At 69.0% G+C, this 41,397-nt stretch carries 39 protein-coding genes and 1 pseudogene; 21 read left to right on the forward strand and 19 right to left on the reverse strand.

What is annotated here, in order from left to right:
• Positions 1 to 47: 47 nt before the first annotated feature.
• The 3 genes from NS283_RS11595 (at position 48) to NS283_RS11605 (ending at position 3,499) form a co-directional block, all read left to right on the forward strand.
• Positions 48 to 1,028, forward strand: coding sequence for an aldo/keto reductase (locus tag NS283_RS11595; RefSeq protein ID WP_058597025.1), 981 nt, complete (start codon positions 48 to 50; stop codon positions 1,026 to 1,028).
• A gap of 118 nt (positions 1,029 to 1,146) precedes the next feature.
• Positions 1,147 to 1,920 (forward strand): PP2C family protein-serine/threonine phosphatase, encoded by a 774-nt coding sequence (locus NS283_RS11600; protein ID WP_058597026.1) that lies wholly within the window; start codon positions 1,147 to 1,149, stop codon positions 1,918 to 1,920.
• Positions 1,921 to 1,966: 46 nt separating this feature from the next.
• Positions 1,967 to 3,499 carry an APC family permease gene (locus NS283_RS11605; protein WP_058597027.1) on the forward strand — a complete coding sequence of 511 codons (1,533 nt, stop codon included), beginning with the start codon at positions 1,967 to 1,969 and terminating at the stop codon, positions 3,497 to 3,499.
• 65 nt (positions 3,500 to 3,564) lie between these two features.
• Here the strand turns inward: NS283_RS11605 and NS283_RS11610 are convergent, their stop codons facing one another.
• The gene (locus tag NS283_RS11610; RefSeq protein ID WP_058597028.1) at positions 3,565 to 4,548 is read right to left on the reverse strand and encodes an asparaginase; all 984 of its coding nucleotides are present in this window, start codon (positions 4,546 to 4,548) and stop codon (positions 3,565 to 3,567) included.
• Positions 4,549 to 4,650: 102 nt separating this feature from the next.
• Here NS283_RS11610 and NS283_RS11615 point away from each other — a divergent pair, with 102 nt between their 5' ends.
• Complete coding sequence (locus NS283_RS11615; RefSeq protein WP_058597029.1) at positions 4,651 to 5,121, forward strand: OsmC family protein; 471 nt, start codon at positions 4,651 to 4,653, stop codon at positions 5,119 to 5,121.
• Between the two features lie 47 nt (positions 5,122 to 5,168).
• Positions 5,169 to 5,648, forward strand: coding sequence for a hypothetical protein (locus tag NS283_RS11620; RefSeq protein ID WP_058597030.1), 480 nt, complete (start codon positions 5,169 to 5,171; stop codon positions 5,646 to 5,648).
• An 87-nt stretch (positions 5,649 to 5,735) separates the two neighbouring features.
• Here the strand turns inward: NS283_RS11620 and glpK are convergent, their stop codons facing one another.
• From glpK to NS283_RS11635, 3 genes are all read right to left on the reverse strand, one after another.
• Positions 5,736 to 7,247, reverse strand: coding sequence for a glycerol kinase GlpK (gene glpK, locus NS283_RS11625; RefSeq protein ID WP_058597031.1), 1,512 nt, complete (start codon positions 7,245 to 7,247; stop codon positions 5,736 to 5,738).
• 95 nt (positions 7,248 to 7,342) lie between these two features.
• Complete coding sequence (locus NS283_RS11630; RefSeq protein WP_058597032.1) at positions 7,343 to 8,098, reverse strand: MIP/aquaporin family protein; 756 nt, start codon at positions 8,096 to 8,098, stop codon at positions 7,343 to 7,345.
• 121 nt (positions 8,099 to 8,219) lie between these two features.
• Complete coding sequence (locus NS283_RS11635; RefSeq protein WP_058597033.1) at positions 8,220 to 9,938, reverse strand: glycerol-3-phosphate dehydrogenase/oxidase; 1,719 nt, start codon at positions 9,936 to 9,938, stop codon at positions 8,220 to 8,222.
• 107 nt (positions 9,939 to 10,045) lie between these two features.
• On the opposite strand from NS283_RS11635, the gene NS283_RS11640 reads away from it, so the two are divergent.
• Positions 10,046 to 11,011 carry a sugar-binding transcriptional regulator gene (locus tag NS283_RS11640; RefSeq protein ID WP_058597034.1) on the forward strand — a complete coding sequence of 322 codons (966 nt, stop codon included), beginning with the start codon at positions 10,046 to 10,048 and terminating at the stop codon, positions 11,009 to 11,011.
• Between the two features lie 3 nt (positions 11,012 to 11,014).
• Here the strand turns inward: NS283_RS11640 and dhaM are convergent, their stop codons facing one another.
• The 4 genes from dhaM to NS283_RS11660 form a co-directional block, all read right to left on the reverse strand.
• On the reverse strand, positions 11,015 to 11,743 hold the full coding sequence (gene dhaM / locus NS283_RS11645) for a dihydroxyacetone kinase phosphoryl donor subunit DhaM (protein WP_058597035.1): 729 nt from the start codon (positions 11,741 to 11,743) through the stop codon (positions 11,015 to 11,017).
• The gene (gene dhaL / locus NS283_RS11650) at positions 11,740 to 12,378 is read right to left on the reverse strand and encodes a dihydroxyacetone kinase subunit DhaL (RefSeq protein ID WP_058597058.1); all 639 of its coding nucleotides are present in this window, start codon (positions 12,376 to 12,378) and stop codon (positions 11,740 to 11,742) included. Before dhaL ends, dhaM begins: the two co-directional genes overlap by 4 nt.
• Positions 12,375 to 13,370 (reverse strand): dihydroxyacetone kinase subunit DhaK, encoded by a 996-nt coding sequence (dhaK, locus tag NS283_RS11655; RefSeq protein WP_058597036.1) that lies wholly within the window; start codon positions 13,368 to 13,370, stop codon positions 12,375 to 12,377. Before dhaK ends, dhaL begins: the two co-directional genes overlap by 4 nt.
• A 98-nt stretch (positions 13,371 to 13,468) precedes the next feature.
• Positions 13,469 to 14,170, reverse strand: a complete 702-nt coding sequence (locus tag NS283_RS11660) for a lysophospholipid acyltransferase family protein (protein WP_153001368.1) — start codon at positions 14,168 to 14,170, stop codon at positions 13,469 to 13,471.
• A gap of 159 nt (positions 14,171 to 14,329) precedes the next feature.
• On the opposite strand from NS283_RS11660, the gene NS283_RS11665 reads away from it, so the two are divergent.
• Both NS283_RS11665 and dxr read left to right on the forward strand, forming a co-directional pair.
• Positions 14,330 to 15,292, forward strand: a complete 963-nt coding sequence (locus NS283_RS11665) for an FKBP-type peptidyl-prolyl cis-trans isomerase (protein ID WP_058597038.1) — start codon at positions 14,330 to 14,332, stop codon at positions 15,290 to 15,292.
• 9 nt (positions 15,293 to 15,301) lie between these two features.
• Positions 15,302 to 16,384 carry a 1-deoxy-D-xylulose-5-phosphate reductoisomerase gene (dxr, locus tag NS283_RS11670; protein WP_058597039.1) on the forward strand — a complete coding sequence of 361 codons (1,083 nt, stop codon included), beginning with the start codon at positions 15,302 to 15,304 and terminating at the stop codon, positions 16,382 to 16,384.
• A 127-nt stretch (positions 16,385 to 16,511) separates the two neighbouring features.
• On the opposite strand, the gene NS283_RS11675 is transcribed toward dxr, so the two are convergent.
• Positions 16,512 to 18,170 carry a Mur ligase family protein gene (locus NS283_RS11675; RefSeq protein ID WP_058597059.1) on the reverse strand — a complete coding sequence of 553 codons (1,659 nt, stop codon included), beginning with the start codon at positions 18,168 to 18,170 and terminating at the stop codon, positions 16,512 to 16,514.
• 87 nt (positions 18,171 to 18,257) lie between these two features.
• Here NS283_RS11675 and NS283_RS11680 point away from each other — a divergent pair, with 87 nt between their 5' ends.
• Complete coding sequence (locus NS283_RS11680; protein WP_058597040.1) at positions 18,258 to 19,574, forward strand: M50 family metallopeptidase; 1,317 nt, start codon at positions 18,258 to 18,260, stop codon at positions 19,572 to 19,574.
• A 76-nt stretch (positions 19,575 to 19,650) separates the two neighbouring features.
• Here NS283_RS11680 and NS283_RS11685 read toward each other — a convergent pair whose 3' ends face one another.
• On the reverse strand, positions 19,651 to 21,588 hold the full coding sequence (locus NS283_RS11685; protein WP_058597041.1) for an anthranilate synthase family protein: 1,938 nt from the start codon (positions 21,586 to 21,588) through the stop codon (positions 19,651 to 19,653).
• A 206-nt stretch (positions 21,589 to 21,794) separates the two neighbouring features.
• Here NS283_RS11685 and ispG point away from each other — a divergent pair, with 206 nt between their 5' ends.
• From ispG to NS283_RS11705, 3 genes are all read left to right on the forward strand, one after another.
• Positions 21,795 to 22,946, forward strand: a complete 1,152-nt coding sequence (ispG, locus tag NS283_RS11690) for a flavodoxin-dependent (E)-4-hydroxy-3-methylbut-2-enyl-diphosphate synthase (protein WP_193751290.1) — start codon at positions 21,795 to 21,797, stop codon at positions 22,944 to 22,946.
• 82 nt (positions 22,947 to 23,028) lie between these two features.
• Positions 23,029 to 24,240, forward strand: a complete 1,212-nt coding sequence (locus NS283_RS11695) for a benzoate/H(+) symporter BenE family transporter (protein WP_058597042.1) — start codon at positions 23,029 to 23,031, stop codon at positions 24,238 to 24,240.
• A 393-nt stretch (positions 24,241 to 24,633) separates the two neighbouring features.
• Positions 24,634 to 25,227, forward strand: a complete 594-nt coding sequence (locus tag NS283_RS11705) for a hypothetical protein (RefSeq protein WP_058597044.1) — start codon at positions 24,634 to 24,636, stop codon at positions 25,225 to 25,227.
• Between the two features lie 9 nt (positions 25,228 to 25,236).
• Here the strand turns inward: NS283_RS11705 and NS283_RS18940 are convergent, their stop codons facing one another.
• Positions 25,237 to 25,401: a hypothetical protein gene (locus NS283_RS18940; protein ID WP_193752675.1), complete on the reverse strand. Its 165-nt coding sequence runs from the start codon at positions 25,399 to 25,401 to the stop codon at positions 25,237 to 25,239.
• A complete protein-coding gene (locus tag NS283_RS11710; RefSeq protein ID WP_153003349.1) occupies positions 25,398 to 26,393 on the reverse strand; it encodes a hypothetical protein in 996 nt (331 codons plus the stop codon). Before NS283_RS11710 ends, NS283_RS18940 begins: the two co-directional genes overlap by 4 nt.
• Positions 26,394 to 26,928: 535 nt before the next feature.
• Between NS283_RS11710 and NS283_RS11715 the strand changes: the two genes are divergently transcribed.
• On the forward strand, positions 26,929 to 27,534 hold the full coding sequence (locus tag NS283_RS11715) for a hypothetical protein (protein ID WP_153003350.1): 606 nt from the start codon (positions 26,929 to 26,931) through the stop codon (positions 27,532 to 27,534).
• 3 nt (positions 27,535 to 27,537) lie between these two features.
• Here the strand turns inward: NS283_RS11715 and NS283_RS11720 are convergent, their stop codons facing one another.
• From NS283_RS11720 to NS283_RS11740, 6 genes and pseudogenes are all read right to left on the reverse strand, one after another.
• Positions 27,538 to 27,738, reverse strand: coding sequence for a recombinase family protein (locus NS283_RS11720; protein ID WP_058597047.1), 201 nt, complete (start codon positions 27,736 to 27,738; stop codon positions 27,538 to 27,540).
• Between the two features lie 23 nt (positions 27,739 to 27,761).
• Positions 27,762 to 28,307: a hypothetical protein gene (locus NS283_RS11725; protein ID WP_058597048.1), complete on the reverse strand. Its 546-nt coding sequence runs from the start codon at positions 28,305 to 28,307 to the stop codon at positions 27,762 to 27,764.
• 475 nt (positions 28,308 to 28,782) lie between these two features.
• Complete coding sequence (locus tag NS283_RS11730; RefSeq protein WP_058597049.1) at positions 28,783 to 29,424, reverse strand: hypothetical protein; 642 nt, start codon at positions 29,422 to 29,424, stop codon at positions 28,783 to 28,785.
• A gap of 152 nt (positions 29,425 to 29,576) precedes the next feature.
• A pseudogene (locus NS283_RS18420) lies at positions 29,577 to 29,846 on the reverse strand (pyroglutamyl-peptidase I family protein); the annotation flags it as partial.
• Positions 29,840 to 30,316, reverse strand: coding sequence for a hypothetical protein (locus tag NS283_RS11735; protein ID WP_058597050.1), 477 nt, complete (start codon positions 30,314 to 30,316; stop codon positions 29,840 to 29,842). The gene NS283_RS11735 and the pseudogene NS283_RS18420, both read right to left, overlap by 7 nt.
• 96 nt (positions 30,317 to 30,412) lie before the next feature.
• Positions 30,413 to 30,667 (reverse strand): hypothetical protein, encoded by a 255-nt coding sequence (locus NS283_RS11740; RefSeq protein WP_058597051.1) that lies wholly within the window; start codon positions 30,665 to 30,667, stop codon positions 30,413 to 30,415.
• 77 nt (positions 30,668 to 30,744) lie between these two features.
• On the opposite strand from NS283_RS11740, the gene NS283_RS11745 reads away from it, so the two are divergent.
• Positions 30,745 to 32,541 (forward strand): proline--tRNA ligase, encoded by a 1,797-nt coding sequence (locus NS283_RS11745; protein WP_058597061.1) that lies wholly within the window; start codon positions 30,745 to 30,747, stop codon positions 32,539 to 32,541.
• 88 nt (positions 32,542 to 32,629) lie between these two features.
• Positions 32,630 to 33,451: an aldo/keto reductase gene (locus NS283_RS11750; RefSeq protein WP_058597052.1), complete on the forward strand. Its 822-nt coding sequence runs from the start codon at positions 32,630 to 32,632 to the stop codon at positions 33,449 to 33,451.
• Positions 33,452 to 33,457: 6 nt separating this feature from the next.
• Here the strand turns inward: NS283_RS11750 and NS283_RS11755 are convergent, their stop codons facing one another.
• On the reverse strand, positions 33,458 to 34,267 hold the full coding sequence (locus tag NS283_RS11755) for a DUF1206 domain-containing protein (protein WP_058597053.1): 810 nt from the start codon (positions 34,265 to 34,267) through the stop codon (positions 33,458 to 33,460).
• A 116-nt stretch (positions 34,268 to 34,383) separates the two neighbouring features.
• Here NS283_RS11755 and NS283_RS11760 point away from each other — a divergent pair, with 116 nt between their 5' ends.
• The 6 genes from NS283_RS11760 to NS283_RS11780 form a co-directional block, all read left to right on the forward strand.
• A complete protein-coding gene (locus NS283_RS11760) occupies positions 34,384 to 36,222 on the forward strand; it encodes an alpha/beta fold hydrolase (RefSeq protein ID WP_058597054.1) in 1,839 nt (612 codons plus the stop codon).
• Between the two features lie 86 nt (positions 36,223 to 36,308).
• Positions 36,309 to 38,804, forward strand: coding sequence for a glycogen/starch/alpha-glucan phosphorylase (locus tag NS283_RS11765; protein ID WP_058597055.1), 2,496 nt, complete (start codon positions 36,309 to 36,311; stop codon positions 38,802 to 38,804).
• Between the two features lie 145 nt (positions 38,805 to 38,949).
• Positions 38,950 to 39,582, forward strand: a complete 633-nt coding sequence (locus tag NS283_RS11770; protein WP_058597056.1) for an HD domain-containing protein — start codon at positions 38,950 to 38,952, stop codon at positions 39,580 to 39,582.
• 236 nt (positions 39,583 to 39,818) lie between these two features.
• Positions 39,819 to 40,808 carry a transcription termination factor NusA gene (nusA, locus tag NS283_RS11775; protein WP_058597057.1) on the forward strand — a complete coding sequence of 330 codons (990 nt, stop codon included), beginning with the start codon at positions 39,819 to 39,821 and terminating at the stop codon, positions 40,806 to 40,808.
• A gap of 33 nt (positions 40,809 to 40,841) precedes the next feature.
• Positions 40,842 to 41,093, forward strand: coding sequence for a YlxR family protein (locus tag NS283_RS18425; protein WP_081317405.1), 252 nt, complete (start codon positions 40,842 to 40,844; stop codon positions 41,091 to 41,093).
• A 92-nt stretch (positions 41,094 to 41,185) separates the two neighbouring features.
• Positions 41,186 to 41,397, forward strand: a 212-nt coding sequence (locus NS283_RS11780) for a translation initiation factor IF-2 N-terminal domain-containing protein (protein ID WP_193751288.1), incomplete at its 3' end; no start/stop codon positions are given.

Consider the following 41,397-nt stretch of genomic DNA (forward strand, 5'->3'; position numbering starts at 1 on the left):
AGGGAAGTCGTCATCCCTCCGTGCCGCCCCGGGGTTAGCGTGGAGGGATGACGACTTCCCTTCTTCCCCAACGACCTGTTGGACGCTCCGGACTGCGGGTCTCCGCGGTCGGGCTCGGATGCAACAACTTCGGCCGGTCGGGAACCCCCACCGAGACGCTCGAGGGGACGCGTGCGGTCCTGGACGCCGCACTCGATTCGGGCGTCACCTTCCTCGACACGGCGGACGTCTACGGACGCGAGTTCGGGCTGTCGGAGACGCTGATGGGTGAGGCACTCCAGGGGCGTCGTGACGAGGTCGTGCTCGCGACGAAGTTCGGCCACGCCGATCTCGCGCCCGGCGTGCTCGGGGGAGCGAAGGCGTCACGGACATCGATCCGTCGATCGGTGGAGGGATCGCTCCGCCGACTGCGGACCGACTGGATCGACCTCTACCAGCTGCACACGCCCGACCCCTCGACCCCCATCGAAGAGACACTCGACACGCTCGCTGATCTCGTCCGCGAGGGCAAGGTCCGGTACGTGGGCCACTCCAACTTCGCCGGATGGCAGATTGCGGAGGCGGAGTTCGCGGCACGCGGCGTGAGGTTCATCTCGTCGCAGAACCAGTACAGCCTGCTCGCTCGTGCGGCAGAGCGGGAGGTCCTGCCGGCGGTGGGACGGTTCGGCCTGGGTCTTCTGCCGTTCTTCCCCCTCCACAACGGCCTGCTGACGGGAAAGTTCTCACGGGAGGGCGGGCCCGAGGGAAGCCGCATCATGCGCCAGCGCCCTCACCTGTGGCGGGACGCGCCGTGGGATGCCCTCGAGCGGTATCAGACGTTCTGCGAGGAGCGCGGCATCACCATGCTCCAGGCGACGTTCGCGTGGTTCCTCGCCAATCCGCTGGTGTCGAGTGTCATCGCGGGAGCCACGAGCCCGGAGCAGGTGCGCGCGAACGCCGAAGCGGCGACCGCGTGGACGCCCACCCCGGAGGAGATCGCGGAGATCGACGGCATCCTGAGTCTTCCCGCCGACCCGGCCGCCGGATGACCCGGCCGTCTGCCGCGGCTGGGCGCGGCGCTGCCCGAGTCCGTGCGCGGGCGTCCATTAGGATGGCAGGGCCGCGCGCTCTCGCCGGCGAAGCTGTCGGCCAACCGGAGGATCTCTCGTGCCCGAGGTGACCACGCATACGCGTACCGTTCCACTCACGGGGGCGACGCTCGAGCTGGCGTGGGCTGCGGGCACCGACACCGGGAAGCGCCGTGAGGTCAATCAGGACGCGGTCCTCGCGGAGTACCCGTTGTTCGTGGTCGCAGACGGAATGGGCGGACATCTCGGTGGGGAGATCGCGAGCGCGAGCACGGTCGACCGACTGCGCGCCGTCGTCGACGGGGGGACGGTGTCGCCCCGGCACATCGAGAAGGCCCTGTCCCGCGCGGTCAAGGACATCGTCTCGCACCCCGAGACCACCGATGAGGGCACCGGGACGACGCTGACCGGGCTGTATCTCGAGACGGCGGCCGATGAGCCCCACTGGGTCACCCTGAACATCGGTGATTCGCGCGTGTACCTCCTGCGCGACGACGACATCGTCCAGGTGACGACTGATCACTCGGTGGTGCAGGAGCTGATCGCCGCGGGGCGACTGAGCCCCGAAGAGGCGGAGAACCACCCGTACGGAAACGTCATCACACGTGCCGTCGGACCGAGCGACAGCGTCAAGCCGGACTACCTCCGCCTCGAAGTCGTCGACGGTGATCGGTTCGTCGTGTGTTCGGACGGGCTCACCAAAGAGCTCACCGACTTCGGTATCAAACACTTCCTCGAGGCGAACGCCGACCCGGCCGCAGCCGTCGACGCGATGATGGCGGCGGCCCTCGAGAACGGCGGCCGCGACAACATCACGATCATCGTGCTCGACGTCAACCGCCGCTCTTCCTGAGAATTCACCCTTGACCGCGGTTGCCCGCGGATTCTACGTTCGGCATATGACTTCCGCTCCCGAACGGACGTCGGGCAAAGGACTGGCCGCCGGGACCCTCGGACTCTGGGGTTCGACCGTCATCGGACTGGCATCCACAGCCCCCGTCTACTCTCTCGTCGCCACCCTCGGCTTCGTCGTCGTCGCGGTGGGTGCCCAAGCGCCGATCGCGTTCGTCCTGGCGTTCATCCCGATGCTCTTCATCGCCTTCGCCTACCGTGAGCTGAACAACGAGGTGCCGGACTGCGGCACGACGTTCACCTGGGGCACGAAGGCGTTCGGACCGTGGGTCGGCTGGATGGGCGGGTGGGGGGTCGCCGTCGCGGGCATGGTCGTCCTCGCCAACCTGTCGCAGATCGCCGGCATCTACCTGTGGTCGCTGGTCGGTGACGGATCGCTCGCCGAGAACGTCCCGCTCGTGACGGCCACCGGCGTCGCGTTCATCGCCGCGATGACGTACGTGAGCTACCGGGGCGTCGAGATCGGTGAGCGCATCCAGAACATCCTGCTCGCCGTCCAGTACATCGTTCTCGCGCTCTTCGTCGTCGTCGCGCTGTGGAAGTTCTTCGACGGCACGGCCCCGAACCCGACCCCGTTCGACCTCGCGTGGTTCAACCCGCTCGGCTTCACCGACTGGAGCGGCTTCACCGAGGCCGTCCTGCTCGCGCTCTTCATCTACTGGGGATGGGACACGTGCCTCGCGCTGAACGAGGAGACCAAGGATCCGAAGCGCATCCCCGGACGCGCGGCCCTGCTCACCACGGTGATCCTGCTCGGCACGTACGTCACGGTCACCGTCGCGGCCATGATGTACGCCGGCGTGGGGGAGGACGGCGCGGGCCTCGCCAATGCGGACAATGCCGACGACGTCTTCCTGGCGATGAAGGACGGGCTGTTCGGCCCGTTCGCGTGGGTGCTGGTGGTCGCGGTGCTCATCTCCGCGGTGTCATCGACGCAGACCACGATCCTGCCGACGGCACGCGGCACGCTGGCGATGGCGGCATACAAGGCCCTCCCCGCCCGCTTCCAGAGGGTGCACCCGCGCTTCCACACGCCGTCGTTCTCGACGCTCGTCATGGGGATCGTCGCGAGCGTGTACTACGTGGGCATGACCATCATCAGCGACAACATCCTCCAGGACTCCATCCTGTCGCTCGGTCTCGCGATCGCGTTCTACTACGCGATGACGGGGTACGCGTGCGTGTGGTACTTCCGCCGCGAACTCTTCACGTCCGGCAAGAACCTCGTCTACCGTGGCATCCTTCCCCTGCTGGGTGCACTGATGCTCACGTACGCGTTCGTCCAGTCGGCGATCGACATGTACGACGTCGACTACGGCAATTCCGAGCTGCTCGGCATCGGCGGCACGTTCGTCGTCGGAATCGGCGCGCTGGCCTTCGGCGTCGTGCTGATGGTCGTGTGGTACCTCGTCCCGGCATCCAAGCCGTTCTTCCGGGGCGAGAGCCTCAACCGGGACACCGAGGTGCTCGTTCCCGACGAGCCCATCACGTACCCGCGTTCGGTCGACGGCGGGATCTGACGCCCCGGGCCGCTCTCCTGGCAGGGCGGCCCCGTGGGGCGTCGCTCGAGCGGAGCGCGGCCCCGTCAGACCGTCGCGCGGATGAGACCGACCTCGCGGCCACCGCCCGAGATCGTCAGGGGCAGCAGGGCGAGCGTGTCGGCGACCGCCTCGGGGGCGAGAGCTCCGGCACGCTCGAGCAGGCGCAGTGCGACCGCGTGACCGGCGCGGTTGGAGCCGTCGAGCATCTTGAGCGCCACCGTCGTGCCGTCGGGTGCCGTCATCACCTGGACGCCCTCGGCGCCGAGCTTCGAGAAGACACCGAGGCGCTCGATGACGACGGTGTCGGGCCGACCCGGGCCGTCGATCGTCCACGGGTGCTCTTTCACCGCGCGGACGAGCGTCCCGGCGCTGCGGTGCAGGGCGAACGGAGAGCGCTCCGACGAGGTCGCGATGCGCTGGATGGCGCGCGCGAGACCGACGAGGCTCATGGCGTACACGGGGGCGCCGCAGCCGTCGATCGCGGTGGTCGTCATGCGCTCGCCGACGAGGCGCTCGAGCACCTCGCGGATGTGCACCTGCAGCGGGTGCTCCGGGTCGAGGTAGTCCGCCGTGGACCAGCCGTTCGCGACGCACGTCAGCAGCATCGCCGCGTGCTTGCCCGAGCAGTTCATGCGCAGGGGCGAGGGCGACCCGTGATCACGCACGAGTTCATCGCGCGCGGCGGCGTCGCTCGGCCACGCTGCGGGGCACCCCAGGTCGTCTTCGGTCAGGCCGGCGGACTGCAGGATGCCACGGGCCGTCTCGACGTGGCGCTCGGTGCCGCAGTGGCTCGCCATCGCGATCGCCAGGCGTTCCTCGGCGAGATCGGCGCCCGCGGAGAGGCACGCCAGCGCCTGCAACGGCTTCATGCTCGAGCGGGGGAGGAAGGGGGCCGTCGCCTCGCCGAGCGCGAGCTTCTCGGATCCGTCGGGAGCGAGCACGACGGCGACGCCGTGATGACGGGATTCGATGAAGCCGTTCCGTTCGACGACAGCGAGCTCGACGGAGGCGGGGGGCGTGGCGGGCATCCGTCCATTCTATGGCGGCGGCGTCGTCGTCCCCCGCGTAGACGTCGGCGCTCCACGGGCCGGAAGTCGCCTCTCGAACGGGCAGCACGGCAGACTGGGACCATGAACGGAGAGCACCACTACCACCTGCGCTCGACCTGGACCGGGGACCGGGGGAGCGGCACCAGCGGATACCGCGACTACGACCGCGCGGTCACGCTGGAGGTCGACGGCAAGCCCGCGATCGCGGCATCCGCTGACAAGCCTTTCCGGGGCGATCCCGCTAAATGGAATCCGGAAGAGCTGCTGCTCGCGGCCCTCAGCGAGTGCCACCTGCTCTCGTACCTGCACGCGTGCGTCACGACCGGCGTCGTGGTCACCGCGTACGAGGACGACGCGTCGGGGACCATGCAGGAGGACGGCAACAGCGGCGGGGCTTTCACGGAGGTCGTTCTGCGTCCCCGCGTCCGGGTCGCCGACGAATCGATGGTGGAAGCGGCCCGCGCCGCCCACAAACAGGCGCGCGAGTGGTGCTTCATCGCGAACTCGGTGAACTTCCCGGTCCGACACGAGCCCGAGATCACCGTCGGCTGATCCTGGCGCCGGAGCGCCGTCGGTGTCCGGCGTCGTACAGTGAGCGCATGCAGCTCGAACCGGCCCTCCGTCGCCTCGATCGGATCGCGGGTGGACGCCAGGCGGACCACCGCGTGGATGTTCCCGAGGACCCGAGAGTGCATCGGGCGTTCCGCGCGATCACCCTTCTTCTCGGACTCGGATTCGTGCTGGGTGTCGCCACGGTCGTCGTCGCTCTGGTGATGACCCTGAACGGCGCCGACGTCGGGTTCGCCGTGTGGATGCGGTGCCTCGTGGTGCTCGCGATCACGACGACGCTGTTCTACTTCCTCTGGCGGGCGCGGGCCGGGTGGTACTGGGCGTTCCGGCGGTTGCAGTTGTTCAGCCGGATCTTCCCGATCGTCGCGCTCGTGCTCGCAGCGATCCCCGGCCTCTACCCGTTCTGGGTGGTGACCGAGCAGATCCTCTTCGCGATCCTGCTCATCGGGGTGTCGGACTATCTGCAGTCCGACGTGGTCCGCGCGGCGTACCCGAAACCACAGCGCTGATTCGTCGGCATCCGGATACCGAGATCTCCACGAAACGATGGAACCCCGCCGGCGCGAGGCCGACGGGGTTCCTTCCGATGTGAGCGCTCAGCGCACGTCGTCGTCGACCCAGTCCATCGACTTGGTGACGGCCTTCTTCCACAGGCGCAGCTCGCGGTCGCGCTCGTCGGAGTCCATGTCGGGCTCCCAGCGCTTGTCCTCCTGCCAGTTGGCGCGGAGGTCGTCGAGGTTGTCCCAGAAGCCCACCGCGAGGCCGGCAGCGTATGCCGCACCCAGCGCCGTGGTCTCCGCGACGACCGGACGCACGACCGGCACGCCGAGGATGTCGGCCTGGAACTGCATGAGCGCGTCGTTGGCGGTCATGCCGCCGTCGACCTTGAGCTCGGTGAGGTCGACGCCGGAGTCGGCGTTGACGGCGTCGAGCACCTCGCGCGTCTGGAAGGCCGTGGCCTCCAGGGCGGCGCGCGCGATGTGGCCCTTGTTGACGTAACGGGTCATGCCCACGATCGCGCCGCGGGCGTCGGGACGCCAGTACGGGGCGAACAGACCCGAGAACGCGGGCACGAAGTACACGCCGCCGTTGTCGTCGACCGAGCTGGCCAGCGCCTCCACCTCGGGAGCCGAGGAGATGATGCCGAGCTGGTCGCGCAGCCACTGGATGAGCGAACCCGTGACGGCGATCGATCCTTCGAGCGCGTAGCGGGCGGGCTGGTCGCCGAGCTTGTAGCCCAGGGTGGTCAGCAGGCCGTTCTTCGAGTGGACGATCTCTTCGCCGGTCTGGAAGATCAGGAAGTTGCCCGTGCCGTAGGTGTTCTTGCTCTCGCCGGGGCTGAAGGCGGCCTGGCCGAAGGTCGCGGCCTGCTGGTCGCCCAGGATGCCGGCGACGGGAGTCTCGCGCAGGAGCGACGACGACTCGACGGTGCCGTACACCTCGGACGAGGAGCGGATCTCGGGCATCATCGAGCGAGGCACGCCGAAGTCGGCGAGGATGTCGTCGCGCCACTCGAGCGTCTCGAGGTCCATGAAGAGCGTGCGGCTGGCGTTCGTGACGTCGGTGGCGTGCACGCCGCCATCGATGCCGCCGGTGAGGTTCCACAGCACCCACGTGTCGGTGGTGCCGAAGATCAGGTCGCCGGCTTCCGCCTTCTCTCGTGCTCCCTCGACGTTCTCGAGGATCCAGACGATCTTCGTCCCCGAGAAGTAAGTCGCGAGGGGCAGACCGACGATGCTCTTGTAGCGTTCGGTGTCGCCGTCGGCGAGGCGGTCCACGATCGACTGCGTGCGCGTGTCCTGCCACACGATGGCGTTGTAGACGGGCTTTCCGGTGTTCTTGTCCCACACGACCGCGGTCTCGCGCTGGTTCGTGATGCCGACGGCGGCGATGTCGTGGCGGGTGATGTCGGCGCGGCTCAGCGCGAGGCCGATCACCTCCTGGGTGTTGCGCCAGATCTCGAGCGGGTCGTGCTCGACCCATCCCGCGCGCGGGAAGATCTGCTCGTGCTCCTTCTGTCCGACGGCGACGACGCCCCCGGACTTGTCGAAGATCATCGCGCGGGTCGAGGTCGTGCCCTGGTCGATGGCGAGGACGTAGTCGGCCATGGATGGACTCCTTTGTCTAATTGAGGTGAGGAAGAGGTGAAGCGGAGCGCGGGGGCGGCGCAGGCCGGGTGGTTCGCACCGCCCCCGCTGAGGTTTTACTTGCCGAGGTGGAGCAGCACGGGGGCGAGGAGACCCGCGAGCAGACCGCCGACCAGGGGACCGGCCACCGGAACCCAGGCGTAGCTCCAGTCGCTGGAGCCCTTCCCCTTGATGGGGAGGATGGCGTGGGCGATGCGCGGGCCCAGGTCACGGGCCGGGTTGATCGCGTAGCCGGTCGGGCCACCGAGCGAGGCGCCGATACCGACCACCAGCAGGGCCACGGGGACGGCGGCGAGGCCACCGATGCCACCGGGGACGCCGATGTCGGCGACGCCGTAGTCGGCGAATCCGAAGATCACGAAGACCAGGACGAAGGTCGCGATGACCTCGGTGAGGAAGTTGAATCCGTAAGAACGGATCGCGGGGCCCGTCGAGAAGACGCCGAGCTTGGCGGCCGGGTCGGGTTCGTCGTCGAAGTGCTGCTTGTACGAGGCCCACGCCAGCACGGCACCGATGATCGCACCGACCATCTGCGCGGCGACCGCGACGAGGAACTGGACGAAGGAGATCTTGCCGGCGACCAGCAGGCCGATCGACACGGCGGGGTTCAGCTGGGCACCCGAGTAGGCGGACACGATGACGCCGGCGAAGACCGCCAGGCCCCATCCCCAGTTGACCATGAGGAACCCACCGGCGTTGCCCTTGGTCTTGGCCAGGGCCACGTTGGCGACCACTCCGCAGCCCAGCAGGATGAGCATCGCGGTGCCGACCACCTCCGAGAGGAAGTACAGCCCCAGATTGACTTCTTGCATGTCGTCATCGACCTTTCTGTTGTCGCCCGTCCACCTTCGGCTCGGGCGTCGTTGCGGCTCGGTGATCCGAACCTATGACCGCCGTGCGGGCGCGCAACAGGTGACGCGCCCGCACGTTCTCTCAGATTGCGGCGACCCCGGCTTCGGCCAGATCGACGCGGTGAGCGGTGAGAAGGATGTCGCGGGTGCGCTCGACCTCCTCCTGAACGCGGTCGGTGTCCCACCCGAGAGGGCCGGCGACTGCCTCGGCGACCTCGACCAGCGTGCGCTCGGTCATTCCCCCCACGAAGGCGAGGTGCGTCCGGCGCAGGAGCACGTCGATCAGGTGCACGACCTGCTCGTTGCGGGCGATCCACTCGAGCTCCTCGACGTAGTAGCCGGGGGCGTGCTCGATCGGGGTGGGCTCGGCCGGAAGCGCCTCGAGCAGCAGGTCGGCACGGGTGCCGTAGCGCGTGAGCAGCGCCTCGACGAGCTCGCGGGAGTGAGCATTCGTGCGTGCGGCCACCCACCGGCGGCGCGCCTCGGGGGTCGCCGGGAAGCCCGCGCCGCCGCCGATGGGCAGGCCCTGCGTGCTCACGCGGTGCGGACGACGCAGTTTCTGCAGCGTCTTCATGCTGAGGTGCTCCGCCAGAGCGCGGAACGTGGTCCACTTGCCGCCCACCAGGCTCATTGCGGGAACGCCCGCGATCTCGTCCTCGACGATGCGGTAGTCGCGCGAGACGAAGCCGGGAGCGGTGTCGTCGTGACGGGGGAGGGGGCGGATGCCAGAGAAGGTGTAGACGATCTGCGAGCGGTCCACCGCGATGCTCGGGAAGACGTGCCCGACGAGGTCGAAGAAGTAGTCGATCTCGTCATCGGTGCACACGACGGGCTTCGCCGGGTCGGCGTCGATGTCGGTCGTCCCGACGAGGACGCGGTCCTTGAGCGGGTAGATGAGCACGATGCGACCGTCGGAGTGCTCGAAGAAGATCTCGCGTCCACCTGTCGCGGCGAGCAGCTCGGGGTTGTCGAGGACGATGTGCGAGCCCTTGGTGCCCCCCATGAACTGGGTCTTGAGCCCCATGGCGGCGTTCGCGAGGTCGGTCCAGGGGCCGGCCGTGTTGAGGATGACCTTGGCCTTGACCGAGAACTCCTCACCCGAGACCTCGTCGCGGACGCGCACGCCGTTCGCGTCCGCGCCGACGGCCGAGACGTAGTTGACGGCCTGCGTGCGACCGGCACCGGCGACGATGCCGTCGTGGAGCACGTCGAGCGCGATGCGCTCGGGGTCGTGCATCGACGCGTCGAAGTACGTCGCGGTGTAGGCGAGGTCGGGGTTGAGCTTGGGGAGCTCGGCGAGCGACTTCTTCTTGCCGAGGAACTTGTGGCGGGGAACCGATCCGCCGTCGCGCGAGAAGGTGTCGTACATGATGAGGCCGACCTTGATCAGGAGGGCTCCGCGCTCGTTGGGCTTTCCGCGGCCGTGGGTCACGAGCAGGCGGAAGGGAGCCGACAGGATGCCCGAGAACGTCTTGTAGATCGGGATCGTGGTCTCGAGGGGCTTGACGTAGTGGGGCGCGGTCTTGAGCAGATCGTTGCGCTCGGTCACCGCTTCCTTGACGAGGCGGAACTCGCCGTTCTCGAGGTAGCGGATGCCGCCGTGCACCATGTGGCTGGAGGCCGACGAGGCGCCCGAGACGAAGTCGCCGCGCTCGACGAGGGCGACGCTGACACCCTGCAGGGAGAGGTCACGGAGAGTGGCGAGGCCGTTGATGCCACCGCCGATGATGAGGACGTCGATGTCTTCGGCGTCACGAAGCGCCTGAACGTCGGCGCGGAGCGAAGTTGCGGGGGACGACATGTCGACTGCGACCTTTCGTAGTTGGTACGCCGACAGAATGCGCCCGTCTGCACGTTGTTGCAAGCCCCTTGAAAAAACGTGCACAATGGGGGCGGACGGGAGGGCCCATGGTGACCCAGGCAGAAGCCCGCGGCCGGGATGCTCTCCGCGCCGCGCAGCTGTATTACATGCAAGATCTGACGATGGACGCCATCGCCCATGAGATGCGCGTCTCGCGCTCCTCGGTGTCGCGCCTGCTGCAGCACGCCCGCGACGTCGGGCTGGTGACGATCTCGATCAGCCCGCCCGACGACGCTCGCGGGCAGATGGCGCAGCGCATCGCCGATCGCTTCGGCATCGCCGCGCACGTGGTGCCCACGCCCGCACGCACGACGGAGGCCGATCGCCTCGAACGCACGGCCCTGACCGCCGCGCGCATCCTCACCGAGCGGGTCGAGTCCTCGATGACCGTGGGGATCGCGTGGGGGTCGACGCTCTCGGCGATCGCCCGTCACGTCCCCGCCAAGGACGTACACGACACCCACATCGTGCAGATGAACGGTGCCGCCAACGTCCGCACCAGCGGCATCCCGTACGCGGGAGAGATCCTGTCGCGGTTCGGTACGGCCTGGTCGTCGTCCGTGCACCAATTCCCGGTTCCCGCGCTCTTCGACGATCCCCAGACGAAGCGTGCGATGTGGCGGGAGCGCTCGGTGCGTTCCGTCCTCGAGATCCAGGACCGCGTCGGGCTCTTCGTCTTCGGCCTGGGCTCGCCGCAGGCGGACGTGCCCTCGCACGTCTACAGCAGCGACTACTTCGACGAGCGCGATCGGGCGGTGATAGAGCGAGAGGGGGTCGTCGGCGACTGCGCGACGGTGTTCTACCGCGTCGACGGGTCGAGCGACATCCCGGAACTCAACGCCCGCTCGAGCGGCCCCGACCTCGACACCGTCCGGCGCATCCCGCGGCGCTTCTGCGTCGTGTCGAGTCTGTCGAAGCTCGACGCCCTGCGCGGCGCCCTCGCCGCCGGCCTCGTCACCGAGCTCGTCGTGGAGGAGGCCCTCGCCCGGCGCCTGCTGAGCGTCACCCGCTGAGCGTCAGCGCTCGCCGAAGCCGTCTTCGATCAGAGCGCGCAGCTCGTCCAGCGCCGCCTGAGCCTCGGGGCCGGTCGCGCTGACACGGACGCGTGATCCCTGACGCACGCCCAGCGCCATCAGCGCCAACAGGCTGCGCGCCGAGATCTCTTCCGAGCCCGTGTCGAGATCGACGAGGCGCACGTCGGCGTCGTACCGCGACGCGGTCTTGACGAAGGTCGCGGCCGGGCGAGCGTGCAGGCCCGACGGGTTCGTGATCACCGCCTCGAAAGCCGCGCCTTCCGCGGCCCTCGCGGTTCCGGATGCCGCACCCGCACCGGCGCTGTCCGTGTCCGCCCCCAGCTGTCGGCGCTTCGCGTCGCCCGCCGTCGCGCATTCCGTCGCGACCGCGTCGAGTCCTGCTCCGCCCGCGGCGGTCACGACCGCCGCCACGAGACCCTCGACGAACGGTGCGGCGCTGAGGCGGACGCGCTCCGGTTCGGCGACGAACTCCAGAGCCGTCTCGGCGCTGAGGATCGCGGAACCGAGGTCCATCAGAACGAGCACCCCCTCGCCGCCGTCGGCCTCGTCGATCGCGGAAGCGATGGCCACGGCATCCGTCCCGAGGTCGCCGTCGGGCCCGCCCGCGGCGACGCGAACAGTCGGAGGGTTCTCCCCGCCCATCTGCAGGGCCAGCTCGACCGCGGCGTCGGCCAGGGCGCGAGAGTGCGAGACGACGACGAGGCCGATCACGCGCCGCCCGCCAGTGTGTCGCGCAGGGCCTCGAGCAGAAGCGTCGCCGAGGTGGCACCCGGGTCGAGGTGCCCGGCGCTGCGCTCGCCGAGATAGCTCGCGCGGCCCTTTCGCGCGACGAGCGGCTCGGTCGCGTCGCGGCCTCGGGCGGCGGCCTCGGCTGCCGCCCGCGCGGCTCCGGCAGGGTCGGCGCCGTCGGTGACGGCCGTATCCCACGCATCGAGCGCGGGGGCCAGGGCGTCGATCATCGTCTTGTCGCCGAGTTCCGCCTTGCCGCGAGCCACGACCCCGTCGACGCCCGCGCGGAGGGCGGCGCCCAGGGCCGCGGCATCCGCGTGGTCCGACGCAAGAGCGGGACCCATCCGCAGGAAGAACGTGCCGTAGAGCGGGCCGCTCGCGCCGCCCACCGACGACACGAGCGTCATCCCGACGGTCTTGAAGAGCTCGGCAGGGGTCGCCGGTGCGGGGTCGAGCTTGGCCACCACGGCGTCGAGCCCCCGCGCCATGTTCGAACCGTGATCGGCGTCACCGATCTCGGAGTCCAGGCGCGTGAGCTCGTCCTTGTGCTGCTGGACGGCGTCGCGGAACGCGCGGATCCAGGCGACGAGATCGTCGGTCGAGACGGCGCGGCTCATGCGCCCCACCGCAGACCCGGGGTCACGACGGGGGCATCCCACAGGCGCAGCATCTCCTCGTCCGCCTTGACGACCGTCAGTGACGCGCCCGCCATGTCGAGGCTCGTGATGTAGTCGCCGATGAGGACGCGCTGCGCGTCGATCCCCGCCTCCGCGAGCAACGGCGCGATCTCGCCGTAGAGCAGGTACTGCTCGATCAGCGGCGTCCCGCCGAGGCCGGACAGGAGGACGATCGCCGGTCCCACCGGGTCACCGAAGTCGTGCACGATCGGGTCGACCATGAGCTTTGCGATCTCGTGGGCGGATGCCAGCTTCACGCGCGAGCGACCAGGTTCGCCGTGGATGCCGACGCCGACCTCCATCTCGTCGTCGGGCAGCTCGAAGGTGGGGCGGCCCGCCGCGGGGACCGTGCAGCTGGTGAGTGCGACTCCCATCGAGCGGCCGGCCGCGGCCACGCGGCGGGCGAGCTCGGCGACGGCGGCGAGGTCGGCTCCCTCTTCGGCCAGGGCGCCGACGATCTTCTCGAGGATGACCGTGGTGCCGGTGCCACGGCGGCCCGCGGTCCACGTCGAATCCTGGACCGCGACGTCGTCAGCCACGACGACCGCCTCGACCTGCACACCCTCGGCCGCCGCCAGCTCGGCCGCCATCTCGAAGTTCAAAACGTCGCCGGTGTAGTTCTTCACAATGTGCAGCACACCCGCACCCGAGTCGACGGCCTGCGTCGCGGCGAGCACCTGATCCGGGGTGGGGGAGGTGAAGACCTCGCCCGCCGCCGCCGCGTCGAGCATTCCGCGTCCGACGAAGCCTCCGTGCAGTGGCTCGTGGCCCGAGCCTCCACCCGAGACGAGGGCGACCTTGCCGGCGCGGGTCGGCTCCGCCCGCAGGATCACGCGATTCTCCGCGTCGACGCGGAGCTCGGGGTAAGCGGCTTCGATGCCGCGCAGGGCCTCGGCCAGCACGTCGGCCGGGTCGTTGACGAATTTCTTCACGGTGCCTCCTCGTCGTGGCGGTGACGGTTCGGGGCCGTCACTCCCGACCCTGCTCGCCCCGCGTCGCCGCGTCAAGCAGCAAGTCGAGGAGGAGAGCGTCAGAGGCGCTCGTGCGGGAGAACCTGCTTGATGCGCTCGAGGGGATTCTGCGCGGGGGCCTCGTTGTACGCGTTCGCCAGCTCCTGCTCGCTGAGGGCGTGGATCGCGGCCATGATCTCGTCGGTCGCGCCGCGACGCGCCCGGCCCGAGGTGGCGGGCCCGTGGGGGGAGAGGTCGATGGGCTCGCCGAAACGGACCGTGATGCGCTCTTTCGTCGTCGGGATCTTCGCGCCGACCGGCATGACCTTGTCCGTGCCGATGAGGCCGACCGGGACGACCGGAGCGCCCGTCTGCAGGGCCAGGAAGGCGACTCCGGTGCGTCCTTTGTAGAGGCGCCCGTCGAGGGAACGCGTGCCCTCGGGGTAGAGCGCGACCGCGCGACCGTCCTCGAGCAGCGCGCGCTGCTGCTCGAGGGCGTCGAGGGCTTTCTGACCGGCGCCGCGTTCGACGGGGATCGCGCCGATCGCGGTGAAGAACTGCCGCGAGGCCCATTTCTCGAAGTACGCCGACTTCGCCATGAAGTGAACGGGGCGAGGAGCCGCGACGGGGATCGCGATGGAGTCGATGAACGACAGGTGGTTGCTCGCGAAGATGACGGGGCCCGTGCGTGGGACGTTCTCGCGTCCTTCGACGCGCGGGCGGTACACGGCGCGGGCGAGGGGGGCGATGAGCGAACGCCCGAGGACGTACGTCGCACCCATCTGCTGCGGCACGGCGGCGGGGGTCTCGGCGGGCACGTCGGAACTCACCCGTCGAGATTACTCGCCGCCGCATGCCGGGTCGCGCATGGGGACTCCCAGCCGCGCCTAAGACGGATGCGCGAGGATGGGGGTTCCCTGTCTTCTCTCGAGAGGTTCTCCGTGCGCTTCCGCCCGATCGCTTCCCTGTCCGTCGCCGCCGTCGCGGTGCTGCTTCTGGCCGGGTGCGCCGGTTCGTCCGATGACAGCCAGACGCCGGACGCCAGTGCGAGCCCCGACGCCGGACAGTGCCAGACGCCGTTCACGGGCGACGTTCCCGCGGGCCTCGAGGTGTCCGGCGACTTCAAGGGCGAGGTCACGGTGACCCGGCCCGACGGATTCGCGCCGAGCGCGATCCAGCGCAGCACTCTCATCGAGGGCACCGGCGACGAGGTGAAGGCCGGCGATCTCGTCAAGGCGAACTACACCGTGATCGACGCGTCGACGGGTGAGGTCGCGCTCGACTCGCTCAAGAGCGACCCCTCGGGCATGGACATGATCGTCAACGCCCAGCAGATCTTCGGTGCCGCGGTGTCGTGCGTGCCGATCGGCTCGCGCACCGTTTCGACGTTCCCCGCGGGAACGCTCGGCGAGGGCTCGCCGGCCTACATCCTCGTCGCCGACTCGATCTCCGAGCTGCCCACGCGTGCCGAGGGCACCGAGGTGGCGCCCGTCGAGGGCATGCCGACCGTGACCTTCGCCGACAACGGTGCTCCGACGATCACCGTGCCGACCACCCCCGCCCCCACAGAGACGCGCATCGAGAACCTCCGTCAGGGGACGGGTGACGTCGTGAACCCCGGCGACACCGTGATCGTTCAGTACACCGGCGTCCTCTACGACGGCGGCACCGTGTTCGATTCGAGCTGGGACAAGGGCGCGCCGACGCAGTTCGCGACGACCGACGTCGTCCCGGGCTTCAAGCAGGCGCTCGAGGGGCAGACGGTCGGCTCGCAGGTCGTCGCCGTGATCCCTCCCGCCGACGGCTACGGCGACCAGGCCAAGGGCTCCATCCCGGCCAACTCGACCCTCGTCTTCGTCGTCGACATCCTCGGCGTCCAGCACGCGACTCCCGCCGCTCAGTAGGCTGGCGGGATGCGCCGCGTCCTCCTCCTCGGTTCCACCGGTTCGATCGGCACGCAGGCGCTCGACGTCATTCGCGCGAACGCGGATCGCTTCGAGGTCGTCGGCCTCGCCGCCGGTTCCGACCGTGCGGGGGTCGAGGCGCAAGCGCGCGAATTCGGCGTCGACCACGTCGCCCTCGGCGCCGTCGAGGCGGAGCAACTCGTCCGCGATGTCGAGGCCGACGTGGTCGTCAACGGCATCACGGGCTCGGTGGGGCTCGGTCCCACGATCGCCGCTCTCGAAACGGGGCGCACCCTCGCCCTGGCCAACAAGGAGTCGCTGATCGTCGGCGGCGACCTCGTCACCGCGCTCGCCGCCCCGGGTCAGATCGTGCCGGTCGACTCCGAGCACTCGGCGATCGCGCAGGCGCTGCGATCCGGAGAGGCGAACGAGGTACGAAGGCTGGTGCTCACGGCATCCGGAGGCCCCTTCCGCGGGCGTTCGCGCGAGCAGTTGCGGGGGGTCACGCCCGCCGAGGCGCTCGCGCACCCGACGTGGGACATGGGGAGGGTAGTGACGACGAACTCCGCGACTCTCGTGAACAAGGGGCTCGAGGTCATCGAAGCTCATCTCCTCTTCGACGTGCTCTACGACCGCATCGATGTCACCGTCCATCCGCAGTCGATCGTGCACTCGATGGTCGAGTTCATCGACGGATCGACGATCGCGCAGGCCTCGCCGCCCGACATGCGCCTGCCGATCTCCCTCGGCCTCGACTGGCCGCGCCGCGTGGCCGGCGTCGGGGCGCCGCTCGACTGGACGACCGCGAGCCAGTGGACCTTCGAGCCGCTCGACGAGGAGGCCTTCGGGTCCGTCGCGCTCGCGAAGAAGGTCGGGCGCGCGGGAGCGACGTATCCCGCCGTGTTCAACGCCGCGAACGAGCAGGCCGTCGATGCGTTCCACGAGGGGCGTCTGAGCTTCCTCGGCATCCTCGAGATCATCGAAGAGGTCGTCGACCGTCACGAGGCACCCGCGACGCTCACGCGCGAATCGCTTGCCGACGCCGAGGCCTGGGCTCGTCGGACGGCGGATGCCGTGATCGCGGCGCGCTGACCGCCTCGAGCCGCATGCGGGGGTCCCTGAGCCTGTCGACGGGACCGGGCTGACGCGGCTTCCGGTGGGTTCGACGGGCTCAGCCACCTCGCGTCGGGTGGCTGAGGCGTGACGCGGCGCTGCCGCCTCAGGCGGGGAAGTCGACCGGGCGCTCGGGGTCGGACGACGGCGTGCGGTCCGTCGGGTAGGGCACGGGCCACTGCGGCTCTGGCACCGCCCACCCGGCGGCGCGCAGCGCGCGCCGGGAGAGCTCGCGCGCCGAGTAGGGCGTGCGGACCCCACGGATGTCCCGGTAGTCCTGGTGTCCGGGGCCGGCCCACAGGATCGCGTCGCCCTCGCCCACGAGCTTCACGGCCTCGAGGATCGCGCGCTCGGGCGGGGTGAACTCGAGGATCTCGGCGTCGGGCCGCGCGCGGCGCGCACCCTCGATCAGGACCTCGCGGATGGTGTCCGGATTCTCGTGCCGAGGGTGGTGGTCGGTGACGACGAGGATGTCGCTGCCGAGCACCGCCGTGCGCCCCATGTCGTGGCGCTTGGTGGCGTCGCGGTCGCCGTCGGCGCCGAAGAGCATGACGACCTTGCCGGGGGTCACCCGGCGGACCGCCGCAAGGGTCTTCTCGAACGCGTCGGGGGAGTGACCGAAGTCGACGTACACCGCCGGGCCCTCGGGGCCGGAGACCAACTGGGTCCGCCCGGGGAGGGAGGCGTCGATGCGGCCGCCGTCGAGAGCATCGACGAGACGTTCCCACGCGTAGCCGGTCTCGAGCAGCATCACGATCGCGAGGCCGGCGTTGGCGGCCATGTGCCGGCCGATCACCGGAACCACCGTGGTGAGCGTCCGGCCGTCGCGCGCGCGCAGGGTGAACTCCGTGCCCTCCTGGCGCTCGTCGACGATCTCGACCGTCCAATCGGCCTCGGCCGTCGCATCCGCCGCGATGGCCGGGGTGACGATGGTGACCACGGGGATCTCGGCGCGGGCCGCGATCTCGGCGCCGGCCGGGGAATCGAGGCAGACGACGCCGCGGCGCGCGCGGTCGGCCCGGAAGAGCGGCAGCTTCGCCTCGAAGTACTCGCGCATGTCGGCGTAGTCGTCGAGGTGGTCGTGCGTGAGGTTGGTGAAACCCGCGACGTCGAACACGAGTCCGTCGACGCGGTGCCGCGTGAGCGCCTGCGCGCTCACCTCGACGGCGACCGCTTCGACGCCGCGTTCGCGCATGAGGGCGAGAAGGGCGTGGAACTCGGATGCCTCGGGCGTAGTGAGCCGCGACACGATGACCTCGCCCGCGATGTGGCGCTCCGCCGTCGAGGAGAGGCCCGTGACCACCCCGAGCTGGCCGAGGATCCCCTCGAGCAGGTGAGACACGCTCGTCTTGCCGTTGGTGCCGGTCGTGGCCAACAGCTGCGGGAGTTCGTCGTCAGGGCCGGTGCCGTACACCCACGCGGACAGGTCGCCCAGGAGCGCGCGGGGATCGTCGACGACGACGATCGGAAGACCCGTGGGGTCGGCGATATCGGCACCGTCGGCATCGGTGATGACGGCGACCGCTCCGCGCTCGGCGGCGGTCGCGGCGAACTCCGCCCCGTGCCGGTTCACGCCGCGGATCGCGACGAATGCCTCGCCCGCGCGCAGATCGGCCGTGGCGAGCGTGATGCCCGTGAGGGTCGTCGCCTCGACCTCCCCGACGCTGCGCACGCCGAATCGGCGGGCGAGCTCGGCGAGGTCGCGCTGGGGCGGACGCTCGGGCCGGAGCACGGGCGGGAGGTTCGGGGCAGCGTCGGTCGGCATCGGGTCCATTGTCTCATCCGGTCTCGCACAGACAGGGCATCGCCGCCGCACGGGCGCTTCAAAGGAGCGCGGCGGTATCGTCGGCGGGTGACTGTCATCGCGTTCCTCATCGGCGTCCTCGTGCTCGTGGTGGGACTGGCCGTCTCGATCGCGCTGCACGAGATGGGTCACCTTCTGCCGGCGAAGATCTTCGGCGTCCGGGTCGGGCAGTACATGATCGGCTTCGGGCCGACGCTGTGGTCGCGCCGGATCGGCGAGACCGAGTACGGGTTCAAGGCTCTGCCCCTCGGCGGCTTCATCTCGATGGCAGGCATGTATCCGCCCGCTCCCGAGGGTGAGGAGCCGTCGAAACGGCGGTCGCGGTTCTTCGCCACGATGGTGCAGGACGCCCGGGATGCCAACGCCGAGACGCTCATCGGGGGCGACGATCGCGCCTTCTACCGGCTGCCCGTGTGGAAGCGCATCATCATCATGCTCGGCGGGCCTGCGATGAACCTCGTCCTCGCGGTCGTGCTGTTCACGATCGCGCTGAGCGGCATCGGCATCCAACAGGGGACGACGACCGTCGCCTCCGTCTCGGAGTGCGTGATCCCGGCGAGCCAGCAGCGGCAGGACTGCGAACCGTCCGACCCGGTCGCCCCCGCCAAGGCGGCGGGCATGCAGCCGGGCGACAGAATGATTTCGATCGCCGGCACCCCCGTCTCGAACTTCAACGAGGCGGCGGCGATCATCCAGGCGTCTCCCGGCAAGCCCCTGTCGATGGTCATCGAGCGAGACGGCGCGGAGCAGACCATACAGTTCACCCCGCAGTCGACCGACCGGGCGGTGACGAACGCGCAGGGCCAGCCGGTGACCGATGCCTCCGGCGCCCCCGAGTACGAGACGATCGGGTTCGCCGGCCTCAGCCCGCAGATCGCGTTCGAGCCGCAGCCGATCTGGACCGGAGTCGAGGCGACGGGTCAGTACATCGGACAGGTCGCGACGATCATGTCGCAGCTGCCGGTGCGCGTCTACGATGTCGCCGTCGACACGATCACTGGTCAGCCGCGAGACGCCGACAGCCCGATGAGCGTCATCGGCGCCGGCCGGATGGCGGGCGAGATCGCCGCGGTGAACGCTCCGATCCTCGAGCGCGTGCAGCAGATCGTCCTGCTCCTCGGCGGGCTGAACATCGCCCTCTTCGCGTTCAACCTCATTCCGCTGCTGCCCCTGGACGGCGGGCACGTCGTCGTGGCGCTCTGGGACGGACTGAAGAAGCTCATCGCGCGCGCCCGCGGACGGATCGCCAAGCCCGTGGATGCCACGCGTCTCGTGCCCGTGACCTTCGTCGTCGTGATCCTGCTGGTGGGCGTGGGCAGCGTGCTGTTCCTCGCGGACATCTTCAATCCGGTGAAGCTGCTGTAGCGTCGCCTGGTCCCGGTGGCTTCGACGGGCTCAGCCACCCCGGGGTGGTTCCTGAGCCCGTCGAAGGGACCGTGCGTCAGAGCACGTGGGCGATCAACCGCTCCAGCGTCCGCATGCCGTCGCGCGACAGGATCGACTCGAGGTGCCCCTGCACGCTCGCGTACCCGGGTCCCCGCAGGGCGTAGACGTCGCCGGTCTCGGTATCCGCCGCCACATCGGTGACGATCTCGGTCGTGACCGAGCCCCGGCCGACGGTCATGCCGCGCTGGGTGTCACCGGGTGCGACGCGCGCCGTGAACGTGTTGTAGAAGCCGATCGAGGCGGGCTCGCCGAACACGTCGACGGTCTTCTGCAGGCCCTGGTGCGGCTGGGCCAGGGGCCGCAGGTCGATCCCGAGCGAGTCGGCGAGGATCTGGTGGCTCAGGCACACCGCGAGCAGCGGCGCACCGGCCGCGCGTCGGCGGCCGACGACGTGGCGCATCGCCGCCATCCGCGGGCTGTCGTCGCGCGGGTCGCCGGGGCCCGGGCCCGAGACGACGAGGTCGGCCGCGTCGAGATCGGCGTCGGTCACCTCGGACCAGTGCACGATCCGGGTCTCGAGGCCGAGGTGGCGCAGCTGGTGCGCGAGCATCGTGGTGAAGCGGTCCTCGGCATCCACGACGAGAGCCGTGCGTCCCGCGAACGGACCCGAGCCGTCGGGATCCTGCGGGTTCATCCAGAACGGCGCGAGACGGTCGTTTCGGGATGCCAGCAGCTCGGCGATCGCGGGATCCTCGGCCAGCGGGCGACGCTCGGACACGGGCGCGTCGGGGTCGGCGTCGGCGGGCGCAGCGGGGACATCGCGCGGGATCGCGCCGATCGCCCCGAGGACGCCCGCAGCCTTGCCGTGGGTCTCGCCCACCTCGCCGTCCGGATCGGAGTGGCGGACGAGCGTGGCTCCCACGGGGACTCGGAGGCGGCCGTCGACCAGGTACGCCGTGCGGATGAGGATCGGCGCGTCGAGATCGTGCGTCGGGCCCTCGGTCGCACCGTTCGGGGTGAACAGCGCCGCGACGCCCGAGTAGTAGCCGCGCGGCGTCGTCTCGTGCCGGGCGATGACGGTGCAGGCGTTCTGCATGGGGGAGCCGGTGACGGTGGGGGCGAACATCGTCTCGCGCAGGATGTCGCGCGGGTCGAGATCGCTGCGACCGCGCAGCATGTACTCGGTGTGGGTCAGGCGGGACATCACCTTGAGGTGGGGGCCGGTGATGCGACCGCCGTCACTGCAGACGGCGCTCATCATCTTCAGCTCCTCGTCGACGACCATGAAGAGCTCCTCGGTCTCTTTGGTCGAGCGGAGGAACTCGGCGAGCGTCTCGGCCGTCGCGCCGCCCGCGGGGTGACGGAAGGTGCCCGAGATGGGGTTCATCGTCACGATGCCCGCCTTGGCGCTCACGTGCGCCTCGGGGCTCGCGCCGACCGCGATGTGCCCCTCGGTCACCACCGCGAAGGTCCAGTACGCGCCCTTCTCGTGCTCGAGCAGAGCGCGGAACCACGTCAGCGCCGCGACGCGCGGGTCGACGTCGACTCCGGCGACGAAGTCGCGGCGGATGACGAAGTTCGCGCCCTCGCCCCGGCCGATCTCGTCGGCGATCACCCGCCGCACGATGTCGGCGTACTCCTCGTCGGCGATGTCGAAGCCCGCGTCCGCGAGCGGGATGGGGGAGGAGGGGAGGGATGCCACGGTCTCGGCGCGATCGAGCGAGACGCGCTCGTCCACGACGAGGCACCGCAGCGGCGCCCCGTCGTCGTGGCAGACGAACCCACGCTCGCGCACCTGCCGGAACGGCACGAGCGCGAGGACTTCGCGCGCGGTGCCGGTGGCATCCGTCAGGGGGATGTCGCGCAGCAACTCGACGTCGACGACGTCACCGGTGAGGACCTCGACGGTCGTGCCGTCGCGCGCGATCAGGGCGAACGGGGCGGTGCCGCTGAGGAGGTCGTGGATCAGGGAAGAGGGGTCGGGCCCGGTCATCGAAGTACTTCCGTCTGTGATCGAGGGTCCGGAACGGCCGCCGGAAAACACGAAGACCGCCCCGATCCCGAGGGAGGGCGGTCTGTCGCACGCGTGCTCACCGCCTAGACGGTGGGCCACCAGGATGTGTACGCGCGCATGGCGCCGAACTTATCACAGGGCGACCCTCAGCCCCTGTCAGGGTGCGGAAGCGTAGGCTTGTGGACGTGCCTGCAGTGAACATCGGGATGCCCCGCGTGCCGGAGGTCCTCGCGCCTCGTCGCAAGACCCGTCAGATCAAGGTCGGCAAGGTGCTCGTCGGCGGTGACGCCCCCGTGAGCGTCCAGTCGATGACGACGACCCCCACGACGAACATCAACGCCACTCTCCAGCAGATCGCGGAGCTCACGGCATCCGGCTGCGAGATCGTGCGCGTGGCCGTCCCGTCGCAGGACGACGCGGATGTGCTGCACATCATCGCGAAGAAGAGCCAGATCCCGGTCATCGCCGACATCCACTTCCAGCCGAAGTACGTCTTCCAGGCGATCGACGCCGGGTGCGGCGCGGTGCGCGTGAACCCGGGCAACATCCGCAAGTTCGACGACCAGGTCGGTGCGATCGCCGCGGCCGCGAAGGCGGCGGGCGTGTCGCTGCGCATCGGCGTGAACGCCGGATCGCTCGACCGTCGTCTGCTCGAGAAATACGGCAAGGCCACCCCCGAGGCGCTCGTGGAGAGCGCCGTGTGGGAGGCGTCGCTGTTCGAGGAGCACGATTTCCACGACTTCAAGATCTCGGTCAAGCACAACGACCCGATCGTCATGGTGAAGGCCTACCGCCTTCTCGCCGAGCGGGGCGACTGGCCCCTGCACCTCGGCGTGACCGAGGCCGGACCCGCGTTCCAGGGCACGATCAAGAGCGCGACGGCGTTCGGCATCCTGCTCTCCGAGGGCATCGGCGACACGATCCGCGTGTCGCTCTCGGCCCCTCCGGCCGAAGAGGTCAAGGTCGGCCACCAGATCCTGCAGTCGCTGAACCTCCGCGAGCGCAAGCTCGAGATCGTCTCGTGCCCCTCGTGCGGTCGCGCGCAGGTCGACGTCTACACGCTCGCGGACGACGTCACGGAGGGCCTGAAGGACATGACGGTGCCGCTGCGCGTGGCCGTCATGGGCTGCGTCGTCAACGGTCCCGGCGAGGCGCGCGACGCCGACCTCGGTGTGGCTTCGGGCAACGGCAAGGGCCAGATCTTCGTCAAGGGCGAGGTCATCAAGACCGTTCCCGAGGCCGAGATCGTCCGCACGCTCATCGAAGAGGCGAACCGCCTCGCCGACGAGATGGGTCCCGACGCGGCTCCCGGTACGGCGCAGGTCATCACGGTCTGACCGACGCATCGCGTGGTCCGCGCAGGAGGGGTCCGCGCGCGAGTGATTGGACCACTGCCGTTCCGATAGCGTCGGAAGTCGTATGACCGCTTCCGCCGCCGCTTCCGCATCCCCCGGACCCGACGCGTCCGCGATCCGCCCGATCGTCGCCGGTGTCGTCACCGCGCTCGTCGGGTTCACGAGCACGTTCGCCGTCGTCCTCACCGGCCTCCGGGCCGTCGGCGCGAGCGACGACCAGGCCGCCAGCGGACTCCTCGCCCTGTGTCTCGCCATCGCGGTGGGATGCCTGTTCGTCGGCGCGCGCTACCGGATGCCGATCACGATCGCGTGGTCCACCCCCGGCGTCGCGCTGCTCGCCGCCACCGGCGCTGTGGACGGCGGCTGGCCGGCGGTCGTCGGCGGGTTCTTGGTCTCGGCGGTTCTCATCCTGCTCGCCGGGTTCTTCCCTCCGCTCGGCGCACTCATCGCCCGCATCCCGCCGTCGATCGCCCAGGCGATGCTGGCGGGAGTGCTGTTGCCGCTGTGCGTGGCGCCGTTCACCGGCGTGCTCTCTGATCCGTGGGGCGTCGCGCCAGTGCTCGTCGTGTGGCTCGTCGCCGCGCGGCTGCTGCCGCGCTGGGCCGTGCCTCTGGCGTTCGCGGCCGCCACTGTCGTGATCGTGATCGGGATCGTCCGGTCGGGCGCGCAGGTGGACCCGGCGACCCTGGTTCCCCGCGTCGAGTTCGTGTTCCCCACCCTCACGTTCGGCTCGGTGGTCGGCATCGGCATCCCGCTGTTCGTGGTGACCATGGCGTCGCAGAACGTGCCCGGGGTCGCCGTGATGCGGAGCCTCGGGTACACCGTCCCGTGGCGCCCGGCGATGATCGTCACCGGCCTCGGCTCGGCCGTGGCCGCGACCGCCGGCGGCCACGCCGTCAACCTGGGAGCCATCAGCGCCGCCATCGCGGCAGGACCCGACTCGCATCCCGATCCCAACCGCCGGTGGCTCGCGAGCATCTCGGTCGGCTGCTCGTACTTCGTCCTCGCGGCGCTGTCTTCCGCGTTCGCCGCTCTGGTTCTCCTGGCACCCGCGGGCGTCATCCCTGCCGTCGCGGGGGTCGCGCTGTTCGCGGCGTTCGGTTCCGCGATCCAGCAGGCGATCGATGACCCCGGCGAGCGGATGCCGGCGGTCGTGACGTTCCTCGTCGCGGCGTCCGGCATAGCGATCGCCGGCGTCAGCGCGGCCTTCTGGGCACTGCTGGCCGGGCTCGTGGTGCGGGCCGTGCTGCACGTGGGGCGGCGACGCGCGGTCTGAGCGCCGCTCAGTGGAGCATGCCGCCCGGGAGCGCCGCGTCTGTCGGAGCGTCGACCGCGATACGGAGGGCCACCTCGAGCCCGCGGACGATGTCGCCAAGGGGCAATGAGTCCACTCTGTCGGGGGCGTTCTCTGCCGCGTAGGGGACGTGGAGGAACCCCGCCCGGATGCCGTCGGCGTCAGCCCGTCTTGTGCTGTGCTCATCGACCCGACCCGCCGCAAGCAACAGGGCACGTCTCGGCGCTGGCTTCTTTTCTGGGCTCGTCGTCGGTGACGTGTGCGGGGGCGCGCGTGCGCTCGGCGCGGACAAAGGAGAAGTACCAGGGGTATCGGTGCCATACGGGGCACTTTCATCGTTCTGGCAACATCCTGGACCGTTACGCCGAAGATGTTGTGATTGACCGTCTGAGCGCCCCTGACGCGGCCTCGCTCATTCGGCCTGCGTCCGGGGTCGATCTCGGCGCACTGCGGGCTCAGGAGGGCGCTCTGAGGGGGCGCAGGGCATCGCTGCTGGATCTTGCCGCCTCCGGCACGTTCGATGCCACGGAGGTGCGCGAGAAGGTCGCGCCCATCGACGCGGAGCTAGCGGAGGTGACGGCCCATATCGGGGCCGCGCTCGCCGTCGATCCATTCGCCTCGGTCCTAACGGCCAGCGACGCGCGGGCGGCGTGGGATGCGCTCACCCTTGCGCGGAAGCGCCGCATCATGTCGGAGTTGTTCGTGGTTGTCATTCGTCCCGTGGGCAAGGGGGTGCGGGTGACCACGCTGGAGCAAGCTGCGGCGTCGGTGGCCATCGTGTGGAATAAGCCCGGTCTGCGTCATATGGCGCTCCCCACGCTCGTGAACGAGGCCGACGTGTCCGTGGATCTAGAAAAAGAGAAAATACCGCTTGACCTGGGAAAAATTGGTGACGAACCAGGCCGCCTGGTTCCGTGGGCACGCGACTCGCCGCTCGTAACGAGATTGTTGCGAACGTCGAGTGTGTAGAGCCCGGGTCTAGCGTCCCAGAGCCCGGGCGCGCAGGTAACGCTCCCGTGACTGAAGCGCCTGACGGGCCACGGGCGAGGCGTCCGAGTAGCGGGCGTTGAGGCGCGCGTTGTTGCGAGCGACTTGCTCATCCACACGACGGGCGGCAGCTTGCGAGTAGCTGTTGATGCTCATTTTGTGCTCCCATCCTCTGTTGCCGTAACGCTAGCGGTAGTCTCCGACATTGGCTGTAGCGCATCACGCGCAGTTTGCCTGTCGGTTTCTTCGTTCATTATTTTCGCACCGTTTGCGGCTGCTGTCGCCAGTGCGAGAGCCTTCGCCATCGCGATGATGACCGCGCGTTGCGCGCCGCCGATTGCACCAACGTCGCGGTTGTTGACGCTCAGCATCCCGAGCTGGACGGAGCCCGCTTTGACGGGCACGTTGAAGAACGTCTTGTAGCGCTCGATCTTCGTTGACCAGTCGAAGCCCGGGATCTCTTCGGGGTAGTCGTGCACTTCGGGCTCGTCGTCCTCGCGATCCATCATGGTCCAAATGATGAGGTCCGGGTCCAACCGCTCGTAGAACGGCTTGTTCGGCTTGTCGCGCCGGTCCCATGTGCCATGCACGGCGTCCTTCAGCACGCGCCGGTCATCCTTCTCCCGGTGGAGGTTGTATGAGGTGGCGCGCGTTCCAGGCCCCACGGCCTGAGCGGCCATCTGGACGACGATACGCCGTAGCGCTTCGACGGCCTGCGCTTGGCCCTTCCCTGTCAGGAACAGCGTCCGGATGGCTTCGTTGAGCACGACGTTCAGATCCAGAATCGACTTCTCAGCGGCCCGCTCGCCCTCAGCGATGGTGCGCGACGAGGCTCGGACTTCCCATGCATCGGCCACCTTGTCGCCCACAACGGCGAGCACCGCGAGCACACCAGCCGCTATGGAGATGACGCGGAAGGTGATCCACCACGCCTCATTCGAAAACAGGAAGACCGTAGTGCCACCCTCGGGGATGCTGAGCCAGAGGAACGGTGAGAGGGCGGCGGACACGCCGCCCAGCACAGTGAGAATCAGCGTTACGGCTCGATGCTCCGCCAGCCATCGCCCCGTGCCATCGCTGAACTTGACGCCAAGGCGTCGCCACCAGCCGGGCTGAGTCGGCTCTACAAGTGGCCCCGTCGCGGTCATGCTCACATGGTGCCAGACGCATAGTCAACGTTCGGGCAGGGCCTACGGGAGACTTCCTGCGCTGCACCGACCGAACCGCTAGAAGGCGTATGTAGGCGTTCCCGCGGCATCCGTTGGCGCGAGGGATAGCGTGCAGTGTGGGCGGTCCGGCGGGTCGGGGTCGCCGCGTGCCGCGTACGGCGTGTCCGGGTCGAGCGCGACCGTCAGCATGCGGTCAGAGCGAGCCCCAGGCTGAAGCCTTGGTGTCGGACTTGCTCGATCTCATAGAGAAAGCCGGACGACCTTGATGGCCGTCCGGCTTCGCTAGAGCGGAGAGGACTTACTCTTCTTCTTCTTCCTCACGGCGGATCTGCATGATGGCCTCCTCATTGTTGACCGCCCCCGTGGGGGGTTGATGTGCAAACATTACCTCACTGACGTCGGACATGGCCGTACGGCGGACATAAGTGGGGGGACTGTGGGGGTACTAGAGACGATCTTGTTCGGCGTGTTGGCAAGCCTCGTTGCGTCGTTCATTTTTCTAGGGTGGACACGCTTGCTCACGCCCAAGATCGTCATCTCGCCTCATATCAGTGTCTACCCCTCGAACGACGCGGGTGTCGGGGATCGCTACCGAGTAAAGATCAAGAACGACCGCTACCGCTCCGTCTCGGACATCTCAGTCAGCGTGTTCGTTCAGGAACGCCGCGTCGTGACCGGTGGCGAGATCAAAGTGAACAAGCGCATCGGAACCGTCTGGTCCACGCACACGGTCGTACGTAAGAGGCGGAACGATCCGGAGAAAGACAACTGTCGTCGCGTCCGGATCCTGTCGGATGAGCTTGAGGAGGTGTACCTCTCTAAGGATCACCCGCATGTGCTGGTTGAGGTCTACTGCCGAGACAGTTGGTCGGGTGTTGGGCGAGTGTTCCGGCAGAGCTACGCAGGCATCGATGGTTTCCGCTACGGGTCGTTCAAGCACGGCGACTCGATGGAGATTGATCCCTACGTGGGCCACCGAAAGATGGTCCTCCTTGAGAAGTTGAAGCAGCGCGACGAGGCGCTGGCGGCAGTCGCTCAGCCTGCCGACATCCAACAGTCCGCCGCCGACGCAACTGCCTCTGAGGACGGCACTCAAGCTTCGGCGGCTGGCCGGGCCTGAGGGCTAAGCGGCCAAGCTCTTGGCGGTCTCGCTCGTGACGATGGCTCGCACGGTCGAGGCGTGCCACGTTTTGCCCTTTGCTGTCGTGACGCCCTCGGCGTTGAGCGTGCGAGCAATCGCGTGGAGGCTGTCGCCCGCGGCGTGCATCTCTAGCACGCGCCTGTAGGTCGGCAAGAACCCGGGATTGACCACGCGCCCGAACACCGCGCCCTCGGGCCGAGATCGAGTCAATCGAGCGCGCCCGCCGCGAGGAGGGCATCGAAGTCGGGGACGGAGGCGTGTTCACATAGCGCTCGCCGCATCCTGCTGATCGTGCTCATCGAGACGCCCAGCGTGATGGACTGCTGCGCGATGGTCAGCCCATCCATGGCGGCGAGTCGGTCAAGGTCGTCGTCGCCCCACACAGGGCCGGGTCCGGGCGAGTTCCGCCCTCCGGTCGCGCCGCGCTCTCTCATTTTCAGAATCCAGTTAGGCGACCAATCCTGGAGTACCGCTGCGGCAGCGTCGTCGGCCATCGACTCGACATCGGCCAGGCTGATGCCGTGCCCGCGGTTCGAGTACAGCGGATAGAACGTTCTCGCACGCTCTCGCACCCGACGCTCGAAGGGGTCTGCCAGGTCATCGTGAGACGGCTGTGCGTATCCAGCACCGTCGAGATCGTTCAGCGTCCGGTAGCCCCAGGTCGTCAGGTAGCGCCACACGTCGCCGCGGTAGCTCTTGGCCTTCCGAGTGACGAACCCATTCAGGTCACGGCGTTCCTTCGCGTAGACCATGCGGAGGATGGGGAATCGTAGCGCTCGCCGCTGCTGTCGGCCTGCTGTGCGTGCCTGCGTCGCTTTGGCCGCGAACGTCCACAGCGTGCCCGCATCGGTCGCTCTATCTCTCCCCCGGAGAGAGGGGTTCATTGATGCGTAGTACGCACTATCGGCGGCGTCGTGCGCGAGCACTTTACTTGGTGCGTCGTACGCGCCAACCATGCTGCGCTGCATCTCCGCCAGCGTGAGGCGGCGCGGTGGATAAGCGCTAACCCCGAATGCGGGATCGTCAGTGCGGGCTAGGAAAGGCACCCGGCGCTGCGGGTATGGGTCGGGTCGGATCGACATCGAGAATCCAACTCTTCAACCGCTCTCGTCCTGGCAGGGATGGGGGCGGTTTCTCGTTGCCCACGGCGGTACTGTCAGAGATATCGGCCATCAGGCCGTAACCCGTGGCCGCGGCCCGATGTCGTCGTTACTGCGGGCAGCCCGCTTACGGAACGGCGACGACTCCGGCGATCTGCAAGCCGATCACAACGAGGCTGATCAGAAGACCGCCGCCGAGCGAGATGATCAGATTGTCTCGGTTACGTACGAACCAACGTCGAGCGGCCCATCGACCTTTCGCGAGCGTTAGGACTGGTCTTGGCGATGGGGAAGCCGTCTGCTCAGCTTCGCTGCGATGGTAAACGGGATCGAAGCTCCATCGTGCGTCCGTCCATCGCCTTTTGCGCTGGTACGCGGTGAGCATCCGCGCACAACTGACCTGGAACCGTTCCGTATCAATGCGGGTGGGGGTACGCCAGACAACTTCAGCGCGCATCGGCCCGTCGTCTTTCGGCCAGACGAAGGCGGCCCCCCATATGAGGGAGCGGCCCTCTAGGTGAATGGACACGTAGATGGATACGTCTCGCATCGGCCCGCCGTATCCGATCACCTTCTCTTCCAGACTGACCAAATCGGTGGCGGAAAACTTGATGAGAGATTGGCTCGTTGCGGAGTACTCGACGAACGCTCGCGGCCAGACGTTCGCGAGGCCCGCCTCGAAGAGGTCGAGCAGGTCCGCAGCGATTCGCCAAGGGTCAGTGGCGTTGGGAAGAGAGATGTCCACTTCCTGCGCGAACGTGTCAGCCATAAGAAGCTCAGAGTAGTTGGCGACGAAGTACGTTTTGTGTAGCAACGGCGGCTGTCATCGCCTTCACGGGAAGCGTCGTGAAGTAGGCGGTCGGCGCCGCCGTCGACGACCGGACGGTCGAGCGGTCGATCGCCCGCGTTGTCGGGGATCCGTGCGTCGGCCAGATTGATGGCGACGCGCTCCGGTGTGAGGCCCGCGCGGCCGCCGGCGAGACCGACCGCCAGGACGACGTCGGGGGAGTGCTCGCGAATGAGCGCTCGGAGGCGGGCGGAAGCTTCCGCGAACACGACCGGCAGCACCTCGGCCACGAGCGTTTCCGGACCCGACCAGCGTTCCGCCACGAGGCGCACCGCGTCGCCAGAGGGATTGGTCGCGTCGCCGGCGAAGGGCTCGAAGCCCGTGAGGACGATCGTCGTCACCATCCGGTCCTCCCCTCGAGGGCGAATTCTGACCGGATGCGATCGCGCGCGGAGGCGTACTCGGGCAGGGCGTCGAAGAACGCGAACTTTCGCGCGACGACCGAGTCGGTGGCATCCACGTCCGGCTCGACCACGTAGGTGGCGAACGTCTCGGCGAAGTCCTCGGAGACGTTCGTGGCGGCGTAGTCGCTCACGAAGTCCTCCTCGTGCGCCTGGTAGACGTCCCATGCCACGTCGGCGTCGACGTTGTCACGTGCGGGGGCATCGGTGTACCCGGACCAGAACCGGTCGGCGAAGCGCTGCAAGTCGGAGCCGGGCAGCAGGCATCCCGCTCCCGCCCACTCGGTGTCGCAGTCCACGGCCGAGGCGTCCGTGTCGTCCGCGCCGAGGCTCAGCATGTGCGCGTACTCGTGGACGAGCGTCGTCAGCAGCAGGTCGCGATCGTCGGCGTAGGCGAGGTTCGCCGCGAACACCCACTTCGTCAGGTCCTCGGCGCTCGCGACGTAGGCGAGGGTGTCGCTGTCGGGATCGTCGCCGGTCTGATACTCCGTGATCTCGGAGGCCGCGAACTACGGCGTCGTCACGCGGAGGAGCTCGTTCCAGACCCGGCTGGAGCGCCCGTCCGGTTGCGGCGTGAGCGTGGCGTCCGCCGCGACGGTGAAGACGTCGGTCGCCGCGAACTCGGGCGCCGCTTCGGTGTGTTCCCGCCCGAGCCCGCCTAGCGCAGTTCCGACGCTCACTCCCGCGCCGATCGCCACCCACGTCATGACGCCCACGAGGACGGCGACAGAGGCGCTCAGGAGAGCGATCCAGCGGGGACGCATGCCCTCACCCTAGGGTGCGCCGGAGGAGCGGGATCCGCGGCGGGCGGGTGGCATCCACCGTTCTAGACTCGATGATCGTGGTCACCCGTCTCTCGAACTACTTCCTCCGCACGCTCCGCGAAGACCCCTCGGATGCCGAGGTCACGAGCCACCGCCTGCTCGTGCGCGCCGGCTACATCCGTCGCAACGCCCCGGGCATCTTCGCGTGGCTGCCTCTCGGCCTGAGAGTCAAGGCCAAAATCGAGACGGTCGTGCGCGAGGAGATGGCGAACGCGGGCGCCTTCGAGGTGCATTTTCCAGCGCTCCTGCCCCGCGAGCCCTACGAGGTCACGGGCCGCTGGGAGGAGTACGGCGACGCGCTGTTCCGCCTGCAGGACCGTAAGGGCGCCGACTACCTGCTCGCCCCCACGCACGAGGAGATGTTCACGCTCCTGGTGAAGGACCTGTACTCGTCGTACAAGGACTTGCCGCTGACGATCTACCAGATCCAGGACAAGTACCGCGACGAGGCGCGTCCTCGCGCCGGCCTCCTGCGCGGCCGCGAGTTCACGATGAAGGACGCGTACTCGTTCGACGCGACCGACGCGGGACTGGATGCCTCGTACCAGGCGCAGCGCGACGCGTACGAGCGCATCTTCCAGCGCCTCGGGCTCGAGTACGTCATCGTCGCGGCCGACGCCGGCGCGATGGGCGGCTCGAAGTCGGAGGAGTTCCTGCACCCGACCCCCATCGGCGAGGACACCTTCGTGCGCTCGGCGGGCGGCTATGCCGCCAACGTCGAGGCGTTCACGACGGTGGTGCCCGAGGCTCTTCCCATCGAGGGGCAGCCGGAGGCCGTGATCTTCGACTCCCCGAACACCCCGACGATCGCGACCCTCGTCGATCACGCGAACGCGCACCTCGACGCCCCGGCGCCCGGCATCGCCGGCCCCGCCACGGCCGAGGCCACCGCGTGGACCGCGGCGCACACGCTGAAGAACGTCGTCCTCGCCCTCACGCACCTCGACGGCACGCGCGAACTCGTCGTGGTGGGCCTGCCCGGCGATCGCGATGTCGACGACAAGCGCGTCGAGGTGGCCTTCGCTCCCGCCGAGGTCGAGGCCGCGACCGAGGCCGACTTCGCGAAGAACCCGCTCCTGGTGAAGGGCTACATCGGCCCCTGGTCGCCCACGGGTCCCGTGCTGGGCGAGGAGTCGGCGACGAACATCCGCTACGTGCTCGACCCCCGCGTGGTCGACGGCACCGCGTGGATCACGGGCGCGAACATCGACCAGAAGCACGTGCACTCGCTCGTCGCCGGCCGCGACTTCGTCGGCGACGGTTTCGTCGAGGTCTCGACCGTGCGCGCGGGTGACCCGGCCCCCGACGGGTCGGGCCCGGTGGAGCTTGCACGCGGCATGGAGATCGGCCACGTCTTCCAGCTCGGCCGCAAGTACGCCGAAGCGCTGGGCCTCAAGGTGCTCGACGAGAACGGCAAGCTCGCGACCGTCACGATGGGCTCCTACGGCATCGGCGTCACGCGCATCCTTGCGATCATCGCCGAGCTGAACAACGACGACAAGGGCCTCATCTGGCCGGAATCGGTCGCGCCGTTCGACGTTCACGTCGTGGCCACCGGTCGCGATGCGGCGGCGTTCGAGCTCGCGGCATCCGTCTCCGACCAGCTCGAGGCGCAGGGGCTCGACGTGCTCTACGACGACCGCCCCAAGGTCTCGCCGGGTGTGAAGTTCGGCGACGCCGAGCTCGTCGGCATCCCGCGCATCCTCATCGTCGGACGCGGTGCCGCCGACGGCGAGGTCGAGCTGTGGGACCGCCGCACGGGCGAGCGCGAGACGCTCCCGGTCGCCGACGCCGTGGCGGCGCTCACGCGCTGACAGCCTGCCGAAACGGCATCCCTCCCGCACGGGTCAAGGGGTGCCGTTTCGCCGTTTCCGGGAGGCTGCCGCCGGTAGCGTGGATGCCATGATCTCGGCCCCTCGCCTGTCGCTCCGCGACGGCTCCACGATCCCTCAGCTCGGCATCGGCACCTACAAGGTGCCCGCGGATCTCACCGCGGGCCTCGTCGAGGGCGCGCTCGCCGCCGGCTACCGCCACGTCGACACGGCCGCCCTGTACGGCAACGAGACCGAGGTGGGGGAGGGCCTGCGCGCTTCGGGTCTCGATCGCGACGAGGTCTTCGTGACGACGAAGGTGTGGAACGACGACCAGGGCTTCGACGAGACGTTGCGCGCGTTCGACGAGAGCGCCGCCCGCCTCGGCCTGGACCGGGTCGACCTGTACCTCATCCACTGGCCGATCCCCAGTGCCGACCGCTACGTCGAGACGTGGAAGGCGCTGGTGCGCCTGCAGCAGGAAGGACGCGCGACCTCGATCGGCGTGAGCAATTTCGCGATCCCGCATCTCGAGCGCCTGCGCGACGAGACCGGGGTGCTGCCGTCGGTCAACCAGGTCGAGCTGCACCCCCGGTTCCCGCAGAACGAGCTGGTGGATTGGGATGCCGAGAACGGGATCGTCACCGAATCCTGGGCTCCGCTCGCCCGTGGCGGACTGCTCGACGAGCCCGTGCTCGCGCGGATCGCCGCGCGCTACGGCAAGACCCCCGCGCAGGTCGTCGTGCGCTGGCACCTCGACCGCGGACTCGTGGTGTTCCCGAAGTCGGTGTCGCTCGGCCGCATCCGCGAGAACGGTGAGGTGTTCGACTTCACCCTCGACGCCGACGACCACGCCGCGATCGCGACGCTGGAGACGGGCGAGCGCACCGGACGCGACCCCTCGCTCGACTGAGCCCGCTCAGGTGTCGAGCCGCGCGTAGCGGGCACGGAAGATCGTGAAGACGCCGTAGGCGAGGAAGCCCAGGCCCACGAGGACCGCGAGCAGCGGCCCCGCGGGCAGTGCCATGAGAGCCGACACGGCGCCGTCCAGGCCCCCTGCCGTATCGGGTTCCACACGGATGGCCGCGATCGTCACCAGCACGCCGACCACGCCGAGCGCGACGCCCTTGGCGACGAAACCCACGGCCCCCAGGGCGCTCAAAGCGTGTCCCGCCGCGCCGTCGGGGATCCTCACCTTGTCGTGGAACGAGCGTCGGACGCCCATCCACACGAAGCCGACACCGACTCCGGCGACGATGAGCCCGGCCGTCCCGAGCACGAATCCGCCGATCGGCAGCGTGAGGACGCTCTGACTCAGATCTTCGGTGGTCTGTTCCGCGCGGGGTCGGGCGCCGAGCGCGACCGCCGCCGAGATCACCCCGATCACCACGAAGACGATGCCCTGTGGGGCCTCCGCCGCGATCCGCGCGACCCGTTTGCGGCCGGACAACCCGCGCGGCGCGACGGCCTGCAGCAGGTGCCAGCCGCCCAGCGCGACCAGTCCGACGGCGAGGCCCCAGAGTGCCACGGCGCCGAGCGGCAGAGCGGCCACCGCCCGGAAAGCCCCCGTCTGGTCGGTGTCCTCGGCCGCGCCGAAGCCGACGGCGAGCACGAGCCCGCCGACGAGCAGATGCAGGATGCCGTTGGCCACATAGCCCGCGCGGGCGGCGATGCGCAGTGTGGGGTTCGCCTCGGCCTCGCGAGCGGCGGATCGGGCGGAAGACGGCATCCCGGAACCGTATGCGCTCCGGCGTCGGAATGACAGCCGGTTGCGCACGACTCTCCTGCGCTGTGTCCGAGGGGTCGGGGCGCGATCGGGTTCGGGGCGCTGTTTATCATGGCCTGATGCCCGCTTCCCGCCGACCGCTCGTGCGCCGGTGGAACGCCCTCCCCGCGCTCACGCGCAACGCACCTCCGCGCGTTCTCCTCATCGTCGGAGCCGTGGTGGTGCTGCTCGGCGCGCTCATCGTCTCGCGGCCCCTCACCTCGATCGTGCTGCTCGGGGTCTACGTCGGCGCGAGCGCCGTGGTCATGGGCGTGTTCGAACTGTTCGGCCGGTCGACGAGGTGGTGGGCGCGGGCCGTCGCCGTGGCCTGGATCGTGGCGGGCGTCGCCGTCCTGGTGTGGTTGGGGCGCAGTCTCGAGCTGTTGCCGTCGGTCCTCGCCGTCCTCCTGGTGATCGGTGGGTTGGCCTCGGTCGGCCGCGCCGTCACGGGCGGTGCCATCAGCGTCCGGGTGCTGTCGCTCGCGTGGGGGATCGCGCAGATCGCTTTCGGGGTGCTGTCGTTCACGTGGCCGGATGTGACCGTGCTGGTGCTCGCCGTCGTCTTCGGTGTGCGCACCATCGTGTTCGGTGTCGGGGTCTTCGCGCGCGGGGTGGGTGGCATCCGTCGTCGTCGTCCGCGAGCGACGCCGTTCGACGCCGACCGGGCCGTCCGTCGTCGGCGGCGGCGCGCCCGCTGGACCGCCGTCGGACGCTACGCGCTCTCGCTCGTCCTCGTCGCGACCGCCGCGGGCGGGTGGTGGCTCAACGACTGGCTGCACGAGGGCGCCCCCGTGGTCGACGCGTTCTACAACCCGCCCGCCGAGGTGCCGAGCGGCCACGGACGGTTGATCCGTTCCGCCGCTTCGCCCTGGCGTGCCCCGCAGAACGGCGACGTCACGCGGATCCTGTACACGACCCGGGATGCCGTGAGCCGCCCCGCCGTGGCGAGCGCCATGGTCATCACCCCCAAGGACCCTCCGCCGGGGCCGCGTCCCGTCATCATCTGGAACCACGGCACGACGGGGGTCGCGCAGGGGTGCGCACCGAGCCTCCGTGACTCGACGGCCACCCGCTGGGCGATCCCCGCTCTCGAGCAGGCGTTGAAGGCCGGATGGGTCGTCGTCGCCTCGGACTTCTCGGGCCAGGGTGCCCCCGGTGCCTATCCGTACCTCATCGGCAAGGGCGAGGCCCGCTCGTCACTCGACGCGGTGCTGGCTGCGGCCGAGCTCCGCAGCGACCTCACCCTCTCGCCCGACACGGTCGTGTGGGGACACTCCCAGGGCGGGCACGCGGCCCTGTGGACCACCGCGATCGCCGACGATTACGCGCCCGGCATCGACGTCCTCGGAACGGCGGTCGTCGCACCGGTCGCCGACCCGCCCGCCCTCGCGCGCGAACTGCTCTCCGGACCGCCGAACGCGATGCTCTCGGTCATCACGTCCTGGGTGCTGGTGCCGTACTCCGAGACCTACGCCGACGTCCACCTCGACGACTACATCGCCGAGGGTTCGCGTTCGATCGTCCTCGAGATGACGCAGCGGTGCCCGACGGAGCCCGGTGTGGTCGTGTCGGTCCTGACGGCCCTGGGCGTCTCGGAGGACCGCCCGCTGTACAGCGCCGACCTCACCGACGGCGCCCTCGGACGGCGCCTCGAAGAGAACGCGATGACCGAACCGCTCGGCACGCCGATGCTCGTGGCGTGGGGCGCCGACGACGAGGTCATCCCACCGAAGCTCCAGCGCGAGTACATCGACAAGCTCTGCGCCGAGGGGCAGCCCGTGCGGTGGGCGAGTTACGCGGGCTACGACCACCTGCGTCCGATCCTGCCGAAGTCGCGCTTCCTGCCCGTGCTCTACGACTGGACCAAGAACCTCATCGAACGCAAGCCCCAGGTCGTCGACGGGTGCGGGCTGCGGTGACCCGCAATACGGCGTGCGGGTGAAGATCATGTGTCGGGGCCATTGCCGTCTTGGCAGGGTGGCGCAGGACTGATTACGGTCGTTAGGTGCCCGACAAAAGCTCAGAGCTCCGCCCGACTCACCCGCTCGCCGTCGCGCCCGTCGTCGCCCCCGCGGCGTCGGTGGACGGCTTCACGAAGCAGTTCCTCCAGAATCTGAACTTCGACCAGGGCGTGACGCTGTCGACCTCCGACGTCAACGATCAGTACCTCGCCCTCGCCTACACGGTGCGCGACTACCTGATGGCGCGCTGGTTCGACGACCGGGCGAAGCAGAAGACCCAGCAGGCGAAGACCGTCTGCTACCTGTCGGCGGAGTACCTGCTCGGGCGCCAGCTCGACAACAACCTCCTCGCCGCGCGCCTCACCGACATCGCGACCGAGGCGCTCGCGCAGTGCGGGATCGACTTCGACGCCGTGCGCGCCGTCGAGATCGAGCCGGGGCTCGGCAACGGCGGCCTGGGCCGCCTCGCCGCCTGCTTCATCGACTCTCTCGCGACCATGAGCGTTCCCACCATCGGGTACGGCATCCGCTACGAGTACGGCATCTTCCGCCAGAGCTTCGCGGACGGCCAGCAGATCGAGCAGCCCGACGCATGGACGCGTATGGGTTCGCCGTGGGACTTCGCCCACCCCGAAGCCGCGCAGACCATCTCGTTCGCCGGTCACACCGAGACCTACGACGACGAGGGCGTCACGCGCAGCCGGTGGATTCCCGAGTGGAACGTGCTCGCCGTGCCGTACAACATGATGGTCCCCGGCTACCACAACGGCCGCGTGAACACCCTGCGCCTGTGGCGCGCGGTCGCCACGAACGCCTTCGACCTCCACACCTTCAACTCGGGCGACTACGTCGAGTCCGTGCGCGCGCAGACCTTCGCCGAGAACATCTCCAAGGTGCTCTACCCCGAGGACTCCACGCCCCAGGGGAAGGAGCTGCGTCTGCAGCAGCAGTACTTCTTCGTCGCGGCATCCATCGCCGACTTCATCGAGAACGTCCTGCCCGACGACTTCGACCTCGAGAAGCTCCCCGAGCGCGTGATCTTCCAGCTCAACGACACCCACCCCGTGATCGGTGTGCCCGAGCTCATGCGCGTGCTCGTCGACGAGAAGAAGCTCGAGTGGGATGCCGCGTGGGCCATCACCCAGAAGTGCTTCGCCTACACGTGCCACACGCTGCTGCCCGAGGCCCTCGAGGTCTGGCCGGTCGACCTGCTCGGGCGTCTGCTGCCCCGGCATCTCGAAATCATCTACCGCATCAACGACGACTTCCTGCTCGAGGTGCGCGAGCGTTTCGGCGACGACGAGATGCTCATCCGCAACATGTCGATCATCGGCGAGCACCCCTCGCGCTCTGTCCGCATGGCGTACCTCGCCACGGTGGCGGGGTCCAAGGTCAACGGCGTCGCCGAGCTGCACTCGCAGCTGCTTCGTGACAACGTGCTCAAGGACTTCGCCCAGATGTGGCCCGACAAGTTCACCAACGTCACCAACGGCGTCACGCCCCGCCGCTTCCTGCGTCTCGCGAATCCCGAGCTGTCGGCGCTCATCACCGAGGCGCTCGGCGCCGGCTGGACCGTCGACCTCGAGCGCCTGCGGGGCCTGGAGGCCCTCGCCGACGACGCCGACTTCCGCGAGCGCTTCGCGGCCGTGAAGGCGTCGAACAAGCGGCGCCTGAGCCGTGTGCTCGAGGCGCGCGGCGAAGCCCCGCTCGACGACGGTCACCTGCTCGACGTCATGATCAAGCGCCTGCACGAGTACAAGCGTCAGACGCTGAAGGTGCTGCACATCGTCAGCACCTACGAGGGCATCGTCTCGGGGCGCCTGGATGTGGATGCCGTGCAGCCGCGCACCTTCCTCTTCGGCGCCAAGGCGGCTCCCGGCTACGGCATGGCCAAGCGCATCATCCACCTCATCAACGCCGTCGGTGACGTCGTGAGCGCCGACGAACGCGTGCAGGGCAAGCTGAAGGTGCTGTACCCGGCGAACTATAACGTGACCCTCGCCGAGAGCATCATCCCGGCCGCCGACCTGTCGGAGCAGATCTCGCTCGCCGGCAAGGAGGCATCGGGCACCGGCAACATGAAGCTCGCCCTCAACGGCGCGCTCACCATCGGCACCGACGACGGTGCGAACGTCGAGATCCGCAAGCTGGTCGGCGACGACAACTTCTTCCTCTTCGGCATGAGCGAGCCCGAGGTCGAGGCGCTGTGGGCCGAGGGGTATCGTCCCGCCGACTTCTATCAGGAAGACGGCGAGCTCCGCCGTGCGATCGACCTGATCGCCTCGGGCGCGTTCTCGGACGGCGACCGGTCGGTGTTCGAGCCGCTCGTGTCGAACCTCCTGTACGACGACCGGTTCATGGCGCTCGCCGACTTCCGCTCGTACCTCGACGCGCAGGACCGGGTCGACGCGGCCTACGCCGACCAGGACGCGTGGGTCCGCTCCGCGATCCTCAACGTCGCGCGCAGCGGCTACTTCTCGTCCGACCGCGCGATGCGCGACTACCTCGACCGCATCTGGCACGCGACGCCGATCAGCTGAAGGGTTCCGGATGCCGGTTCTGGACGCCGTTCCGGCGAGCGGCATCCGTTCTCTGGCAGGAAGCGGGCGGTCTCTGACCGTCGTGCGCCTGCCCTCGATCGCGCGGGCGCGGCAGAGTGGGGGTCCAGCCGAACCCTGAGGCCCCGTGCACCTCGTCGACATCCCCGTGCCCGACACCCTCGCCGCTCGCGGGGCTCTCGCCCTGGCGGAGCAGTACCAGACACCCGCGATCACCGCCCATGCGCTGCGCTCGTGGCTGTGGGCCGAGGCGTTCGCCCGAATCGACGGGATCACCGGGATCGACCATGAGCTGCTCTACGTCGCCGCGGTGCTGCACGACATCGGCACGGTGACGGAGTTCGACAACCACACGATCTCGTACGAGCACGCGGGCGGCCACGTCGGCGTCGCCCTCACCGCCGGGGCCGGCTGGCCGCGGGAGCGCCGACAGCGCGTTCTCGACGTCGTCGTGCGGCACAACTGGCCGAGCGTGGATCCGTCGATGGATGCCGAGGGCTACCTCCTCGAGACGGCGACCGCGCTCGACATTTCAGGCGCGCGGCCGGATGCTCTTCCCGCCGCGTTCATCGCCGAGGTGCTCGTCGCCTACCCGCGGGGTGCCCTCGCCGAGGAGTTCGGCGCGTGCGTGCTCGATCAGGCGACGCGCAAGCCCGACACGGCGGCTCGGCGCCTGGTCGACGGGGGAGTGGTGGCCAAGCTCGCGGCGAATCCGCTCGAACGGCTGGGGGAGGCGGCCGAGGCCGAGCGAAATTCCTGAGAAAACGAGCGTCCGTGGCGGCTCGCGGCCTGTTTCCGCGACCCGCCGGACGTTCGGCGTCAGAATCTCAGGAGTTTCGCACCGTGCCGCGTGGCGTGCCGCGCGCCGCTCCCGGGAAACGCCTGTGCAACCTACGGGCGATCGTGCTCGGGTCGCCGAGTCGGTGGCATCCCGGGTATCGTAGGGGGGTTGTCGGCGCCGGTCGTGCCGACGAAAGCTGAACAACGGAGGGCCTTGTGGACATCGATCTCGCACTTCTGAAGACGATCGAACGCGAGAAGGAGATCCCCTTCGACGAACTCGCGCGCATCATCGAGCAGGCGATCCTCACCGCCTACGCCAAGCACATCTCGCCCAGCGGTGAAATCCCCGCGGGCGCGCGCGCCTCGCTCGACCGCAAGACCGGTCACGTGGGCATCTTCACGCCCGTCACCGACGAAGAGGGCGCCGTCATCGGCGAAGAGGAGCAGGCTCCCGACGACTTCGGCCGCATCGCCGCCTTCGCCGCGAAGCAGGTCATCAGCCAGCGTCTGCGCGACATCGCCGACGACGCCGTTCTGGGTGAGTTCCGCGGCAAAGAGGGCGACATCGTCGCGGGTGTCGTGCAGCAGGGCCCCAACCCCCGCATGGTGCACGTCGATCTCGGCACGGTCGAGGCGATCCTCCCGCCCGAGGAGCAGGTGCCCGGCGAGACCTACGCGCACGGTTCGCGGCTGCGCGTCTACGTGACGAGCGTCGCCAAGGGCAACAAGGGTCCGCAGATCACGGTCTCGCGCACCCACCCCGGGCTGGTCCGCAAGCTCTTCGCCCTCGAAGTGCCCGAGATCGCCGCGGGCCTGGTCGAGATCGTGTCGCTGGCCCGCGAAGCCGGTCACCGCTCGAAGATCGCCGTCAAGGCGAACGACCCCACGGTCAACGCCAAGGGCGCCTGCATCGGCGAGCTCGGCCGCCGTGTGCGCGCGGTCACCGAAGAGCTCGCCGGCGAGAAGATCGACATCATCGACTACGACGCCGAGCTCCCTCGCTTCGTCGCGAACGCGCTGTCGCCGGCCAAGGTCACCTCGTCGTTCGTCCTCGACGCGTCGACCAAGGCCGTGCGCGCTCTCGTTCCCGACTACCAGCTGTCGCTGGCGATCGGCAAGGAAGGGCAGAACGCGCGTCTCGCCGCCAAGCTCACCGGCGCCAAGATCGACATCCAGCCCGACAGCATCCTCGAAGACAACTGAGCCGCCGTCGCTGCGCTGACGGCGAGGTGTACGATGGAACCTGTACGAACGTGCGTCGGATGCCGCGCACGCGCCCCCCGATCTTCGCTTCTGCGTGTGGTCGCGGACGGGTCGGTCCTCGTCAGAGACGAGAGAGCGGTCCTGCCCGGGCGGGGAGCGTGGGTGCACGAGACGGACGCTTGCGTGGGAAAAGCTCTCACGCGTCGCGCCTTCGTACGAGCATTGCGTGTGTCAGGCCCGCTTGACACGCAGACCTTCGAATCAACCCTCCAGCGAAAAGGCTGAACGGCTATGGACACGAAGTGAACGGCTCGAAATGAGACCCGTCCGCAACTAACGGTCTGCCCTGTCCGGGGTAGGCCCCAGACAGGAGAATTGTGGCAAAACCACGCGTGCACGAGATCGCTTCCGAGCTCGGCGTCGACAGCAAGGTCGCGCTTGCGAAGCTGAAGGAGCTCGGCGAGTTCGTCAAGAGCCCTTCATCCACCATCGAGCCCCCCGTGGCTCGTAAGCTCCGCGCCGCCCTGGCGGCCGAGGGCTCTTCCGGCTCCTCGGATGCCAAGCCCGCCGCTCCCGCGGCGCGCCCCGG

The sequence above is a fragment of the Microbacterium testaceum genome (assembly GCF_001476285.1).
In the GTDB taxonomy this organism is placed as follows: Bacteria; Actinomycetota; Actinomycetes; order Actinomycetales; family Microbacteriaceae; genus Microbacterium; species Microbacterium testaceum_B.

Excerpts from the sequence above, each read along its gene's own strand:
- NS283_RS11595 (WP_058597025.1), top strand. The coding sequence starts at position 48 with ATGACGACTTCCCTTCTTCCCCAACGACCTGTTGGACGCTCCGGACTG.
- NS283_RS11605 (WP_058597027.1), top strand. The coding sequence starts at position 1,967 with ATGACTTCCGCTCCCGAACGGACGTCGGGCAAAGGACTGGCCGCCGGG.
- NS283_RS11610 (WP_058597028.1), bottom strand. The coding sequence starts at position 4,548 with ATGCCCGCCACGCCCCCCGCCTCCGTCGAGCTCGCTGTCGTCGAACGG.
- NS283_RS11615 (WP_058597029.1), top strand. The coding sequence starts at position 4,651 with ATGAACGGAGAGCACCACTACCACCTGCGCTCGACCTGGACCGGGGAC.
- NS283_RS11620 (WP_058597030.1), top strand. The coding sequence starts at position 5,169 with ATGCAGCTCGAACCGGCCCTCCGTCGCCTCGATCGGATCGCGGGTGGA.
- glpK (WP_058597031.1), bottom strand. The coding sequence starts at position 7,247 with ATGGCCGACTACGTCCTCGCCATCGACCAGGGCACGACCTCGACCCGC.
- NS283_RS11630 (WP_058597032.1), bottom strand. The coding sequence starts at position 8,098 with ATGCAAGAAGTCAATCTGGGGCTGTACTTCCTCTCGGAGGTGGTCGGC.
- NS283_RS11635 (WP_058597033.1), bottom strand. The coding sequence starts at position 9,938 with ATGTCGTCCCCCGCAACTTCGCTCCGCGCCGACGTTCAGGCGCTTCGT.
- NS283_RS11640 (WP_058597034.1), top strand. The coding sequence starts at position 10,046 with ATGGTGACCCAGGCAGAAGCCCGCGGCCGGGATGCTCTCCGCGCCGCG.
- dhaL (WP_058597058.1), bottom strand. The coding sequence starts at position 12,378 with ATGAGCCGCGCCGTCTCGACCGACGATCTCGTCGCCTGGATCCGCGCG.
- NS283_RS11660 (WP_153001368.1), bottom strand. The coding sequence starts at position 14,170 with ATGGGTGCGACGTACGTCCTCGGGCGTTCGCTCATCGCCCCCCTCGCC.
- dxr (WP_058597039.1), top strand. The coding sequence starts at position 15,302 with ATGCGCCGCGTCCTCCTCCTCGGTTCCACCGGTTCGATCGGCACGCAG.
- NS283_RS11675 (WP_058597059.1), bottom strand. The coding sequence starts at position 18,170 with ATGCCGACCGACGCTGCCCCGAACCTCCCGCCCGTGCTCCGGCCCGAG.
- NS283_RS11685 (WP_058597041.1), bottom strand. The coding sequence starts at position 21,588 with ATGACCGGGCCCGACCCCTCTTCCCTGATCCACGACCTCCTCAGCGGC.
- NS283_RS11695 (WP_058597042.1), top strand. The coding sequence starts at position 23,029 with ATGACCGCTTCCGCCGCCGCTTCCGCATCCCCCGGACCCGACGCGTCC.
- NS283_RS18940 (WP_193752675.1), bottom strand. The coding sequence starts at position 25,401 with ATGAGCATCAACAGCTACTCGCAAGCTGCCGCCCGTCGTGTGGATGAG.
- NS283_RS11710 (WP_153003349.1), bottom strand. The coding sequence starts at position 26,393 with ATGACCGCGACGGGGCCACTTGTAGAGCCGACTCAGCCCGGCTGGTGG.
- NS283_RS11725 (WP_058597048.1), bottom strand. The coding sequence starts at position 28,307 with ATGGTCTACGCGAAGGAACGCCGTGACCTGAATGGGTTCGTCACTCGG.
- NS283_RS11730 (WP_058597049.1), bottom strand. The coding sequence starts at position 29,424 with ATGGCTGACACGTTCGCGCAGGAAGTGGACATCTCTCTTCCCAACGCC.
- NS283_RS11740 (WP_058597051.1), bottom strand. The coding sequence starts at position 30,667 with ATGCGTCCCCGCTGGATCGCTCTCCTGAGCGCCTCTGTCGCCGTCCTC.
- NS283_RS11750 (WP_058597052.1), top strand. The coding sequence starts at position 32,630 with ATGATCTCGGCCCCTCGCCTGTCGCTCCGCGACGGCTCCACGATCCCT.
- NS283_RS11755 (WP_058597053.1), bottom strand. The coding sequence starts at position 34,267 with ATGCCGTCTTCCGCCCGATCCGCCGCTCGCGAGGCCGAGGCGAACCCC.
- NS283_RS11760 (WP_058597054.1), top strand. The coding sequence starts at position 34,384 with ATGCCCGCTTCCCGCCGACCGCTCGTGCGCCGGTGGAACGCCCTCCCC.
- NS283_RS18425 (WP_081317405.1), top strand. The coding sequence starts at position 40,842 with ATGGAACCTGTACGAACGTGCGTCGGATGCCGCGCACGCGCCCCCCGA.